We start from the raw sequence: 57671 nt of genomic DNA, 5'->3' as shown, positions 1-57671 counted from the left end.
AGATGACGGATTTATGCACATTGCAAAATCTGAAAATCAATACGACGTCATCATGGTAGATTCGACTGAACCAGTCGGACCGGCTGTAAACCTGTTTACAAAAGGATTCTACGCAGGAATCGCAAAAGCGCTGAAAGAAGACGGTATTTTCGTTGCGCAGACGGACAACCCATGGTTTACACCGGAATTAATCACAAATGTACAGCGCGACGTGAAGGAAATCTTCCCGATTACGAAGCTGTATACGGCGAACATTCCGACATATCCAAGCGGTTTGTGGACATTTACAATTGGCTCGAAAAAATATGATCCTCTTGCAGTGGAAGACAGCCGTTTCTTCGATATTGAGACGAAATATTACACAAAAGATATTCATAAAGCGGCGTTTGTTCTGCCGAAATTTGTGAGTGACCTGATTAAATAATGAAGGTATGGCGCAGGAGCGAATCTTGCGCTTTTTTACAGGAAAGCGAGGGTATTATAGATGAGATTTGATGAAGCTTATTCAGGAAAAGTGTTTATCGCGAGCCGTCCCGAGTGGGAAGAGGCGGACGCCATTCTTTACGGCATGCCGATGGACTGGACAGTCAGCTATCGCCCGGGCTCACGCTTTGGTCCAAGCAGAATCCGTGAGGTGTCAATCGGCCTTGAGGAATACAGCCCATATTTAGACCGCGATCTGGCTGACTTGAACTTCTTTGACGCCGGCGACATTCCGCTGCCGTTCGGAAATCCGCAGCGAAGCCTGGATATGATTGAGGAGTACGTGGATAGCATTTTAGAAAAAGGGAAGTTCCCAATGGGTATGGGGGGAGAGCACCTCGTGTCTTGGCCTGTCATTAAAGCGATGTACAAGAAATACCCAGACCTTGCGATTATCCATTTTGACGCACATACAGATCTTCGAGTTGATTATGAGGGAGAACCGCTTTCTCACTCCACGCCGATCCGTAAGGCGGCAGAATTGATCGGACCGCACAATGTGTATTCATTCGGAATCCGTTCCGGCATGAAAGAAGAGTTTGAATGGGCGAAGGAAAACGGCATGCACATCTCAAAATTTGAAGTGCTTGAACCGCTGAAAGAGGTGCTTCCGAAGCTGGCGGGCCGTCCGGTTTATGTCACAATTGACATTGACGTATTAGACCCTGCACACGCACCGGGTACAGGAACGGTTGACGCCGGCGGCATCACGTCTAAAGAACTGCTTGCATCCGTCCATGAAATTGCGCGTTCAGAGGTAAACGTAAAGGGCGCTGATTTAGTGGAAGTCGCACCGGTGTATGACCACTCAGAGCAAACGGCAAACACAGCCAGCAAAATCATCCGTGAAATGCTGCTTGGGTTTGTGAAATAAGAAGGTAGGCCCGTGTTGACTGGTATAAGCCATTCAGTACGGGCTTGTTTTATTTTTTTTAATCTTAATAGGTGCTTGAAGTGGAATGAATTAAGGAGATAAGAGGTTTTGAATTATTATGATTTTCAATGAAAATTATTGAAGCGGTGTTGGCAATCATCATATCAATATAGATGAAAATTAAATTGAAAGATATTGAATTCTATAATTTAACTTTTCAGGAGAGAAGGAAGAGAATATAAAAATACAATTCAGGAAATATGAATTGATTTCCTGAATTGTAATACCAGATTAATTAAGTGGGAATTTATATGTTATCCTTTTATTTGATTTGTTTATCAAGGAATAATAAACAAATAATTTAGAGGTTGTGGGATCAAAATTTTTATAGTTAAAGTTTACGTCTTTGCCTTTTGTCATTTTCAAACCGACATAGCCTCGTATAGTTTTCCCAGCAGGAATAGAAGTATTGAATTGATACTTTTCTGGAAGATCTAAATTATACGCCATTAAATTGTAATAGTGATCAAAGCCACCAAAAAAAAGATATTTCATTCCATCAGGTGAGAGCTGTTCCAGCGTTATTTCGTGCTTGGATGTATTTGTTATATCCAGCGGCAAAATGTATAATAATCTTTTCATATTAAGATCCTCATCCATAAATTCAATTGGTTTTAATGGTTTGAGAACATGATAAGTAATCCCGGCGCCCGTATCGATCATACGATTTTTCGGAAGGTTTGTGATATGAGGAGAGTAATTATCATTATGATTATTCAGTTTATAATAACGAAAACTACTACCAGCAACAATAATTAAAAAAATGGTTATTAACAATATTGCTCGTTTATTCATTATCCTCACCCAGTCTACCATTGCTAATATGTATAACTCTGTCTACAATATTATTTTCAGTCAGGGTTTCATCATGACTTGCAACGACTATTGTAGTTCCCTTTTCTTTTTCTTTTTTCAATAAATCAGTGATTAGCTGAATTCCTTTTTTGTCGAGTGCGTTAGTCGGTTCATCTAAAAGCAGCAGTGATGGAGACTCCATTAGTGCTTGTGCTAGGCCTAAACGTTGCTTCATTCCTAAGGAATAACGTTTTACCTTACGTTTGTCTTCAGGATCTAATCCTACTTGCTCTATCATTTTTCGGATCTCTTGGTCTGAAACTTTCTTATTAATTGAAGCTAAGAATTTCAAATTTTGATAACCGGTATAGACAGGTATAAAACTGGGATATTCAATTAATATCCCAGTATTTATGGAAAAATCTGTATCTTTTCCTATAACGAGATTATTGACAATAATTTGCCCTTTGGTTAATTTTAAAAGCCCTGCGATTGCTCTTAAAATCATTGTTTTTCCAGAGCCATTATGTCCTTTTAATACTACAAACTCATTTTTTTTGATAGTTAAATTAATATCATTAAGTACAAGATTTCCTTTTAACTTCTTATATACATTTGTACATTCTATAAATGCAGTCATAATTAATCTCCTAAAATGTCTATTTTTTTTATGCGAATCATTCCTACAAAGGAGCATAAGATGCAAAATAAAGCAATTACACCAATAAATATTGGCAAATGAATAGCAGAGCCATTAGAATAACTCATATTTATTGATGAATGATCGGCGAAATACCATCTGCCTGGTATGGCTAACGAGGTAAAAAAGAATTTTGAATGAACAAATATGGATATGATGAGATACACAATTGAAATAACTAATGAAATAATAAACGAAAAGAAATACGTTAATGTTTCAAAAACTAGAGTATAAACAGCTGTCACTGAATATTGAATTAACATTAAAGAAAGAACAGGTTTGATCTCTCCAATTGTTATTGTGCCTTTGAATATTAGAAAGAAAATGAAATAGAATGAAAACCAGACAATCCAGATTATCAAGCAAAAAAACCATAAGGAAAACACTTTGCTTAACCAAAAAGCTAATTTATTGTTTAATTTAGGTATTAATAAAGTTCCTGATTTTTGAAAGTCATTATATGAAAAATGCCCAATAATAAGTAAAGGGAATAGCTGAAGGCAAATCCACGTAAAGGGGATTGAAAATTTATGTTGTGAATAAAGCTCATGTAATTCAAAAAAGTTTAGTGAATGAAAGACATTCATATAATTATTTAAAAGATTGTGCTGGTCTAGTTGGCCAGATTTATAACTATTCCAAAAAGAAACAAAATAGACTAGCAAAGCTGCTAAACTTATAAAAAGAAAAGTTGCTTTACAATCATGCAGCCTCATCATAATATCCCTTTTTAACAAATGAAAAATAGAATGCATCAGTACGTTCCTTTCTGGTCGTTAGGCCTCAAATAGTCTTGTTTTTTAACTATTTGAATACACACTCCGAACAAAATAAACATCAGCCCTACTCTGAATACCAATAGATCCTTTAAAACATCAAAATTTAATAAAAATCCGTTTAAGAAGAGAATGCCGTTACATTCTAGATAATCAAACAAAAATAAAATTATTTCTATTATTACAACTAATATTTGATTTGTTAAAAGGATTAAAAACGATGTCAAGTAAGCAATGAATATATAGGCGAATACATGAGTTAAAAAATTACTAACAGTTAACAGATTATTATCAATATTATATGTAAAGCACAATATATAGATTTCTCCCATAACGATAATGCCTAGTATAGCTGAAAAAGAAATGCTTTTAAGGAAATAGTACCCTACTATCTTAAATGAACTATTCAGCCGAATCACGGCATGATCCATGAAATAATCGGAAGACACTAATAGAGTAAATACTACAATTAATGGAGCTATCAATAATACAAGATGCTGATATGTAAAGATTTGATCGATAATATGGTCATTTTGCGTCTGTATTGATCTCTTAAAAAATATAAATATAATTATAGCATTGATAGAAAAGAGTATAGAAAAACCAAAATATTTGCTTATGAATTTTTGTTTTAAAAGATTATAATAAAACACGGCGCTTTTTACCCCATAAAAATATTAAAAGACCTAATATAATTAATACTAAGTTTAATAAAGAAAAAATTTGCAAATTAAAAAAACCATTTTTATTAATAATATATCTTTGAGGATTATAATCTGGATTCAAGATAGTAATGCCAAGTAAATTCACAACAAAAGGTATAATATATACAAAATAAGTTTTTTTAATGAAAAAAGAAAAAGATAGCCCGACTGTTGATAAGATAGCACCGTATAGTCCATTTATAAGTATTAGGATTAACGTATAGAGCAGTGGATGTTCATAATAAATGTTAGCAAGGTCACTACCATTAGAAACCACATTTTGCATGTAATTTATGATTCCATCAGGTTTAATGGATGGATAAGTCATCAAAAATAAATATAAATTAATACTTAAAGGAATTATAATAATCAAAAAAGAGCACAAGAAATTAAACACGATAAGTGTATTAAAGTATTTGCTTTTAGTTGTTTTTATTATAGTGTTCATAAAATATCCAGAATTCACATCAAATCTATATAGACTTGTAATTGGCAAGGTAGCCAAAATAGGAAGTATCATCAACCATACTGTTGAAGGAATAACAGAATTACCCTGTAATATGTTCGATAAAAAAGGTGATTTGTGAACTTCGTAAGGCAGATTTGTATGATTATTAAACACTACAATATCCAAGTACTGGTATAGTACTATGAGAGTACTAAATATAAGTGAAAAATATAGTGTCTTGCTTTTTAGAAGCCTGTAAATGAAAAAATAGGTCATATTTATACCTCCTGTTATTAAAATGAATTAAGGTAATCATTTTCATATATTACCACATTTATAAATCATCATGATTAATTTAAGGGAAAAATAAACTTTAAAAAGCGGTTTTACATATCGTAAAACCGCTCAAACCCTATTTAGAAGCAAAATTCCATTAATATTCTATGTATTTGCCTTTAGGTTTAACACTGTCAGGACTCCAATTTGTTTTGTACGCATTATTTTCCCAGCTGTAACCACCAAATCGTACGGGAACATTTTTACCATAACTTTCAACTGCTGTGTTCACAAATAAATAAGTGTTTCCTGGCTTTACCTCTCCTTCATGTTTTTTCCAGATACGTTTTTCCAGTCTCGTCCTTTAGAGTGAACGTTAGCATCTGCTTCAGTCCAAACATTAAAACTGCTGTTCTTGTCAGAGCTTATCACTTTCATATACATAGAGCTTTTGTTCTGTTTTCTGCGTGCAGTTGTATAATCATAAGGAGACCATACTCTAAAAGTAAAATGGACAGTTGAATCAGAAGTATTGGCAGCGGCATGCACAGCACTTGTGACTCCAAAAGATGAAACAGCAAGCCCAAATATTATAAACATTTTACTTATATGTTTTTTAACTGTAAATTTCATTTGTTATTATTCCTCCGAGTATTCTTCAATTGAAGATTATAGATAACTTAAGTCCTATATATAATAATGTATAATACAGGAAAAGTAAATGAAATTTAAGGAAAAATTCATTTGTTTATTAATATTTAATTTAAAGGAAGTGAAAAGGCTGATAAATTTCTAAGTGAATAAATATAAAAAGGGAAATGTTAACGAAATAACATTTCCCTTTTTATATTTTAAGTGTTTAAATCATTCCTCGTTGTGCAACTTCAATTTGGTGTGTAGGTGCATTTGCAATAGTTGTTGCCACGAACACAGTGCTTAGAGCCAGACAAGAGAGTAATAGTTTAGACTTCAATTTCATACAAACTCACTCCTCCTTGAATAAGTTGCCTTACTTGTTCCACCTTCAAAAAATAAGCAGAAGCTTTTTGAAAATTTTTACGTTCATGATAATATTTTGCCACATCAATAGCGAAATCTTCAAGATCAGCATACAACATTTTACTTTCGAGAAAATCAAAAAATCCTTGAATTGCTTCTTCATCCGGGCCTGATAAGTATAAAGATTTCAAAAATTCAAACTCTGATAAATATATTACATCTCCGGCCTTTTGTGAATAAGCCATTCCCTTACTATGGTATTCATGAGCTTTATCCATTTTTCCTAATTTATAATGGATCTGTGTAATTAAAAAATACGCTTGAGGTAAGGAAGGAAGAATATTTGATTCTTCAAAAACAGCTATTGCTCTTTTGAAATAAGTTATGGCATCCTCATATTGGCTTTGGCTGTTTTTACAAAGCCCGATATTGTACAAAGTTCTTCCCATTAATTGGGGCTGCTTTTCAGCTTCTGCCATAGAATAAGCTTTTTGAAAATGTGAGACGGCATCCTCATACTGTTTTAAATCTAAAAAATTGGTGGCAAATAAAGAATGACACTGCAGCAATCTTATATTATAAGCTTCATTTTCTTTGTATATTTCATATGCTTGCCGTGCATAGTCCATTGAAAAATACGTTTGTTTCATATAGTAATAAGATTCAGACATCTTAAAGAAAAACTCAGCTTTCTCTATCCGATCCTTAACGAATATCAGCTTGCTTTCGGCCTTTTTGAAAAATTTAATAGCCGACAGATATTCCCGCTGATCCAGCTCATACATGCCTCTGAAGAAATTAAAATAGTACTCAAGCAGACCAGTTAAACGAGCCTGTTTTTTATCAATCTCAAGCAGCAGATCAGACAGTCTCGGCTGTTCCTCAATCCTCATTTTTTCTAACGGTTCAAGGTACTCAAGCATTAGGTTGTGCCGAAACTCCATCAGTGAATAGTACAAATGAAGGTCTTGATCTTCTTCCATTTGATCCAGCTCTTGCTTGATTTCTCGTCGCAAATATTCTGCATCGGGTATGCTGAATCGGCGTATGTACATATACCATTCGTTAATCTTTTCTCCGATGGAAGAAGAAGATATGACACCTGTCACGTTTGCAAATCCCTCCCTTCATAATTCTATATATGTCATATTTTATCATCAACATTCTTGTGAGAAGCGCAAAAAAACCGCAATTTTTTCTTTCGTTACACCGCATGTTTGGAGATATATTTTCAAAAAGAAGCTTTTACCCTCAGTAATTTGTACAAGCAAACACGTTACTCTTCCATATTCTGTTATATCTGCGTGAGCAGTGTATGTCTGAAAAGGAAGTGAAGGAATGAGAAAAAATAAGCTTTCCTTTAAAGAAAAAGCAGGAGCAGAACAAGAAGAGTGCTTATGTTTTTGTGAGGGAGAAGCAAGCCGAGAAGCCATGTTTCAAGCGCCGATTGAGTTACCTGAAGGATTTGTCGTTGATCCGGCTGAAGCTGTTGCAAACGTGACGTGGAATGCAGACAGCCTTTCTTGTGTCAGTGACCGTTGCTTAATTCAAACGGGGCCAGAGCCTGATGAGGTCGGTGTTCAATTTGCAGTGCGCCTGCAGGGAACCGTTACGCTACTCGTCAGTGTCTCACCTGTGCGAAATCAATATGGACAAGGGGACGGGGCTGTTTCCGTCATTCACAATGCAGAAATCGATCAAGTCGTCTATTATTCCGATGAACCGGATGATTGCCCGGATATCAGTGACATCACGATTGAGAACCTTGTTGTTGTTCCGCCGTTTTACGGCAGTCCTTTATCGGTGACGGGGACGATTGTGCTTGTACCGGAGCCGGAACCCGTCTACGCGTTTACAGCGAATCCAAATGATCAATCAGTTTCTGTGATTGATACAAACACCCATACTGTTGTGACAACGATTGCTCTTCCGTACAATCCGGCAGGTATTGAAATTACGCCAGATAAAAGCGCTGTGTTTGTCTTACATCCCAACAATAATGTGATTTCTGTCATCGATTATGACACATTAACTGTGACAGCAACTATATTGCTGGATCAGCCGCCTCGATTGATAAGATTTATCCCTAATCATGAGTTTGCTTATGTTTTCACCGGTACTGCGGTTTATGTGATTGGAATTGATACGTTAACTGTGGATAGGTCGATTCCTGTAGAAGGGTATGATGTTGCAATCGATCCCAATGGGTTATTCGCCTATGTTCTAAATTTTGGTATAGTGCAAAAAGTGGACCTAACTACCGGTGAAGTCACAGGAACAATTGAACGAGAGCTTATCGTATCAACCATAGAAACAAATTGGCCGGAGCGGTATGCCTATGTATTAGAACAAGAATTCTTTTTTAATTATTTGACGGTTATTGATTTAAATACGTTTACCATCAGCAGCACCCAAGATCTGGAGTATGAAGGGGAATATCGAATGTTTACGAGTGGAGCAGAGGTGTATTTATATGACGGCTTCACTGGCAATTTATATTCTGTCAGTCCAAATGGAGCAGGCGTTATAGGAAATGTTCCGCAGTCGGCAAGAGACTTTGCGTTTACCCCGAATGGCGAATTTCTGTATGCAACCCATTTTTCAGAGCAGAACATCACTGTTTACAACACGGATGATTATTCTGTGGAAACTGTCATATCTCTTGGGGTTTCACCGGGAGCTATTGCGATCTAATCAACTGAATGCTGTGCATTTTTAAAAGGACGTGAAATCATGAAAAAGAATGATCTTTCTGCTTTACAGGAAAATTGTTTCTGTTTTTGTGATGAGGAAATTAGCCGAGAAGCGCCGTTTCAAGTGCCGATAGATACCCCTGAGGGCTTCAAGGTTGATTCGGCCGAAGCGTCAGCGGCTGTTACATGGAGTACAGACAATTTGTCCTGTATCAGTGAGCCTTGCTTAATCCAGACTGGGCCGGAACCAGAAGATATCGGTGTTCGATATGCTGTGAGAGTACAAGGGACCATTACGCTTCTTGTCAGTGTGTCGCCTGTGCGAAATCAATATGGACAAGGGGACGGGGCTGTTTCTGTGATTCATACTGAAGAGATTGATCAAGTTGTTTATTATGCAGCACAGTCTGGCCGCTGTCCTGATTTTAGTCAAATGACAGTGGAAGATCTTCTCATCGTGCCGCCTTTCTACGGCAGTCCGCTCACGGTGGCCGGGACACTTGTTTTGCCGCCATCGCCAGACCCTCAATCGTATGTGTTTACTGCCAATACTGGAGACAGCACGGTTTCGGTCATTGATGCAGATTTAAACACTGTTGTAAAAACAATCCCTTTTTCTGACGTGCCAACTAATCTAGGCGTTACTTTCGATAAAGCATTCACGTATGTCCTCCATGGAAATACCAACCTTGTCTCAGTGATTGATAATAAAACATTAACCATCATAAATACCATTACTGTTGGAGGAGGGCCGAGAAAGATCGAATTTGATCCAACAGATGAGTTCGCATACGTGATGGCTGCCGGATCTATATATGTGATTAACACGGCCTCTCAATCGGTCATTGATGTCATTCCGATACCCGGCGCTTTAGACTTTGCTCTTGATCCGAATGGACAGTATGTCTATACCGCTAATGGAAGCAGTTGGTCGGTTGATAAATATGATGCAAATACTGGGCAGTTGGTAGAAAGTATCATAGATTCATTTGAATTTCCCAGTTTAATTGCAACTCCTTACGCTGGAAATTTTGCGTACGTGTTGAATGGTGAGCTGTGGCCGAAAGGTGTAACGGAGATTAGTTTGTCTCCATTAAGCAGGGGAGGGGACTTCAGCCGTTTATTTGAAACGCTGAGGACGATTGTATTTTCTCTCGATAGCACTAGAGCTTATTTTCTAGAGCCATATAGTGAACCGTTTCTTATTAATAACTTATATGTAGTTAATACGGCCAGACAGAGGATCATTGCAAACGTGTCTCTCCCCGGCGCTTTTGACCTCGCCGTAACGCCGGACAAACAGTATATTTATGCGGCACAGCCCAACGACAATGCTGTGACCGTGTACCGCACAAGTGATTATACAGCCGTGACGGTGATTCCGGTTGGCGCGGGTCCGTCTGCGATTGCGATGTAGCTATTTTATAGATCAAGAGAAGCGGTGCTGCGATAAGAGAATCGTTTATAAATAAATGATCCGATTTGCTGAATGGTAGCCAGGATAATCAGAAACAGCAGTTCACTTATAGAGAAACTGAGCATCCACCAAATCCCGGCTGCTGCCAGCGCTCCCGCAAACACTTTTCTGAACAGGCTGCCGTGCCGGAAAAGCTGCCGCAAATATGTTCGCATGCAAAACAATAAATACAGAATCAGTAGCATCGCAAGTCCCATTGAAAGGGCAGGGGGCGTGTGAAGGCGGAAAGGGACGGCTTTAACGATTTCGAACATGCAGCCGAATATGATGACTTGGCACAACACGGCAGCCATCACGTATGTTTGGCGGACGTTTTTATAGCTGTCACGCAGCGATTTGACGTCTTCTGCATATCGGCTGCACAAGTTGTGTTGCTGAAAGTCACAGCAGCTTTGATGAGACTGTGTGAGTTTCTGAAAAGCTGCTGTCATGTTTTTCACGGATTGGGTGACATAATGAAGATAGAGAAAAGCAGGCAGCATCAGGAGGGCAGCGGTACAAGCCAGCAGCCCGAGCCGCACAGCATCATTGTTGATCATCTGTACATATTGGGCGGCGGCTTCGGCAACGGCCTGAACCCAGCCGAAGGAATAAGCCGCCATACCTATAAGCAGCAATAAAAGGGTAAAGACAGTGTTTTTTTTCATTGTCTGATCGCCTCTTTCTGAGAAATGTGAATGATCGCTTTGTTAGAAGATGCCATTGCATCAATGAGAGACAAGAAAACCTGCGCATCCATATCTTGAATGATGTGGTACATGTCAAGAAACGAGCAATCGCACCTGTCACACTCGGCTGCCCACTCGAAGCATTTACGCACATAATCGCTGTCATAAATGATCGCGTCTGTCAAAGAGTCCTTGCCGTATTGAAGCCAGGCGGCAACCTGTTCTTTCTTCTGTGTGACATAGTATGAAGCCACATCGATATAAGCTGAAGAATGGGTCCCTTGACTGTGAAGGATCAAGAAACCGCCATCCTCATAGATATAAGTCTCGGCTGACAAACGATCGATTTCTAGGCGGTACGTTTGCTGAATCTCTTGAAAAAACGGTGAATCTAATTGAAATAGAATACGAGCCGCGATATCCCAATAAAGCTTTATCGCCAACAGATCGTTTTGCCCGGGAAGTGCGCCGATCTGTAATCCGGTCCATGTATCTTCCATCCGCTCCTCATCACCCAGCACCATTTTTTGTGAGAGGGCTGGAGGGCATGCCGGGATGATTTTTCTTTCAGCATGATAATCCGGACGCTTTTCCAGCTGGAGGTGAGGAGGCAAAAGCGTTTCTGTATTTTCTGAGCCCCCAATCAAAAACAGCGTCATCCGATGGGCTTGGTAGGCAGCCTTATAGGCTTTTTGTAAATCACTGATGTCCAGCGCCTCAATATCTTCGATTCTGCCTGCGGGGAAAACGGCAGCTGGTGAGGAGGGAGAAAGCATGCTGATCAGCTGATAATGATATGAGAGCTGATGGTTAAGGTGTGCTGTTTGAATTTCGCTTGTAATCACAGCTTTTTCCTGAGCGACAATCTTCTTGTCAAATGAGTGGTTCCATAAAGCATCAAGCAGGATGGGGATCGTTTGTCTGAGCCGATCCGGTAATGAGGTAAACATGAAATTGGTATCGGTGTAGGTAGTGAATGCGTTTAAAAGCGCGCCATGCGCAAAAAAATCACTGTACAGATTGCGGCCGTTATGCCAGAAGAGAAGATGCTCTAAAAAATGCGCTGTGCCATACGGAAGCAGTGTATCACCGGATTCTGCCCGTATACATACATCCCGGCTTCCAAAATCGATTTTTACATTGCACAGCCGCAGGTGGGCGCGGGGGAATTTCAATCTGAATATTTTTAGTCCGCTGTCTGTGTATCTGATATCGGTTCGTTCATCCAGCTGTTGAAAAAAGGATTTCTTTTCCATCTCTTCATCCCCTTACTACATGAGCTCCGATATAATTGATGGTCGCTATGAATTGCAATACATCACGGCATGTAACCGCTGAGATGCCATCCAGCAAGGCTTCTTTCGTGCAGGAGAAGCGGCGCAGGATCCCCATATAGGCCAATAGACCTTCGGGAGAATCGAATTGCAGCAGCAATTCATTGCGTAAAAACTGCTTTGCCTGTTCTAGTTCCCGCTCATCTGTATGAAAAGCTGAGACAGCTTCCAAAACGCGCGGGGGAATGTCTATCTCATGAAGCTGATCTGTACATATTGAAACAAGCAGCAAATTGTTCATGACATCGTAACGGGTGATAACGTGATAGACTGCCAGATCCTTCTCTCTGAAGTGCTTGAATAAAGCGGAATGGCCGTACTTTCCCAGTAATCCGTCTATTAGCTGTATTTTGATATAATCGCTGGCATCTTTCATCTCTCCGCAGTCAAATCCGAGTGTCAAGACGGAAGGACCTGCAGCGCTGCGTGTCTCTGTTTCAAAAACATGCCGGTTTACGGGTATTCTTCCGGACGTTACAGCGGACGTTTGCGGGGCATGTCCCCGAACATCACATGCTTGTACTTGTCCCAATATGTTCAGCTGTTTTTGCTGGGACACTAAATCAACGATAAAGTCCGTTGCGTCGAGAAACCGTTTAGGATGAATCGCCTTTATCCTGTCTTTCCGGCCAAACATGCCTGTGCCGTACATCGGGTTTCCGAAGACCTCCTCAGCCAAGCGCGCCGCCGAGTAGGAGAAAGGATCAGTGAATTTCTTTTCGATTCTCAGCAGCAGCTCATTCCTGGCCTTTTCAACTGCTTCGAATGAAAGAGAAGAAGGGAAAGACAAGTCTGCAAAAGTTTTCAGCAGGGCGTCAACATGAAGATTCCCGTTATATAATGGGTGAATCAAACGGGTCCCGCAGGTTTTCAGCTGCTGATCAAAAAAGAGATTCGCTGAGTACATGAAACGGCTGCCGGCAGCACAACCGAAAGCGTCAATAATTTGCTCCTTCAGGTATGCGGCGGCGCCGTAAAAATAAATCGTTTCTTCCTCAGGTTCCGCCGCGCTTTCGATCGGTTTCAGAAAGCTCGCGGCGATTGAAATAGTTGAAAATTGATGAGTCTTCAGCAGGTTAACTTCCAAGCCGTTCTCTTTTGCTTGTATCAAAGAAACCACCATCCTGTTTTTGCAGGTAATAGACTATGACCAGACCGGCTATCGGAATGACCGCCAAGGATACAGCGGTGCCGGCTAATGTGGCTAAGAATAGGGGAAGACAAAACAGATAAGACCGATATTTTGAGAAACCGCTCCATAGCTGCTGCTCCGTCTGCCAGCTGAAGGAGGGCCTTTTTTCATCCGCAGTTAACCTGATAAAAGCTCCCGCCAGCAGCAACTCAATGCACTGCAAAAAAGTGAGAACTGAAATCGGACGGCCGCTGATGAAACCCACAATCATCACGACAAGGAGAAATCCGCCTGCCAATAGGCCTGAATAAAAGCGATATTTCGCCCAAAACATCGTTTTCCGCTTGATCGGAAGCGTGATGAGCAACATCCGGTCATTTTTTTCAATCGAGTACAAAAGGGCGATCGGCGAGCAGATGAGCAAAAGCGCGGAAATCACGATATAAATCACTTGCTGATTGAAGATGCCGGTGTTCATCATCTGGAACGAAAAGAAGCCGCTGAATACCGCCATTACCGCGTAATTTAACAGCATCGCTTTAGAAGAGATAAATCGGCTCCATTCTCTTTTGTAAAACGAAAATTCAGATCGCCGCATAAATGAATGCATCTTGCCCTGCTGCGGAGGCGCCTGCAGAAAGACAGGAAAGTCAATGATCACCGCCCACAGCATATGAACCGCGCAAAGCGGAAGCGTGGCGGCCGGCATCAAAGCGGCGCTGAGACATACACAGGCGAATATCGCCGCATGCAGCAGAAACATCAAGTTCTTCTTTTTGACGAAGTGGTTGCTTAGCACAACTCCGAAAATAATGGAGTAAACGGTAAAAAACGAAAACCTGCCGAGCCAAAACAATGTTTGCGCCCCTGACAGCGTTCCGTTTCCAAATAAGAACAGCGGTAAAATAAAAAAGAATAAAGTTCTTCTCAAACAGGTATCGACAAACAAAACGACACTCTGGGCGAGCCAAAAGCTCCGTGAAGAAATCGGCAGCAGGCAGCTCAGTTTCATATAAGATTCCTTCCATGAAGATGTCACAGAAAGAAACACCATATATGCGTTCATTAAGATAAGCGCGAGTATGATATACGTTTTGCGCAACACCGATTCATCAATGCCGGCCTGGCGGATCAGCCCAATTTCAAACACGGCCAGAATGACAAGGCCTGCGGCAATGCGGATGGCATCCTTTTTCCCTTGCCGGCTGTAAAGCTGTTTGAACAGCAAAGACATGATAGGGATTATGTTATTCATGGCCGATCACCTCGAAAAATTCCCGCCGCAGATCGGTCTCCTCTCCAATCGGAATGACCTTTTGGATCTGTTTGTTGTGAAGAATAGCCGCATAATCACAAAATCTTTGCACGACATCGAGCAGATGAGAAGAAAACAAAATGGTTCCGCCTGCTTCACAGTACTCACGCATTTTCTGATAAAAGACCTCTATCGATTCCACATCCAAACCGACGAGCGGCTCATCCAAAATAAACAGGGGAGCGCGCAGCAATAAGCCTGTCATCAATACAACCTTTTGCCTGTTCCCCAAGGACAGCTCCGAAATTCTCCTATTGATGTATTTCGAAAAATGAAAGGCCTCGGCCAAACTGGCAAACTGCTGCTCTGAAAAATCCTTTTGATAAAGCGAATGGACGAAAGACACATAGTCCTTCGCCGTAATTTCTGTAAATAGCAGCGGATAATCGGCGGCGAAGTAACGGTGAGTCTTCAGCTGATCTGATGTTTTCTGCGGCATGCCGGCCTCCGCTTCAATTCCGCACAGTGTAAAGCGCCCGCTGAAATTGCGGTTCACGCCTGTCAGCGTATTAATCAGTGTCGTTTTTCCGGCGCCGTTTACCCCAAGTAACCCGTAAACGGCGCCTTTTTCTAAATGTAAATCCACTTGTTCTAAGATGACGTTGTCCCGTTCATACCAAACGGATACATCGTGTATATCCAAAATGCTCATCGCGAGTCAGCCTTCCGCGCGCGCATCCCGAACAGAATGGCAATGGCAATGAAAATCAGCGTAAACAGATAATCGCTTTTGACAAAATAGACGACTGCGCCGATGACAAAGATAAATGAAAGGATATACAGTAAAATTCTTCTTTGTGCTGGTGACAAATCGTTTCCCTCCTAAATAAGCTGGACCACGTCTTCTAATTGTTCATTTTTCGCCCAAGAGCAAATGTTTTTCCGGTGATATTTGTTAGAGTTCAGCCCTTTTAAGTAACAGCCTCCGCAATAGCCGCTGAACGGGCATTTGTCTTTCATGCAATGTTCGCTGAACCGCGGCGCTTGCGCTTGCCACAGTTTATGGACGAGAGGGGAGTTAAAGATGCTTTCATAGGAATCATGAAAAATATTTCCCAATGAAAATTCCTTTGGAAAGAGGGCGCAAGGACGTACTTCGCCGAACGGGCTGATCACAATGGACTTCCAGCCAGCGCCGCAATTTGCCGCGCGTTTTCTCTCATAAGGAATAATCGGAATCAGATCTTTAAACTCATCAATCACATTTTGCTCGTATTCCATAAACTTGCGGTGCTGCTCGGCGTCTTTCGTTGGATGGACAATATCCCTGCCTCTTCCGAAATCGTCAACCCAATTGTAAGAGAACGCCTTCGCCCCGAGATCCCGAACCTTTTGGGCCATATCGTGGATTTCCCACATGTTTTTTTCGAAGACAGACATGGCGACTCTGACAAATATACCGTGGTCACTCAACAATTTTATCGTTTTACAAGTTTGGGCAAAAGAGCCTTTTCTCCCTCTAAAGGAGTCATGGACCTCGGAATTGACACTATCAAGAGAAATGCCGACGATGATTTTTTGCTTGTAAGCCTTCAAAAGCTCCAAACTCTCTTTTCGCATGAGTGTTCCGTTTGTTAAGACAGCGACTTTTTTGAACTTTTTACACACATAGTCAAGAATCTCATTGGCGTTTGGATGGACAAAAATTTCTCCGCCTGTGATTTCGCATGTCAATACACCGTTATCAAACAGCATATCAGCCGTTTTTTTGAATTGCTCAATCGACACGGTGCCGAGCGCTTCAGGTGAGCTTTCCAAATAACAGTGGGCGCATTTCAAATTACAGCGGTGCGTCAGTTCAAAGGTGGCGTGCAGGGGCATCGGAAATTCATTGCTTCCGCTCGTGGTGATTGTATGGCGGCTGGCCCGGTTTCCAAGCTGGATCACCTGCTTGTTCTGGAGCATGTTGAGCATGTCGTAATACCAATCTTTATGGTCTTCCGGTGATTCATCATACACTGCACATTGCTCAGCTAAAATCTGCTCAGCTGTTTTTTGGCCATCCATGCGCATGCAGAGCTCGTAAGCCGTTTTGTTGAGATCCAAATACTCAAAGTCAGAAATGGAGACATTATCGCGCAAGTAGTCGATTTCTAACACGCCGCCCTCAGGAAGCTGGTGAACTCTTACACTTTCATTAATAAATGGAAACATCTGCTCTATAAACAAAATACCATCCCCTATACATATGATTCAAATGAAAAACGGTTGTGTATGTATATCCAAGAGGTAGATTTTAGTTAAAAATTGTAATTTACTTAAAAAGGGCATAGTAGAATGACTATGCCCTTTTGGGAGATCCTTACCCCCATAGACCGAATAGACCTGTTGCACCGGCAATTTCAAAATCAGGGATAGGACCGTCCACTAGACAAGCGGCTCCGATCGAGCATGTTGCACAACCTTTGTTTTCTACAATGACAGCTTTTTTCATAATTGAATCCTCCCTTTTTTTGTTTTTCTAGCAGATCTATGTTGTACTTTTATCTTAAAACTATCAAATTACTAATTCAATACATATATTTTGAAAAAAATGTGAAAAGGAAATGATAGATTTCGGAAAAATGTAACATTTCCTAAAGGTAATTAGTGATATGATTTTCTCTTCTATATAAGGAAATGCTTTTTATGAGGTTTATCTTCAAATCTGATGAGCAATGATGGTAAGATAGAAGCAGTTGAAGTTTACAAACCGAATGATTATACTATTCAAGTCAAAGTGGAATGATGAAAAGGACGTGTCAGAATGAAGCAAGAGACACCGATAACACTCCATGTGAAGTCTGTGATCGAGGATGACGGAAACCAAGAAGTCATCGAATTCCGCACCACCGGATTTTACTATGTAAAACAAAATAAAGTGTATCTATCTTATTATGAAGAACACGACTTAGGCAAAGTCAAAACGATTGTGAAAGTAAGCGAAGGCGAAGTCCTGGTCATGAGGTCAGGCGCTGTCAAAATGAATCAGCGTTTCGTAACGGGAGCTTCCACAATTGCTAAATATAAAATGTCATTTGGTGAGCTTGAGCTGAAAACAAGCACAAAATCGATTCAATCTGATCTCGATGAAGAAAAAGGCCGTATCAGCATCGCATATGACATGCATGTCGGAGACGAGCAGGAGCATTTACATAATATGACGATCACGTATGAGGGAGGAACTCACGCATGAACATTGCGGAACAAATGAAGGACGTGCTGAAAGAAGAAATCAAAGCGGCCGTTCTGAAAGCGGGACTGGCTGAAGAAAGCCAGATTCCCAATGTTGTTTTAGAAACACCGAAAGATAAAACACACGGCGACTACTCAACGAATATGGCGATGCAGCTGGCAAGAGTGGCAAAAAAAGCGCCGCGTCAAATCGCTGAAGAGATTGTCGCTCATTTTGATAAAGGAAAGGCTTCGATTGAAAAACTGGATATCGCCGGCCCGGGTTTTATCAATTTCTATATGAACAATCAATATTTAACAAAGCTGATTCCGTCTGTACTGGAAGCAGGGGAAGCATACGGGGAAACGAACATCGGAAACGGTGAACGAGTTCAGGTAGAATTCGTATCAGCGAATCCGACGGGAGACCTTCACCTCGGGCATGCGCGCGGGGCGGCTGTCGGCGATTCCTTGTGCAACGTGCTTTCAAAAGCGGGTTACGATGTAAGCCGCGAATACTACATTAACGATGCGGGAAACCAAATCAACAATCTGGCGCTTTCTGTTGAAGTCCGTTACTTTGAAGCGCTCGGATTGGAAAAACCGATGCCGGAGGATGGCTACCGCGGCGAGGATATCATTGCGATCGGAAAGCGTCTCGCTGAGGAATACGGTGACCGTTTCGTTAACGAAGAGGAAAGTGAACGCCTCGCGTTTTTCCGTGAATACGGCCTGAAATACGAGCTGGACAAGCTTCGCAAGGACTTGGAAAACTTCCGTGTGCCGTTTGATGTGTGGTATTCCGAAACTTCACTGTACCAAAATGGAAAAATCGACACGGCGCTTGAAGCGCTCCGCGAAAAAGGCCATGTCTATGAAGAAGACGGCGCGACTTGGTTCCGTTCCACGACGTTCGGCGATGATAAAGACCGCGTATTGATCAAGAAGGACGGCACGTACACGTACCTGCTTCCTGATATCGCGTATCATAAGGACAAGCTTGACCGCGGCTTTGATAAGCTGATCAACGTTTGGGGCGCCGATCACCACGGCTACATCCCGCGTATGAAAGCGGCAATCGAAGCGCTGGGGTATGAAAAAGGAACGCTTGAAGTAGAAATCATTCAGCTCGTTCACCTTTACAAAAACGGCGAGAAAATGAAAATGAGCAAACGGACCGGTAAAGCCGTAACGATGCGTGACCTGATTGAAGAAGTCGGCTTGGATGCCGTGCGTTACTTCTTTGCAATGCGAAGTGCAGACACCCATATGGATTTTGACTTAGATCTTGCTGTATCAACATCTAACGAAAACCCTGTGTATTATGCACAATACGCGCATGCACGTATTTGCAGCATGCTTCGCCAAGGGGAAGAGCAGGGGCTTAAACCGGCGGCAGATCTTGATTTCAGCCATATTCAATCAGAAAAAGAATACGATCTGCTGAAAACGATCGGCGGCTTCCCAGAGGCAGTGGCGGAAGCAGCGGAAAAACGAATTCCGCACCGTGTCACTAACTATATTTATGATCTGGCTTCTGCTCTGCACAGCTTCTACAACGCAGAGAAAGTCATCGACCCTGAAAATGAAGAGAAAAGCCGCGCGCGCCTGGCTTTAATGAAGGCAACGCAAATTACGCTGAACAATGCGCTTCAGCTGATCGGCGTATCGGCTCCGGAAAAAATGTAATCACGAACAAAAGGACAAAGTCTTCGGGCTTTGTCCTTTTTTTATGAGAAAAACGTGTGATGTAATTCACAATCCTGTTTGCCGAGTTTTTGTATGATAAGACTGATTATTGAATCATTGAAAGGGGCAAGCCAAATGATCAACCGTCAACACATTCAATTATCGTTACAGTCATTAAGCTTGGTGGCAGGGTTTATGGTTTGGGTGCTGATTTCATCACTCATTTCCCAAATCACATTAGATATTCATTTAAGCAAGGGTGAGATTTCTTTAGTGACCGCGATTCCTGTGATCCTCGGGTCGCTTCTCCGCATTCCTTTAGGGTATTTAACGAACAGGTTTGGCGCGCGGCTCATGTTTATGGTCAGCTTCATCCTGCTTTTATTTCCTGTATTTTGGATCAGTATCGCGGATTCTCTGTTTGATTTAATCGCAGGCGGCTTTTTCTTAGGGATCGGGGGAGCGGTGTTTTCCATTGGGGTGACCTCCCTCCCGAAATATTATCCGAAAGAAAAGCACGGTGTCGTCAATGGGATTTACGGTGCAGGAAATATCGGGACAGCCGTTACGACATTTGCAGCGCCGGTTATCGCTCAAGCCGTCGGGTGGAAATCAACCGTGCAGATGTATTTGGTTTTGCTGGCTGTCTTTGCCTTACTGCACGTTTTGTTTGGCGACAGGCATGAGAAGAAGGTCAAAGTTTCTGTTAAGACTCAAATCAAAGCCGTTTACCGAAATCATGTGCTATGGTTTCTGAGCCTGTTTTATTTTATTACGTTCGGTGCCTTTGTCGCCTTCACTATCTATCTGCCGAACTTTCTGGTGGAGCATTTTGGGCTGAATCCTGCAGATGCCGGCTTGCGGACGGCTGGCTTTATTGCGGTTTCTACGCTGCTCAGGCCTGCGGGCGGATTCCTGGCTGATAAAATGAGCCCGCTCCGCATCTTGATGTTTGTTTTTGCCGGGCTTACATTATCAGGCATTATCCTATCGTTCTCGCCGACAATCGGCCTTTATACGTTTGGATCATTAACTGTGGCCGTCTGCTCAGGCGTAGGAAATGGGACTGTTTTTAAACTGGTGCCTTTCTATTTTTCGAAGCAAGCGGGGATTGCCAATGGGATTGTGTCTGCCATGGGCGGATTAGGCGGCTTTTTTCCTCCGCTCATATTGGCGAGTGTGTTTCAGGCAACAGGCCAGTACGCGATCGGGTTTATGGCGCTTTCAGAGGTGGCGTTAGCCAGTTTTGTCCTTGTCATATGGATGTATTGGCAGGAAAGAATGAAAACACACACGGAGAGAAACAGCCAGAGCATCAACTAACACTGGGCATTCACAAGATTGTTAGTTTTTTCTCGATGGGTACAAATCAATTCACGTTACAATAAACACACAACGTGACTTTCTTCGAGGTGAGCTCATGAATTTTCTCTCTGTTCGACCATCTGATAGTGATCTTATATCCAGCGATCTGCATGAACTGCTGGAATCGATCAGCACGAAAAGAAAAATGGAAAAACACACGTATTTGTTTCGAGAAGGAATGGATGCAGAAGAGCTTTATCTGATTCAATCAGGACTCATTGAAATCGGCAAGCTGACATCTGACGGAAAAGACCTGACGCTTAGAATCTGCCAAAAGCATGATATCGTCGGAGAATTAACACTTTTCACTGAAGAACCGAGGTATATGCTCAGTGCAAAAGTGCTAGAGGATGGCGAGGTGCTCGTCATTAATAAAAATAAGCTGGAAAAAGAATTAATCCAAAACGGCGCTTTGACATTTGAGTTCATGAAATGGATGAGCACGCACCTCCGGAAGATTCAGTCCAAAATCAGGGATCTGCTTCTTCATGGCAAAAAGGGGGCGCTCTATTCCACCCTTATCCGTTTATCAAACAGCTACGGAGTGGAGCGAAGCGACGGCATTCTGATTAACATTGTCCTGACAAATCAGGATTTGGCAAAGTTTTGCGCGGCTGCACGGGAAAGCGTCAATCGTATGCTCGGAGATCTCCGCAAAAAAGGGGTTATTTCGATAGACGAATCCGGAAAAATTATTTTGCACAAGCGGGACTATTTACGATGTGAGATTGAGTGTGAAAATTGCCCGCTGGAGATTTGCAATATTGACTGAAAAAAACAAGGACAGCGGTGTCCTTGTTTTTTTACCTTGTGATAAACAGGCACATGACGGCAAGAAAGAAACAGGCATTCACGATTTCCAGAATGCCAATCGTTTTTACGGGCCAATCCCTTCCATGAAAAAACCATGCCCGCAAGCTGCTCGGGATAAAAGCGAGAAACGCCCATCCTGCTCCGAAAAGAGCGGATAAAAAGGGGAGCAGCAGGTGATATCCCCATGACCAGTATGCAAATGTCCTGTTTTTTCTTTCACGAATCACCGATTTCACATAAAAGGAACTCCCGATAAAAAATAAAGCAGACTGCAAGAAAATAAACCAAGCCCAGCCGTCGAGGGTTCCCATCCCCAGCCAGCAGCTCGCAAACCCGCCCGAACAAAAGAACAAGACACCTGCAACATCATTCAATAGGGCTCGTTCTTTTTTTCTGCGGGCAAAATACATATGTATGAGAAACAGCGGCAGTAAAGAAACGCCCACCCAGATGAGAGGCGGCTTATGAAAGACCGAGATCATCAAAAAGCAGCAGGCGGGAAAACCGTAATAACACATCCACTTTTGATATGGTTTGCTTTGTTTCTTTTTTAAGGCAAGCGTAACGGGATAAACCGCTAAGTATAGGAAAAGCCAGCCTAGGAAGAGCGGAATATGCCAAATAACGGGGCCTCCCTTGGCCATGCCGAGTAAAAATGGGATCAGCAGCATCGCCCACGCGCCGTGCTGCTTCGGAATCAGCGCCTTCATCGAAATCCTCCTTTTTTCTTTCATTATAAATGCAGTCACCCTCCTGATAAGTGACATTCATCATACAGGCTGTGAAATACATCACTGCTGTACAGGCTCAGTCGAGCTACACTAAAGCTATCCTTAGCACAGGAGGTTTTCCTATGAATCAGTGTGACTATTTATTATTTCTGAAACAACTTCCTATGTTTAATGAAGTGCCTCTATCCATTGTCGAAACCTTGCTGAAAAACGGCACGTTTATCCGCGGCTCATGTGATCAGTCTCCATCTTTTCTTCATTCTCAATCTGTTTATATTGTATTAAAAGGCAGTGTCCATTTCATGGACACGAGGCTCCCTGAAGGGTCGAAAACCGTTGCGCTGTGGGAAAAAGGCGATGTGTTTCCGATTGATGAAAAAGGCGGGCTTTATTTATCGCCCTTTATCTCAGTCAATGCCACTTCAGACATTCTGATTCTCAACATCCCATATTACATATTTAAGAAAATGATGTCTTATTATCCGCAGCTGCAAATGAACTTTTTGGCTATGCTTCAGCAAAATGTTTTTTGTTCCTATCAATTATTTTTGCGGTATCTGCATACATCACAGGATGAAAACGCTGAGCCCGGTTCTTAAATAGAGCCGGTTTTTTTGATCTTTGAATGAAAGGCAGCTAATAACCCAAGCGTCCTGCCTGAACGCAGCCTTCCTTCTCCTTTGTGTGAACATTTTGTGAAAAAAGCAGAGTGTGTGACATAGTTCACAAGGAAACACGCTGTCTCTGTTTATAGTGAACTTAGCATCACCTGACTCGGAAGGAGTGAACTCTCATGAAGAAAAAGAAAAGGAGTCCGTTGTTTAGGAGATTGAATTATTTCTCTCCTATCGAACACCATTCAAATAAACATAGCCAAACCACCCGCGAAGATCGCGATTGGGAGAATGTATACAGAAACAGATGGCAGTACGACAAAGTCGTTCGCTCCACCCACGGCGTTAACTGTACAGGGTCTTGCAGCTGGAATATTTATGTGAAAAACGGAATTGTCACGTGGGAAGGGCAAAATTTGAATTATCCTTCAACAGGCCCGGATATGCCTGATTTTGAACCGAGAGGCTGCCCGCGGGGGGCCAGTTTTTCATGGTATATCTACAGCCCGCTGCGTGTGAAATATCCATACGTGCGCGGTGTACTGATTAATTTATGGCGGGAGGCACTGCAAGAACATCAAAATCCATTGGAAGCCTGGAAATCGATCGTCGAAAACCCTGAAAAAGCGAAGTCCTATAAACAGGCGAGAGGGAAAGGCGGTTTTGTGCGTGCTGAATGGCCGGAGGTGCTGAAGCTGATTTCAGCCTCTCTGCTGTATACAGTGATGAAATACGGGCCTGACAGAAACGTCGGTTTTTCTCCGATTCCGGCCATGTCCATGATCAGCCATGCATCAGGCTCCCGGTTTATGTCGTTAATCGGAGGCCCTATGCTCAGTTTTTATGACTGGTATGCGGATCTTCCACCAGCATCCCCGCAAATTTGGGGTGACCAGACGGACGTTCCGGAAAGCAGTGATTGGTACAATTCCGGCTATATTATCACATGGGGCTCCAACGTTCCGTTAACGAGAACGCCTGACGCGCATTTTTTGGCGGAGGCCCGCTATAAAGGCGCTAAGGTCATTTCGATCAGTCCGGATTTTGCGGAATCCTCAAAGTTCGCGGATGACTGGCTGAGTATTCGCCAAGGGACTGACGGGGCGCTTGCGATGGCGATGGGTCACGTCATTCTGCAGGAATTTTACGTGAACCAAGAAACTGAACGTTTTATTGAGTACGCGAAGCAATACACTGATTTTCCATTTCTCGTCACCCTGTCAAAAGAAAATGGCGTATACACAGCGGGACGGTTTCTGCATGCGAAGGACATCGGGCGGAAGACAAAGCATGATCAGTGGAAGCCTGCGGTTTGGGATGAACAGACTAGTTCATTTGCCATACCCCAAGGGACAATGGGCTCGCGCTGGGACGGGCAGCAGAAATGGAACCTGCACATGATTGATGAAGAAACCGGGGAACCGATTGAACCCCGTCTCTCTGTGCTGGGAATAGAGGACGAAATCGGCACGGTGCGCATCCCGTATTTTTCAAATGACGGAAACAAAGTGCTCGAGCGGGATCTTCCTATTAAAAAAATGAACCTGAACGGTGAAGAAACGTACATCACGACCGTGTTTGACTTGATACTGGCTAACTACGGCGTGAACCGGGGTATCGGCGAACGATCGGCTGTCTCCTATGATGATCCTGAGCCGTTTACGCCTGCCTGGCAGGAACAAATGACAGGAATCAAAAAAGAAGCTGTCGTTAAGATTGCCAGAGAGTTTGCCCAAAATGCGATCGATACAGACGGCCGGTCCATGATTATCGTAGGGGCCGGCATTAACCACTGGTTCAACTCCGACACGATCTACCGAGCGGTGTTAAATCTTGTTTTACTTGTAGGTGCCCAAGGCGTAAACGGCGGAGGCTGGGCCCATTACGTGGGGCAGGAAAAGCTCCGACCTGCTGAAGGGTGGCAGACGATTGCAACTGCAAAGGACTGGGAAGGCGTGCCCAAGCTGCAAAATGGCACCTCATTTTTCTACTTTGCGACAGATCAGTGGCGTTATGAGGACCAGCCGATCAGTGATTTGGCATCACCGATTGCTGCTTCATCCCGCTACAAGCACCACGCTGATTACAATGTGCTGGCCGCGCGGCTGGGGTGGCTTCCGTCTTACCCGACTTTCAATCAAAATGGCATCGATCTGTATAAAGAAGCTGAAAAAGCAGGGGCAGCAACACCTGAAGACGTAGGTGCGTACGTGGCCTCACAGCTCCAAGAGAAAAAACTGAAATTCGCGATTGAAGATCCTGACAATGAAGTGAATTTCCCAAGGAATCTCTTTGTATGGCGGGCAAATCTGATCTCAAGCTCAGGAAAAGGGCATGAATATTTTCTCAAGCATTTGCTGGGGACGACGAACGGTTTGATGAATGACGACAGCGACAGCATCCGCCCTGAAGAAATCAAATGGCGGGAGCAGGCGCCGGAAGGAAAGCTCGACTTGTTAATCAATCTTGACTTCCGAATGGCCGGTACGGCGCTGTATTCCGATATCGTGCTGCCGGCGGCGACATGGTATGAAAAACACGATCTCAGCAGCACAGATATGCATCCGTTCATTCATCCATTTGCTCCGGCGATCTCAGCTCCGTGGGAATCGAAGTCAGACTGGGATATTTTCAAGGCGCTGTCAAAAGCCGTTTCCGATCTGGCAGAAGAAGTCAATATGGAGCCGGTGAAAGAAGTGGTTGCGACGCCGCTCCTCCACGACACCATGCAGGAATTGGCCCAGCCATTCGGCAAAATCAATGACTGGAGCAAGGGCGAATGTGAAGCCATTCCGGGAAAAACGATGCCGAACATCCAAGTCGTTGAACGGGATTACAAACACATTTTTCATAAAATGACCGCACTCGGTCCTAACGCTGCTTTAAAGCCGAGCGGAACAAAAGGGATGAGCTGGTCAATAGCCGATGAATATGAATCACTCAAAAAGAGACTGGGAGAAATCACCTCAGACAGCGTGGCAAAGGGATGTCCAAATATAAGTGAAGCAAAGCAGGCGGCAGAAGCGGTTTTAACCCTATCATCCACTTCGAATGGAAAGGTCGCCGTAAAAGCATGGGAATCACTTGAAAACATCACAAACCTGAAGCTGAAAGACCTGGCGGAAGAGCGCGAGGAAGAATGCTTTACGTTCGAACAAATTACAGCCCAGCCGAAAACGGTTATCACGTCTCCGGCATTTACCGGCTCTGAAAAAGGAGGCCGCAGGTATTCGCCGTTTACGACGAATGTTGAAAAATTAATCCCGTGGCGGACACTGACAGGCAGACAATCCTATTATGTCGATCATGAACTGATGATGGAATTCGGTGAAACGATGGCGACATTTAAACCGATCCTCCAGCACCGCCCGTTTCTAAGCAAGCGGCCTGATCAAGAGGGAAAAGAAATCGTCCTTAATTATTTGACGCCGCATAACAAATGGTCCGTCCACAGCATGTATTTTGATTCCCTGCCGATGCTGACGCTGTTCCGCGGCGGGCCGACCGTATGGATGAATAAAGATGATGCAGAGGATACGGATATCAAAGACAACGATTGGATTGAATGCTTCAACCGAAATGGCGTAGTCGTCGCGAGAGCCGTTTTGTCTCATCGGATTCCTAAAGGAATGGCGTTTATGCACCATGCCCAGGACCGCCACATCAACGTGCCCGGCACGAAACTGACAAATAACCGCGGAGGCACCCATAACAGCCCGACAAGGATTCACGTCAAGCCGACACAGATGATCGGGGGCTACGCCCAGCTCAGCTACGGCTTTAACTATTACGGCCCAACGGGGAATCAGCGCGACCTGAATGTCGTCATCCGCAAGCTGAAGGAGGTCGATTGGCTTGAAGATTAAAGCGCAAATCGGTATGGTCATGAACTTGGATAAATGCATCGGCTGCCACACGTGCAGCGTCACTTGCAAAAACACGTGGACAAACCGTTCCGGTGCGGAATATATGTACTTCAATAATGTAGAAACAAAGCCGGGCATCGGCTACCCGAAGCAATGGGAGGACCAGGACAAATATAAAGGCGGCTGGACATTGAAAAAAGGAAAGCTCGAGCTGAAATCGGGCTCGAAAACCAATCGGCTTGCAGGCCTTTTCTATAATCCGAATCAGCCGTCAATTGATGATTACTATGAACCTTGGAACTATGATTATGAAACATTAACGAACAGCCCGCAGAAAAAACACCAGCCGGTAGCACGCCCGAAATCGTCCTTGACGGGGGATTTCATGAATATCGAATGGGGACCGAACTGGGAGGACGATCTCGCAGGCGGCCACATTACGGGACTTGAAGATCCCAACGTACAAAAGATGGAGGAATCGATCAAAACAGAATTCGATGACGTCTTTATGATGTATTTGCCCCGTATTTGCGAGCACTGCATCAACCCGGCATGCGTCTCATCCTGTCCATCCGGCGCCATGTACAAACGCGAGGAGGACGGCATTGTGCTTGTGGATCAAAACGCATGCCGTTCATGGAGATATTGCGTCTCATCCTGTCCTTATAAAAAAGTCTATTTTAACTGGCAAACGAACAAAGCGGAAAAATGCACACTCTGCTTTCCGCGTTTGGAGGCGGGACTGCCAACCATCTGCTCTGAGACGTGTGTTGGCAGAATCCGCTACCTCGGCGTCATGCTGTATGACGCGGACAAAGTGGAGGAAGCGGCATCTGTTGAAAATGAAAAGGATCTCTACCATTCACAATTGGACGTTTTTCTTGACCCAAATGATCCTGAGGTTGCCAAGCTGGCAAAAGAACAAGGCATTCCGTCTGATTGGATAGAGGCTGCGCAGCAATCGCCGATTTATAAAATGATCATTGACTGGAAGATTGCGCTGCCGCTTCATCCAGAGTACCGCACCCTGCCAATGGTGTGGTACATTCCGCCGCTCAGCCCGATTATGAATCTCTTTGAAGGAAAAGGCAGCCGGCAATCCGCGGAAGATATTTTTCCGGCTATCGACCAAATGAGAATCCCGATAGATTATTTGGCGCAGCTGTTAACAGCCGGTGATACGGATCATATTCGGTCAACGTTGAAGAAAATGTCTGTCATGCGCCAGTATATGAGAGCGATCCAGACGAATAAATCAATCGACCCGGAACTGATCTCCAGTGTCGGCTTAACAGAACAGCAAATTGAAGATATGTATCGGCTGCTTGCGATTGCCAAATATGATGACCGCTTTGTGATACCGAGCAGTCATCGAGAAGAAGTTTCAGATTTATATGCTGAACAAGGGAGCTGCGGCTTATCATTTTCAGGCGGCCCCGGCTCCTGTTTCTAACTTTTGATAAATGAGGTGTAACAAGATGAACACCACAGACCGGCAAATGACGTTCTCCGCTCTTTCCACTCTTCTCTCTTATCCGGATGAAGAGTGGAGAGCCGAGATTCCCGATTGGAAGGCTCTTATCCATGAAATCAGCAACCGGCAAATCCGGGAGAAGCTGCTGCACTTTTTCGAAGCGTCAGCCAGCTTTTCACCGGAAGCGCTGATTGAACACTATGTCTATACATTCGACTTTGGGAAAAAAACAAATATGTATGTCACCTACTTTAACTCGGGCGAGCAAAGGGAACGCGGCGTTGAATTGCTGCATTTAAAAAACACATACGAGCAATCCGGTTTCCTGCCGACAGAGAAAGAGCTGCCTGATTATCTGCCGCTGATGCTGGAATTTGCTGCGGCTGCAGAAATTGAAGCAGCGAGAAGCGTGTTTGAGAAATATCTGTCCAATGTGAGGGAGCTGGCATCCCGTCTCGAAAAAAATGACAGTATATACGCTGAACTGCTGCACGTGCTGCTGGCCGCGCTTGAAAACATTGGCGTACGTGAAAGCGTTGAAGGGGCTGTTCAGGCATGAGCGGGCAGATCCTCTGGGGTATTATGCCATACATTGTATTGACAATCTTTATCGGCGGCCATATTTACCGCTACCAGCATGACCAATTTGGCTGGACGGCGAAATCAAGCGGGATGTTAGAAAAGAAAAAACTCGCCGCGGGCAGCACACTTTTTCACTGGGGACTGCTGTGCGTTGTCGGCGGGCATGTCATGGGGATTCTGATCCCGGAAGGCGTGTATGCTTCCCTTGGCATTTCAGAGCATATGTATCACAAAATGGCGATTGGCGCTGGCTTGCCGGCGGGCATTGCGGCATGTACCGGACTTGTCATCCTGACGTACAGAAGGCTGTTTGACAAAAGGATCCGCAAAACGAGCTCGCCATCCGATATCCTTACGCTCCTCCTGCTGCTGTTTATGATGCTGTCAGGCGTTGCGGCCACGTTTCTCAACATTGATTCGAAAGGATTTGATTACCGGACCACAGTCGGGCCGTGGTTCAGGGAAATCGTTTTGTTCAGGCCTGACGCCTCTTTGATGGAGAGTGTCCCGCTATGGTTTAAGTTTCATATTGTGATAGGCTACGTCGTTTTTATCCTGTGGCCGTTTACAAGATTGGTTCATGTGTTCAGTCTGCCGCTCAAGTATCTGACCCGCAGCTACGTTGTATATCGGAAACGCTCGTGAAAATCCCCCTTGCAAGAGGGGGTTTTTTCTACCAAGGTAATGGCTGGGCTGCCGGGAATCCTGTTATGTTTGTATATGGAAATAACATCAAGGATTTTACTCATTTTAAACCGGCGGAACAGCCAGATTATGATTCAGCCTGACTAACTCCTTATATCTTTCTGATCAATTTCCCGTTTTATATATTTTCTCTCATCAGAATGGGTATCAAATTCACTCTATCCACCGTATTTGCAGTCACAGCGCCACCTCTTTTTCGGCGCTTGCCGGAGTGCTGAGCGGGTTCGGACTGCCGTTCATGTTGTAGCATCAGGCTTCACTCGGCGTTGCCAATAGTCTTGCTTTATTTCTGCAGAAACGATGCGGATGAACCCCTTGACAGTTAGTTTTCTCTAAACCTCTCCTCCTTTGGTGGAGAGGTTTTTTACTTACAAGGTTTATCGATTAGAAAAAAGAGGTAATACAGAGGTAATTGAATCAGATTGGAGAGAATCAGGATGCTGAAAAGGAGACTGGAATTTTTCTTTTTATATATGATGCTCATCGGGGCATATGTCATTTGGTTTTTTCCGGTTTCCAGGCTTGAGTTTTACGGAGGATTGCTTTGCTATATAAGCATTATTTTGTTCAGCATCTATTCATTAATTCTTGAAAACCGCACCTCGCAGCACACGCTGCTATGGATCCATATTCTTGTCTTTTTTCCAATCGCCGGCTACGTGTTTTATCTGTTTTCTGGACAGCTTTATGTAAAGGGAAAGCTGTTTAAGACAAAACGAATGTACAACAGGGAAAAGCTCAGGAAGCTGTTTGACAAGGAGGAAACGCCCGAAGTAACAGGGCTGAAGGACAATCAAGAGAGGTTCTTTACATATTCCATCAAGGCTGCCCATATGAATATCAATACGAAAAGCAACATCAAAGTGCTGAAAAACGGCGAAGAAACCTTCCCGGACATTTTCAAAGCAATGAGAAAAGCGGAATCTTACATACATATTGAATACTACATGTTTAAATCAGACATGCTCGGACGCGGCATGATGGACATTATGATGGAGAAAGCGCGCCAGGGTGTCGAGGTGAGGTTTTTATACGATGCGGCAGGAAGCATGAAGCTGGCAAGAAGAGATATTATGAGAATGAAACAAGCGGGGGTGGACATCGTCCCGTTTTCTCCGCTGAAATACGGGTTTTTCAACCAGAAGCTGAATTTCAGAAATCACCGGAAAATCGTGATCATCGATGGGAAAACCGGTTTTGTGGGCGGATTAAATGTTGGGAAGGAATATATCAGCAGAGATCCGCACATCGGATTTTGGAGAGATACACACCTGCGGCTTGAGGGGGAAATTGTGCAAACGCTTCACGCTATCTTTATGCTGGATTGGGAATACGTCTCCAATGAAGTGCTAATTGATCAAGAGGAGTACAATACCCCGGTTCCCGTGGAAGGAGGAGGCATTTATCAAATTGTCGCGACAGGCCCTGACATGAAGGAAAGCATGAGCGACCTTTATTATGAAATGATTTCTTCAGCGCAGAAATCAATATGGATCGCCACGCCCTATTTTGTCCCCAATGAATCCATTCGCACGGCGCTAAAAGCAGCGGCGACAAAGGGGGTAGAGGTAAGGGTTATGGTGCCGGAGAAGAACGACAGCTTTTTGACCCAATACGCGTCGAGGTCCTATTTCCCCGAGCTGCTCCTTGAGGGCATTGAAGTGTACTCCTACCAAAAAGGCTTCATGCATCAAAAAGTCATGATCATTGATGGCGATCTCGCCTCCGTCGGTACCGCGAATATGGACATGCGCAGCTTTCAGCTCAACTTTGAAGTGAATGTGTTCTTCACGGATGCCGAAGCGATCCGAACCCTTGAGGCCCATTTTGAAGAGGATATGCAGGAAAGTGAAAAGCTCAGCCCTGTCGGCTTTTATAAAAGAGGCGTGGCTGACCGGACAAAAGAGTCATTTGCCCGCCTGTTTTCAGGTGTTCTGTAAGAAAAAAGAAATCTGATCTTTCAAAACAGCCCGTGTATAGTATAATTGAGAAATATTATCAGTTATTTATACATTGGGGGAAGATAGGGTGCTGCGGCAATTTTTTTCATATTATAAACCATATAAAACGTTGTTCTTTCTCGACTTTTTCTCAGCGATCGCGGGAGGTTTAATGGAGCTGAGTTTTCCTTTGATCGTCAATTATTTTATTGATACCTTGCTGCCGGGCAGGGACTGGGGACTGATCATCGCGACCTCAATCGGGTTATTTGCGGTGTACGCGCTCAGCTCGGCTCTTCAGTATATCGTGACCTACTGGGGACACATGCTTGGTATCAATATTGAGACTGATATGAGAAAGTCGCTTTTTGACCATTTGCAAAAGCTCTCGTTCAAATTTTACGACAACAACAAGACGGGAACGCTGATGTCGAAGCTCACGAACGATTTAATGTATATCGGTGAAGTCGCCCATCACGGTCCGGAAGACTTATTCATTGCGGTCATGACCATTCTCGGGGCGTTCGGAGTGATGCTGTTTATTAACTGGCAGCTTGCTTTATTAACGTTTATCATTATGCCGATCGTCATTTGGCTAGCGCTTTATTTCAACAAAAAAATGACCAAAGCATTTACCACGCTGAACAAGGATATCGGAGACTTCAGCGCGCGTGTAGAAAATAACATCGGCGGCATCCGGCTTGTGCAGGCGTTCGGAAATGAAGCGTTTGAAAAAGAACGCTTCGCCGTCAACAACCAGCGTTTTCGTGTCACAAAGCTTTCTTCCTACAAAATCATGGCGAAAAACGGGTCAATCAGCTATATGCTGACCCGGTTTGTCACGCTGTTTGTCCTTTTGTGCGGGACGTGGTTTGTCATTCGCGGCTCCTTATCGTACGGGGAATTTGTGGCGTTTGTGCTCCTGACAAATGTGCTGTTCAGGCCTATTGACAAAATTAATGCCATTATCGAAATGTATCCGAGGGGGATCGCGGGTTTCAAAAGCTATATGGAGCTCATGGAGACAGAGCCGGACATTCAGGATTCACCTGATGCGAGAGATGTTTCCGGCCTGAAGGGCAATATCCGCTATAAACATGTTTCGTTTGGCTATGATGACCATCACAATGTCCTCAATGACATCAACCTATCCATTCAAGCGGGGGAAACGGTGGCATTCGTCGGTCCGTCAGGTGCTGGGAAATCAACGCTTTGCAGTCTGCTTCCGCGTTTTTATGAAGCATCGGAGGGCGACATTACGATTGACGGCATCAGTATAAAAGACATGACGCTTTCTTCGTTGCGCGGGCAGATTGGCGTCGTGCAGCAGGACGTTTTCTTATTCTCGGGCACGCTTAGAGAAAATATCGCCTACGGCCGACTAGGCGCATCAGAAGAAGACATTTGGCAAGCTGTGAAGCAGGCGCATCTGGAAGAGCTCGTCCATAACATGCCCGATGGGTTGGATACTATGATTGGCGAACGCGGCGTGAAGCTTTCCGGCGGGCAAAAACAGCGTCTGTCAATTGCAAGGATGTTCTTGAAAAATCCGTCGATCTTGATTCTCGACGAAGCCACCTCAGCCCTTGATACAGAGACGGAAGCGGCGATCCAAAAGGCGCTTCAAGAGTTGTCTGAGGGGCGCACGACGCTTGTCATCGCCCACAGGCTGGCAACAATCAAAGACGCGGACAGAATTGTAGTCGTCACAAACAACGGTATTGAAGAACAAGGCCGTCATCAAGACCTGATCGAAGCCGGAGGCCTATACAGCAGGCTGCATCAAGCGCAATTCGGGCAAATGGTGCATCGATAGGAGGAGAACATGGAAAGAAAAACTGTGCTGTACATTGCTGTTTCATTGGACGGGATGATCGCAAAAGAAGATGGAAGCATCGATTGGCTGGATGAATTTGAAGGTGAAGGTGACAACGGCTACAGTGATTTTTATCAGACTGTTGATACAGTCATTTTAGGGCGGAGCACATATGAGCACGTTAAAGTGCTAACACCGGTTTTCCCGTATCAGGATAAAACCTGCTATGTTTTTACAGGATCGCCCGACAGTTATCAAGATGAACATGTGACGTTTATCAATGAGGGAGCCAGAGCCTTCACTGCCCGTTTGAAACAGGAAAAAGGCTCAAACATCTGGATAGCTGGCGGGGCAGAGCTTGTGAATGACTTTATGAAAGAAGATGCCATCGACGAATTCATCATCACTGTTATTCCCGTCGTTTTAGGAAGCGGCATCCCGCTGTTTCACGAACTAACAAATGAAACAAAACTGCGGTTAAAAGGGACAAAACAATTTGGACAAGCGGTTCAGCTCCATTATGTAAGAGCATAAGAAAAAGGATAGACAGATGTCTATCCTTTTTTGTATGTAAGTTAGAGCGCTTCTCTCTCAGCAGGCTCGATGAGATTTTGGAATTTTTCAATGAGCTGTAATGCTTTTGTTCCTTCAACTACGATCAGATATTCCTTTTCATTATGAGCCATGCGGAACGTTTCAAGCTCAATTAAGCTTTTGATTTTGCACATCGTTTTCTTTGAATAAATATAAACCTCGTGGCTTCCGGAATGGCACATTTTATAAAGATGAATCAAATTTCTTAAAGTAAAGGCCTGTGCGGCTACTTTCAGAGACTTGATATTTTTCATGATCTTTCTCCTCCATCGATTGTTGTCTTATATAGCCTAAGTTCCCAAAGCTGACAAGTCGTAAACCTATTTTTGCACATTTATGACTTCCATTGCAGCGCACCGCCCCCGATGCGTTTGACACCGCGGATGGAGCTTAATTCATCCATCAAGCGGAGAAGCGCCTTGTCTTTCTGCTTTGCTTCAATCATGAAATCAATATTAGTTCCCCATTGCCTAAAGCGTTCCAACAGTGGCAGCAAAAAGTTGGCGTCAACATAATCGGCGTGGCTGCGTATCGCTTGCTCCGATTTTGGGGAAGACAAGTGAACCTTTGGCTGAAGGCCGATCCGCTCCCACGTTTTGATCATGCGGGGCAGTGCTACATTCAGGTCGGCGTGATCGTCTGGATTGGCGTAAAAATGATGAAAGTCAAAGACAAACGGAACATCCTCCTGCTCACAGACCTGAAGCGTTTCTTCCGTTGTATATGTTTTATCATCATTTTCAAGTGTCATCCGCTCTTTGATCTCCTGCGGCAGCCGTTTTATATTTTGATGAAATTGTGCAGTGGCGGTGTCTTTATTTCCGTAAGCGCCGCCAATATGAATGTTGATAACGGAGCGATCAGCAATGCCCATGGCTTCAAGCATGCGGTAGTGATACGCCATATCGGTTACCGCATTTTTTGTGAGGGATTCCTTCGGGCTCGTAAACAGAGTGAATTGATTTGGATGAAAGCTTGTTCGCAGTTGATGGGTTTTAACAAGCTCTCCAATCTCCCGAAACTCTTTTTGAAACGGTGTTACAAAATCCCACATCACGTCGGGATGCGTAGCCAGCGGCACAATCGAACTGGAAAAACGGTATAAAGGAATGCCGTGGCCGATGATATAGTGAAGGGTTCTCATCGTATTGCGCAAATTGGCTTTTGTCACAGTCAGAAGCGCTTCTTTTCTTTCAGTCTTTGAAAGCTTTGAATACCGCGCGAATGTCAATGTTTTAGCGGGAGACGCATCCCAAAGGCTCATCGCATTTGAAACGAACCCGAATCTGAAAATCATAGGAACTCTCCTTTATAAGAAATAAGATAATGCCCTGCCGAGCCATTCCGCCGGGCGCTGCCTGAATGTGCGCTTGCTGAAATCCTCCATCGTCAGCAGCTCCGACTTTTTCATATCCTCCTCAATCGTGGCATAGACTTCACTAGTAAACGCTTCGTCATCAATTTCAACATTCACCTCTTCATTTAAGAACAGGCTTCGTTTATCGAAGTTGGCTGTTCCGATAATGCTGAGATGGTCGTCTATGATGAGGGCTTTTACATGATAAAACCCTTGATAATAACGATAAATAAGGCAGCCGGCATCCAAGAGCTCCGAATAATACGTAAAAGCTGCTTCTCGTACCAGCGGATGGTCTGATTTCATCGGTACAATGATTCTCACGGATACGCCGTTTTTTCTTGCGTTAATAAGGGCCTCTTGAAGCGGTTTTGATGGAATGTAATAAGGCGTGCAAACCGTAAGGCGATTCTTCGCTTGGGCAATGTTGGCCAAGTATATGTTTTCAAGGGAATAACCGTCAGTCGCATATATCTTGTGAGAAATAGTCCCTTGCTGAAGCTTTGGCCAAACATCCGAACCCAGAACGATTCCGGTATTACGTTTTAGATCAGAAGCAAAAAGCGTTTGAAGATCATGTACGCCTTCTCCCATCATGCGCAGATGATAATCCTCCCAATTGCCGAACTTCGCTTTCTTTCCAAGATATTCTTCGGCGATATTAAACCCGCCGATATAACAGATTTTTCCGTCTATCACCGTAATCTTCCGGTGATTCCGTTTTTGCATGTGAAAAAAGAAAAAAGGAAAACGGGGACGATTCATCACATGGACATGGACGCCGGCATTTTTCATCGTCTGCAGCGCCGTTTTTTTAATTGCCCGGCAGCCCGCCCAATCCAGAAGCAAATAAACGGAGACGCCAGCTTGGGCTTTTGTTTTCAGCAAGGTATACATATTGTGGCTGACCTCATCATTTTTCATAATAAAAAACATCATGTGAACAGAAGAGGCGGCCTGGCGAATATCATTCATCATCCGCTCAACGAGATCAGCGCCGCAGTGGATCAATTCGATGTCACTCTTCTTTTTTGAAAAAACAGGCTCGTACGCCTTTTTTCTGTATCCGGCACGGCCCATGAAGATATCAAGCAGAATCAAGGCAAAGAAAATAACGACAATGATCATAATCACGATAAATACCTTCATACCGGCACTCCTTTCCGTAGTAAAGGTAGTGTGCCCGAACAGCAGGAATTTAATTATTGACTGAACACTCATTCATTATTTATCATAAAGATAATCTTATACAGATTCGGGGGTAGGGGATCTCGGTCTTTATCAGTAAAAAGGGGGAATTGGAATGAGCGGCTTTCTCATCGCAAATGCATTATTATTTCTGATTGTAACCGCTTACGCTGTCTATTTGTTTGTGTACTTGGTCAAAACGAGACTGGCCTACATCAAGCTCGGCCAGAAAGAACAATTTGATCAACGGTTCAAGGAACGGCTTCACGCCATATGGGTGAATGTATTCGGACAGAAAAAACTGCTCAAGGACAAGAAAAGCGGAATCATTCACGTCATGTTTTTCTACGGATTTATATTGGTTCAGTTCGGAGCAATTGACTTTATCATCAAAGGACTGGCTCCCGGCCGGAATCTGCCGCTTGGCCCGGTCTATCCCGCCTTCACCTTTTTTCAGGAAATTGTTACGTTTCTCATTTTAATTGCTGTTGGATGGGCATTCTACAGACGTTATATCGAAAAGCTCGTGAGGCTGAAACGCGGTTTCAAAGCCGGACTCGTTCTCATTTTTATCGGAGGATTAATGCTGACCGTTCTGCTTGGGAACGGGATGAATCTGATTTGGCATGAGCATGGGCTTTCTTGGAGCGAGCCAATTGCCTCAGGTATTGCGTTTATGCTTAGCGGTGTCGGGAAAACAGGCGCGGCGGTGATTTTGTATATCGCATGGTGGATCCATCTCCTATTTTTGCTTAGCTTTTTAGTGTACGTGCCTCAGTCGAAGCATGCCCATTTAATCGCCGGCCCGGCAAACGTCTTTTTCAATCGAATGGAATCTGCCGGAAAACTTGAAAAAATTGATTTTACCGACGAAACGAAAGAAAGCTACGGAGCGGGAAAAATTGAGGATTTCAGACAGTCTCAGCTGCTTGATCTATACGCGTGTGTCGAGTGCGGCCGCTGTACCAATATGTGTCCTGCAACAGGCACCGGAAAAATGCTGTCTCCGATGGACTTGATTTTGCGTCTCAGAGACCATCTCACGGAAAAAGGCGCTGCCGTCACCTCTCGCTCCCCATGGGTGCCCGCAGCAGCGTTTCGGCATACGAGAGGCAATCAGCTGGCTGCGGCGTCAGCGGGCAGCGGATCGCAGGAAGCCGCAGCGGCGCTTGATTACAATCCAAGCTTGATCGGCGACGTCATCACAGAGGAAGAAATTTGGGCATGCACCACTTGCCGGAACTGTGAGGATCAATGCCCGGTCATGAATGAGCACGTGGATAAAATCATCGATCTCCGCCGCTACCTCGTACTGACAGAAGGAAAAATGGACAGTGACGCCCAGCGCGCAATGACAAGTATTGAGCGGCAGGGGAATCCGTGGGGACTCAACCGCAAGGAACGTGAAAATTGGCGTAACGAGGCGCCGGATGCTGAGATTCCGACTGTAAAAGAAATGAAAAAAGAAGGAAAAGAATTTGAGTACCTTTTCTGGGTAGGCTCCATGGGGTCTTACGACAACAGAAGCCAGAAAATCGCAATTTCCTTTGCCAAGCTGCTCAATCACGCGGGCGTGTCCTTCGCGATCCTCGGCAATAAAGAAAAAAATTCAGGAGACACGCCGCGCCGCCTCGGAAATGAATTTTTGTTCCAAGAGCTGGCTGAGAAGAATATTTCTGAATTTGAAAAAAATGATGTCAAAAAAATCGTTACGATCGATCCCCATGCATACAATTTATTTAAAAATGAATATCCGGATTTCGGATTTGAAGGCGAGGTTTATCATCATACAGAAGTGCTGGCCGAGCTTGTGAAAAACGGAAAATTAAAGCCGCAGCACCCGCTTCATGAGACGATTACCTTCCATGATTCGTGCTATTTGGGCCGGTACAATGAAGTCTATGATCCGCCGAGAGAGATTTTGAAAGCCATTCCGGGCGTGCAGCTTGTTGAAATGGAGAGAAACCGGGAAACCGGCATGTGCTGCGGAGCCGGCGGGGGATTAATGTGGATGGAGGAAGAAACAGGCAACAGGATTAACGTCGCCAGGACAGAGCAAGCGCTCGCAGTCAACCCATCGGTGATCAGTTCTGGCTGTCCGTATTGTCTCACCATGCTTGGGGACGGCACAAAGGCGAAGGAAGCCGAAGACCAAGTCAAAACGTACGACGTCGTCGAGCTTCTGGCTCAATCCGTTTTAGGCGCTGATCTGAAAATGGGGGAGAAGCAATGAATTTTTCATTATCAGAAGAACATGAGATGATACGAAAATTGGTGCGCGATTTTGCGAAGCATGAGGTGGCCCCGACAGCGGCTGAACGGGACGAACAAGAACGCTTCGATCGCGAGCTGTTTCGGGAAATGGCAAATCTGGGCCTGACGGGAATTCCATGGCCTGAAGATTACGGCGGAATTGGAAGTGACTATTTAGCCTACGTCATCGCGGTGGAAGAGCTGTCAAAAGTGTGCGCCTCCACCGGAGTGACGCTTTCCGCCCATATCTCTCTTTGCAGCTGGCCGCTGTTTGCCTTTGGGACGGAGGAACAGAAGACAGAGTACTTAACACAGCTGGCCCTCGGAGAGAAAATCGGCGCATTCGCTTTGACCGAAGCACGGTCTGGCTCTGACGCCGGCAGCATGAAAACAACAGCTGAACGAATCGGCGATGACTATGTGTTGAATGGTTCCAAAGTGTTTATCACAAACGGCGGCGTTGCTGATATTTACATTGTTTTTGCTGTCACCGATCCCGAGAAAAAGAAAAGAGGCATTACCGCTTTTATAGTAGAAAAGGATTTTGAAGGATTTTTTACAGGCAAGAAAGAAAAGAAGCTGGGCATCCGTTCTTCACCGACAACGGAAATCATGTTCGAAGATTGTGTAGTGCCCGCATCAAAGCGTCTCGGAGAAGAAGGAGAAGGCTTCAAAATCGCGATGAAGACGCTTGACGGAGGCAGAAACGGCATAGCTGCACAAGCCGTAGGCATCGCCCAAGGAGCGCTTGATGCGGCGCTTCAATATGCAAAAGAGCGAAAGCAATTCGGAAAATCGATCGGCGAGCAGCAGGGCATCGCTTTTAAACTCGCGGATATGGCGACAATGATAGAAGCTTCAAGGCTATTGACCTATCAGGCTGCGTGGTTAGAATCATCGGGCCTTCCATATGGAAAAGCTTCCGCCATGTCCAAACTGATGGCTGGGGATACGGCGATGAAGGTAACGACCGAAGCCGTGCAGATTTTCGGCGGCTACGGCTATACAAAAGATTATCCGGTAGAACGCTATATGCGTGATGCAAAAATCACGCAAATCTATGAAGGCACTCAAGAAATTCAAAGACTGGTCATCTCCAGAATGCTCGCGGATTAACGGAAAACATCTCTCAGTCGGATCACTCTTGTAAAATTATTTAAATTAACGCTGTTAAGGGTAGCATATTCTGTTTTATTTTGTTTATAATGAGAGGTATGGTTTGTATAAGAACGATACAAAATCGCTTTCATTATTGATAAAACAGATACATATAAGTAATAGAAAGGGAGTGTCCGACCTTGGGTATCAAACAATATTCACAGGAAGAGCTAAAGGAAATGGCTTTAGTTGAAATCGCTCACGAATTATTTGAAGAACATAAAAAACCAGTTCCTTTTCAGGAGCTTTTAAATGAAATCGCATCTTTGCTCGGCGTGAAAAAAGAAGAGCTTGGAGACCGCATCGCTCAATTTTATACAGATTTAAACATTGACGGCCGCTTCCTGGCGCTATCTGACCAGACGTGGGGGCTTCGCAGCTGGTATCCGTATGATCAGCTTGATGAAGAAACTCAGCCGACAGTCAAGGCGAAAAAGAAAAAAGCGAAGAAAGCAGTCGAAGAAGATCTTGATCTTGACGAGTTTGAAGAGATCGACGAAGACGACCTTGATTTGGATGAAGTTGAGGAAGAACTCGATCTTGAAGCCGACGATTTTGACGATGAAGATCTTGACGAAGACGACGACGATCTTGAGATCGAAGAAGATATTGTTGATGAAGATGATGAAGACTATGATGATGAAGAAGAGGAAATTAAATAGTATCAGATTTCATCTTCAAAACGATCTTGACTTTCATAGTCGAACTATGTAGTATGTATTTTGGGCTCTTCAAAAACGAAGAGAGAACATAGTACGTTATGCTCCCTTTCAAGAAATTGAAAGGGAGCTTTCTTATTTTCACCCCTCATTTTTCTTATAAATCATTTAAAAGGCTAAATGATTTTTTATAAAATAGTACATTTTAAAAATGTAGCTAAGAGCGAAGAGAGGAGCAAACGAAATGACGAAATATATTTTTGTAACCGGGGGAGTTGTATCCTCACTTGGAAAGGGTATTGTAGCAGCTTCATTAGGGCGTTTGCTGAAAAACCGCGGACTGAACGTGACGATTCAAAAATTCGATCCATACATCAACGTTGACCCGGGAACAATGAGCCCGTACCAGCACGGTGAAGTATTCGTAACGGATGACGGCGCTGAAACAGACTTGGACCTTGGTCACTATGAGCGTTTTATCGACATTAACCTGAATAAATTCAGCAACGTGACAACAGGTAAAATCTATTCAACAGTTCTTAAAAAAGAACGCCGCGGAGATTACCTTGGAGGAACCGTACAGGTCATTCCGCACATCACAAACGAATTGAAAGACCGTGTTTACCGCGCAGGGAAAGAGACAAACGCAGATGTTGTCATTACAGAAATCGGCGGTACTGTCGGAGACATCGAATCACTGCCATTCCTTGAAGCGATCCGCCAAATGAAGAGCGACATCGGCCGTGAAAACGTAATGTACATCCACTGTACGCTCGTACCTTACATTAAAGCTGCTGGCGAATTAAAAACAAAACCGACACAGCACAGCGTAAAAGAATTGCGCAGCTTGGGCATTCAGCCAAACATCATCGTCGTTCGTACAGAAATGCCGATTTCTCAAGATATGAAAGATAAAATCGCGCTTTTCTGCGACATCGATACAAAAGCGGTTATTGAATGTGAAGATGCGGACAACCTTTACTCCATTCCGCTGGAGCTTCAAAAACAAGGGCTTGATAAGCTTGTTTGCGAGCACATGAAATTGGCATGCAAAGAAGCGGAAATGTCCGAGTGGAAAGAGCTTGTTAACAAAGTCAGCAACCTGTCTCAAACGATTACAATCGGCCTTGTCGGCAAATACGTTGAGCTTCCTGACGCATACATTTCTGTTGTCGAGTCTCTCCGCCATGCGGGCTATGCGTTTGACACAGATGTAAAAGTGAAGTGGATCAACGCGGAAGAAGTGACAGAAAACAATATCGCAGAACTCACAAGCGGAACAGACGGTATCATTGTGCCGGGCGGATTCGGAGACCGCGGTGTTGAAGGCAAAATCGTCGCGACAAAATACGCGCGCGAAAATAACATTCCGTTCTTGGGCATTTGCTTGGGCATGCAGGTGGCGTCTATTGAATACGCACGAAACGTATTGGGCTTAAAAGGCGCCCACTCAGCGGAAATTGATCCGTCAACTCAATACCCGATCATTGATCTTCTTCCTGAACAAAAGGATGTTGAGGATCTCGGAGGAACGCTTCGTCTCGGCCTTTACCCTTGTAAGCTTGAAGAAGGCACGAAAGCCTTTGAAGTGTATCAGGATGAAGTGGTGTACGAGCGCCACCGCCACCGCTATGAGTTTAACAATGAATTCAGACAGCAAATGGAAGAGCAAGGCTTCGTATTCTCAGGCACAAGCCCTGATGGACGCCTTGTTGAAATCATCGAGCTGAAAGACCACCCTTGGTTCGTGGCTTCTCAGTTCCACCCAGAGTTCAAGTCAAGACCGACAAGACCTCAGCCTCTATTCAAAGGCTTTATCGGAGCGTCTGTCGAAGCTGCAAATCAGAAGTAATAAAAAAGACTTGCCGTTTGTCAAAAGCGGGCAAGTCTTTTTTATTTGTTTCCGGCAAGTTCCAGCATGTACAATAAGATATTATGCATACTCTTGCAGAATTTCTTTTAGTGTAAACGATAAAGCGTGATAGACATACAGTGCAGTCATTAAAGAGGGAAACCCGTAACGGGTGCCGTCTTCATCAGGAACAAGCGGCATTTTTAATTTAGAATCAATATGCACATCACAATACTGTTCTATTCCAGCACTGTCTTTGGCTGCGGGCGATACGCATACGACTCCCGCACCTTTTTCATAAAGCTCTTTTGCGAGCGCCTGTTCTTCGGCTGTGTCCGTCCCTGAGCAAAACATCAGCACCCTGTCGCTTTCTGTCACTTCCTCAGCGCTTTCTGGAAAGGCTTTGACAGATGGGAAGGGTTCTTTGCTTTCGGTGGCCTCATAAAAGACGCCCTGAAGCTCATTCGCTCCGTATAAATAAATGGAATGCCCGCTGATCACCGCTTGAGCAAGCAGCCGCGCCCCATCTTCAATCGCGTCAGATTCCTTATCCTGAATGCGGGAAAAAATACCTGTTAACTGCGTCGTGAATATTTTCAACATAAGTGAATCCTCCTTTATAACGTACAATATCAGTATACAACAAAAGAGAAAATGCTCAGAAAATGTCGTAAAGTAGACTATTATAATTAAAGGAAATAGGAAAATCAAACAGAATACATACAATACTGCTTACTTTTGACGAAAATCATAATATTGGGGTGTAAAATGATGAATGAAAAAATTTTAATCGTTGATGATCAATACGGCATTCGTATTTTGCTAAATGAAGTGTTCAATAAAGAAGGCTACCAGACGTTTCAGGCTGCGAACGGCCTGCAGGCGCTTGACATTGTGACAAAAGAACGGCCCGACCTTGTGCTTTTGGACATGAAAATTCCCGGCATGGACGGAATCGAAATCTTAAAACGGATGAAGGTCATTGACGAAAACATCCGGGTCATTATCATGACGGCATACGGAGAGCTCGACATGATCCAAGAATCGAAGGAATTGGGCGCTCTGACGCACTTTGCCAAGCCGTTTGACATCGACGAAATCAGAGACGCCGTCAAAAAATATCTGCCCCTGAAGTCTAACTGACAAAAAGAAGAAACAAATGAATCATGTCATTATGTTGCCGATTTGTCGAAAAGTTGGTATCCTAGTTATGGAGAAAAAGCGATCTGAGTATTTACATATGACAGCAATATATGGGTCATGCTAGGGTGGAAAGCTTTTTTCGCTAGAAGACAATCAGGCTACATAAGGAGGACATTCGACATGCCTTTAGTTTCTATGACGGAAATGTTGAATACAGCTAAAGAAAAAGGGTACGCTGTAGGACAATTTAACTTAAACAACCTTGAGTTTACTCAAGCGATTTTACAAGCAGCTGAAGAAGAAAAATCTCCAGTGATCCTTGGTGTTTCCGAAGGTGCGGGACGCTACATGGGCGGCTTCAAAACAGTCGTTGCTATGGTAAAAGCACTTATGGAAGAGTACAAAGTGACAGTTCCTGTTGCGATTCACTTAGACCACGGTTCAAGCTTTGAATCTTGTGCGAAAGCGATTCATGCAGGTTTCACATCTGTAATGATCGACGCTTCTCACCATCCATTTGAAGAAAACGTAGCAACAACTGCTAAAGTTGTTGAGCTTGCTCATTTCCACGGAGTATCTGTAGAAGCTGAGCTTGGAACAGTAGGCGGACAAGAAGATGACGTTATCGCTGAAGGCGTAATCTACGCTGATCCTAAAGAGTGCCAAGAGCTTGTTGAGCGCACTGGCATCGACTGCCTTGCACCTGCATTAGGTTCTGTTCACGGCCCTTACAAAGGTGAGCCAAACCTTGGCTTCAAAGAAATGGAAGAGATCGGAAAATCAACTGGTCTTCCGCTAGTTCTTCACGGCGGTACTGGAATTCCGACTGCTGACATCAAAAAATCAATTTCACTTGGTACAGCTAAAATCAACGTGAATACTGAAAACCAAATTTCTTCTGCAAAAGCTGTTCGCGAAACATTGGCAGCTAAGCCTGACGAGTACGATCCACGTAAATACCTTGGACCAGCTCGTGAAGCGATCAAAGAAACAGTTATCGGTAAAATGCGTGAATTTGGTTCTTCAAACCAAGCTTAATTCAATTGGAACTTTTTATAGCCGCCTGACAGCTTGACAGGCGGTTTTCCGTCTATCTTTAGAAAGCGCAATCATATTCGCAGTTCAGAAAATTTCTTAATCAGGGAGGCTTTTTGAAAATGTTATTCTTTGTTGATACAGCCAATATCGATGAAATTAGAGAAGCGAATGAATTAGGAATTCTCGCCGGTGTAACGACGAATCCTAGTTTAGTAGCAAAGGAAGCTAACGTATCATTCCACGACCGTCTTCGCGAGATCACAGACGTCGTGAAAGGGTCTGTAAGCGCAGAGGTTATTTCTTTGAAAGCTGAGGAAATGATCGAGGAAGGAAAAGAACTGGCGAAGATCGCTCCGAACATTACGGTTAAAATCCCAATGACGTCTGACGGTTTAAAAGCGGTAAGAGCACTTACTGACTTAGGCATCAAAACAAACGTTACATTGATCTTCAATGCCAACCAGGCGCTTCTTGCTGCCAGAGCGGGGGCAACATATGTATCTCCATTCCTGGGACGTTTAGATGACATCGGCCACAACGGGCTTGACCTGATTTCAGAAGTTAAACAGATTTTTGACATTCACGGCCTTGACACGCAAATCATTGCAGCGTCAATCCGCCATCCGCAGCACGTGACAGAAGCTGCTCTTAGAGGGGCTCATATCGGCACAATGCCGCTGAAAGTCATTCATGCGCTCACTAAACACCCGTTAACAGACAAAGGAATCGAACAATTCCTGGCAGACTGGAACAAATAATGAAAGGGGCGGCAAACAGCTTTATGCCTGTTTGCCGCGGCCTTTGTATTTCACCGACCTGATACAGCGGATCTTCAGATGCTGACGCCGCTTTACAGAGAAGGAATCATTGGGCTGCAGAAGCTGATATCGGAATGAAGGGTATGCGTACTGCTTTTGCCGGATGACGACGATGTCTCTCGAGCCGGCGGGTCTCTGTGCATCTTTTGAAACCTGTACCCCCCAAAGCTTCGCTATTTTCTTCCTGATATTTTACAATGTGTTGTATTCTTTCTCTTCGAATTGGCTAGATTTTGGACATGAGCTTTATTTGCAGAGACAGAATAAAATGACATTTTATTTAGCTCCGCAGCTATCTTCTTATGGAAGGAGACTATCATGGAAAAGTTGAATATTGCCGGCGGTGACTCGTTAAACGGTACAGTACATATCAGCGGCGCTAAAAACAGCGCTGTTGCGTTAATACCTGCAACCATTTTGGCAAATTCCGAGGTGACAATTGAAGGGCTTCCAGAGATTTCAGATATTGAAACGCTGCGTGACCTGTTAAAGGAAATTGGCGGCAACGTGCATTTTGAGAATGGGGAAATGGTTGTTGACCCTACGTCGATGATCAGCATGCCGCTTCCTAACGGGAAAGTAAAAAAGCTTCGCGCGTCATATTATTTAATGGGGGCGATGCTCGGCCGCTTCAAGCAGGCGGTCATTGGATTGCCTGGCGGCTGTCACTTAGGGCCCCGTCCGATTGATCAGCATATCAAAGGCTTTGAAGCACTCGGAGCTGAAGTAACCAATGAACAAGGCGCCATTTATTTGCGAGCTGAAAGGCTGAGAGGCGCACGGATTTATTTAGATGTCGTAAGCGTTGGGGCAACGATTAACATTATGCTCGCCGCTGTTTTGGCAGAAGGGAAAACGATCATCGAAAACGCTGCCAAGGAGCCTGAGATCATTGACGTCGCGACATTGCTTACCAGCATGGGCGCCAAAATCAAAGGTGCGGGCACCAATGTGATTCGAATCGACGGCGTGAAGGAACTGCACGGCTGCAAGCATACGATCATTCCGGACAGAATTGAAGCCGGGACATTTATGATTGCAGGGGCTGCAATGGGCAAGGAAGTCATTATCGATAACGTCATCCCCACTCATCTTGAGTCGTTAACGGCAAAGCTGAGAGAAATGGGCTATCATATCGAAACAAGCGACGATCAGCTCCTCATTGTCGGCGGGCAGAAGAACTTAAAGCCGGTTGACGTCAAAACCCTCGTATACCCGGGGTTTCCGACTGATTTACAGCAGCCGATGACGGCGCTCCTGACAAGGGCGAAAGGGACGAGTGTCGTCACAGACACCATCTACTCGGCAAGATTCAAACACATTGATGAGCTGAGACGAATGGGTGCCAATATGAAAGTAGAAGGCAGATCTGCCATCATCACAGGTCCTGTCGAGCTTCAAGGCGCAAAAGTGAAGGCGAGTGATCTGCGTGCCGGAGCCTGCTTGGTGGTAGCCGGACTGATGGCTGATGGCGTCACGGAAATTACGGGACTGGAGCATATTGACCGCGGATACAGCAGCCTTGAGAAGAAGCTTGAGGGGCTTGGAGCGACAATTTGGCGGGAAAGAATGACTGACGAAGAAATAGAACAGCTTCAAAATTCATAATGGTTTCTTGTGAGAGGAGATCGTGTTGAAATGGAAAGAAGTTTATCAATGGAATTGGTACGTGTGACCGAAGCTGCGGCATTGGCATCAGCAAGATGGATGGGCCGGGGGAAAAAAGATGAGGCTGATGAAGCGGCAACAAGTGCAATGAGAGACGTTTTTGATACAGTGCCGATGAAAGGGACCGTTGTAATCGGTGAAGGGGAAATGGACGAAGCGCCGATGCTGTATATCGGGGAAAAACTCGGAAACGGGTACGGCCCTCGCGTTGATGTCGCAGTTGACCCTCTTGAAGGCACAAACATCTTAGCAAGCGGCGGCTGGAACGCGCTGACGGTGATCGCGGTCGCAGACCATGGCACGCTTCTGAATGCTCCTGACATGTATATGCAAAAAATCGCAGTCGGTCCGGAAGCGGTGGGCTGCATTGACATCGAAGCACCTGTCATTGACAACCTTAAAGCGGTGGCAAAAGCGAAAAACAAGGACGTTGAGGACGTCGTTGCCACAATTTTAAACCGTGAAAGACACGCAAAAATCATTTCCGAGCTTCGTGAGGCCGGCGCCAGAATCAAATTGATCAATGACGGCGATGTCGCAGGCGCCATCAACACGGCTTTCGACCACACGGGCGTTGATATCCTGTTCGGATCAGGCGGCGCTCCTGAGGGTGTGCTTTCCGCTGTTGCCCTGAAAGCACTCGGCGGAGAAATCATTGGTAAACTTCTTCCGCAAAGCGAAGAAGAAATCACTCGCTGTCACAAAATGGGCCTTGATTTAAGCAAAGTCCTTCGCATGGAAGACCTTGTGAAGGGGGATGACGCGATTTTTGCAGCTACAGGGGTTACTGACGGCGAGCTGTTAAAAGGAGTTCAATTCAAAGGCTCTGTCGGTACAACTGAAAGCTTAGTTATCCGTGCAAAATCGGGCACTGTTCGTTTCGTTGACGGCAGACACAGCTTGAAAAAGAAACCAAATCTTGTAATCCGTCCATAACAAACAGAAAAAGCGGGTGTGAGCCCGCTTTAACTTTTGCAGAAAAGCGTCAACTCTATCAATTCCGTGTCAAAACCTTATTTCAGTTGAATAATTTTTTGAAATAAGGTAAAAATAAAGAGTGCTGCGAATTTTACTGCGTAATACCTTCTTTTAAGCACTAGGAAAGTTTCAATTTCTACCGCATACAGACGATATAAGTATTGATCTTCTCATGTTTTTGTCCTCGCTTCCTTCAAAACTCATTAAGACAATCCTTTTAACAAAAGCGCCGATCATGGGTGGAAGTGTTACCGATAGAAGTTCCTTTATGTTAAAAAAAGAATGTGCTTTGGCGGATGTTGTGCAAAAGCAGCAGATGACATGTTCAGAGTAAGATATTGACTATGAAAAGCGTGGTGTTTTTATGAAAGACGTATCTATTTCCTCTTTGGAAAATATGAAATTGAAAGAGCTTTATGAACTTGCAAGACATTATAAAATCTCCTATTACAGCAAACTGACAAAAAAAGAACTCATTTTCGCCATTCTGAAAGCGAATGCAGAACAGGAAGATCTGCTGTTTATGGAAGGCGTTCTCGAGATCATCCAGTCTGAAGGTTTCGGATTCCTGAGACCGATCAACTACTCTCCAAGCTCAGAAGACATTTACATCTCAGCTTCACAAATCCGCCGTTTCGATTTGCGGAACGGAGACAAAGTATCTGGCAAGGTTCGCCCGCCAAAAGAAAATGAGCGTTACTATGGACTTTTGCACGTTGAAGCAGTAAATGGGGATGATCCCGAATCTGCAAAAGAGCGTGTGCATTTCCCGGCTCTTACGCCACTTTACCCGGATCGTCAAATGGTGCTTGAAACAAAGCCGAACTTCTTGTCTACAAGAATTATGGACATGATGGCGCCGGTTGGATTTGGGCAGCGCGGATTGATTGTTGCGCCGCCGAAAGCCGGAAAAACGATGCTGCTGAAGGAAATTGCCAACAGCATTACAGCGAACCAGCCTGAAGCAGAGCTGATCGTGCTTTTAATTGACGAAAGACCTGAGGAAGTAACCGATATCGAGCGCTCTGTAGCTGGGGATGTCGTCAGCTCAACGTTTGATGAAGTGCCGGAAAACCATATCAAAGTGGCCGAGCTTGTGCTTGAACGTGCGATGCGTCTCGTGGAACACAAAAAAGACGTCATTATCCTGATGGACAGCATCACACGGCTTGCCCGCGCCTACAACTTAGTGATTCCGCCAAGCGGAAGAACGCTTTCCGGGGGGATTGATCCAGCGGCGTTCCACCGTCCGAAACGCTTCTTCGGGGCTGCGAGAAATATCGAAGAGGGCGGCAGCTTAACCATCCTTGCTACGGCTCTGGTCGATACAGGTTCACGTATGGATGATGTCATTTATGAAGAATTCAAGGGAACAGGCAACATGGAGCTCCATCTTGACCGCTCTCTTGCCGAGCGCCGCATCTTCCCTGCCATCGATATCCGCCGTTCAGGAACGCGCAAAGAAGAGCTGCTTGTGCCTAAAGAGCATCTTGATCGTTTATGGTCTATCCGCAAAACGATGTCTGATTCACCTGATTTCGCAGAAAAGTTCATGAGAAAAATGAAAAAAACCAAAACAAACCAGGAATTTTTCGATATTCTCAATCAAGAATGGAAACAGGCAAATCTATCATCTGCTAGAAGGTAAATTGTATTTGCAAAAGAAGTAAATCACTGATATAATTTTCTCATATGCGTTTCGGACAAATGCTCCGAAATAATAACTCTGTTTCCACACGGGATTCAGGGCGGAAGGAGATGGATACAATGAAAGCAGGAATTCATCCTAATTTCAAAAAAGCAACAGTTAAATGCGCTTGCGGAAATGAATTTGAAACAGGCTCAGTAAAAGAAGAGGTACGCGTTGAGATTTGCTCTGAATGCCACCCATTCTACACTGGCCGTCAAAAATTCGCTTCTGCTGATGGTCGTGTTGATCGCTTTAACAAAAAATACGGTCTTAAGTAATAATAGATTTCTCAACAGGCAAGCAGCAGTCTTGCCTGTTTTTTATATTGTCTAAAACACAGCTGGCAGAGAGAGGGGAGCGAAGCCTATGTACATAATGAAACAAAGCGGGTGGCTTGAGCTGATTTGCGGCAGCATGTTCTCGGGGAAATCTGAAGAGCTGATCAGAAGAGTGAAGAGAGCGACTTACGCCAAGCAGGAAGTCAGGGTATTTAAGCCTGTAATTGATAACCGATACAGCGAAGCTGCTGTTGTCTCCCATAATGGAACATCGATGACGAGCTATGCCATTTCGTCTGCTGCGGACATTTGGGATCACATCAGTGAAAGTACAGATGTGGTTGCGGTTGATGAAGTGCAGTTTTTTGATCAGGAAATTGTTGAGGTTTTATCATCTCTTGCCGATAAAGGCTACCGTGTGATAGCAGCAGGCCTTGATATGGATTTTAGGGGAGAGCCGTTCGGTGTCGTCCCGAATATCATGGCGATTGCGGAAAGTGTGACAAAGCTGCAAGCCGTCTGTTCTGTTTGCGGATCACCGGCGAGCAGAACACAGCGCCTCATTGACGGCAAACCTGCTTCTTACGATGATCCGGTCATTTTGGTTGGTGCATCTGAATCATATGAAGCAAGATGCAGACATCATCACGAAGTCCCAGGAAAATCTAAAAAATAGTCCAAAACATGGGTATAAAGATAGAATGCACCGGCTAAAAACACCGGTGTTTTTTTTATATTCTGATAATATTCAATTAAAAAATTTAAATAAGTATATTAAAAAATTAAGTAATTTTCTTCCCTTGAATTTTGATTTTGACAGGCATACAATAGCTTACGTAATGTAAATAGTTTTGAGACATTGTTCGAATAATTGTCACAAAGTCGCATAAAGATCATGATCGGTCATATTTTAGATGGGTTATTACTTAACTTGGTTAACTATTTCAAGAAAGAAGGAGATTTGCTTGAATAACATAAAAAAAACGAAAGAAGGCCACTTAGAAACAACTCTTAGAGGAAAAGAAGTTTTATCTATTCCTACTTTAAATAAAGGCGTTGCTTTTTCACTAGAAGAAAGACAAGAACTCGGCTTAGAAGGGCTTCTGCCGCCAACTGTACTTTCTCTTGATCAACAAGCACAACGCGCGTACGAGCAATTCCAAGCGCAGCCTGACCGCCTTCGTCAAAATGTTTACTTAAGTGATCTTGCAAACCGTAACGAAGTTCTTTTCTATAAATTGCTGAAAAACCATCTTCGCGAAATGCTTCCTGTTGTGTACACGCCAACAGTTGGTGAAGCGATTCAGGAATACAGCCATGAATATAGAAGACCTCAAGGAATCTACTTGTCAATCGACAACATTGACGGTATTGAAAAAGCGTTTGAAAACCTTCATGCGACAGCAGGCGATATTGATCTTATCGTTGCTACTGATTCCGAAAGCATTCTCGGTATCGGTGACTGGGGTGTAGGCGGTATTAATATCGCAATCGGTAAATTGGCTGTTTACACTGCTGCAGCTGGTATTGATCCTAGCCGTGTTATCCCGGTTGTGCTTGATGTCGGTACGAACAACGAAAAACTTCTAAACGATCCTTTATATATTGGTAACAAGCATGAACGTGTTCAAGGTGAACGCTACGAAGCTTTCATTGACGCTTATGTAAAAGCTGCATTGAAATTCTTCCCTAAAGCGCTTCTTCACTGGGAAGACCTTGGCAACAAAAATGCACGCAACATCATGAAAAAATACAATCATGAAATCCTGACATTTAATGATGATATTCAAGGTACTGGCGCGATTACACTTGCAGGTGTGCTTGCCGCTATGAAGAAAACCGGCGCTTCTATTAAAGATCAGCGTGTTGTTATCTTCGGTGCTGGTTCTGCTGGTATCGGTATTGCTGACCAAATCCGTGACACAATGGTGCTTGCCGGATTATCTGAAGAAGAAGCTAACAAACGTTTCTACACACTTGATTACAGAGGCTTGCTGACTGAAGACATCGAAGGCATCCTTGATTTCCAAAAACCTTACCTTCGCAATGCGGATGAAGTGAAAGACTGGAAGCGCGATGAAAAAGGTCAAATTCCATTCGATGAAGTGGTTCGTCAAGCGAAACCAACGATCTTGATTGGTACTTCTGGGGTTTCAGGTGCATTCACAGAGGAAATTGTAAAAGAAATGGCATCTCACGTAGACCGTCCGGTTATCATGCCGATGTCTAACCCGACTCACCTTGCTGAAGCTGTTCCTGAAGATCTGTTCAAATGGACTGACGGAAAAGTGCTTATTGCAACAGGAAGCCCATTTGACAATGTAGAATACAACGGTGTTTCTTATGAAATCGGACAATCTAACAACGCATTCGCGTTCCCTGGTCTTGGACTTGGTTCAATTGTAGCTGAAGCGCGTATCATTACACCTGCTATGTTTGCTGCAACTGCTGATGCGATTGCTGAAATGGTTGATCTTGAAACACCTGGAGCAGGATTGCTTCCAAGCATTGATAAGCTTCAAGAGGTTTCTATCCAAGTTGCGATTGCCGTTGCTGAAGCAGCAATTAAAGATGGCGTGGCAAATCGTCAGCCTGAAGATGTGAAACAAGCGGTACTTGATGCAATGTGGACACCTGAATACAAAAAAGTCATCGCGAAATAATTAGCGAGTAAATTTTTCTGTCCGAGGGAAAGCTTTTTGTAAAGCTAAAGTATACGGACATAGGATTTGGAGGAGAATATTTTGAGCATCTTAGATATCTTAATCCTCCTGGCGCCGATCTTCTTTGTTATCGTGCTGGGTTGGTTTGCAGGACATTTTGGAAGTTATGATGCCAAGTCGGCAAAAGGGGTAAGTACGTTAGTAACGAAATACGCACTTCCAGCTCACTTTATCGCTGGTATTTTGACAACTTCCAGAAGTGAATTTTTATCACAAGTACCTTTAATGATTTCTTTAATTATTGGGATTGTTGGTTTCTATATCATCATTCTTTTGGTTTGCAGATTTATTTTCAAGTATGATTTAACGAACTCATCTGTATTTTCTTTGAACTCTGCACAGCCGACATTCGCATTTATGGGTATCCCGGTATTGGGAAGCTTATTCGGAGCGAATGAAGTTGCGATTCCGATCGCGGTCACAGGTATCGTGGTTAACGCGATTCTTGATCCGCTCGCGATCATTATCGCTACTGTTGGTGAGTCTTCTAAGAAAAACGAAGAGAGTGGCGACAGCTTCTGGAAGATGACAGGAAAATCAATCCTGCATGGTCTTTGTGAGCCGCTTGCAGCTGCTCCGTTAATCAGTATGATCTTAGTGCTGGTTTTCAATTTCACTCTTCCTGAGCTGGGTGTTAAAATGCTTGATCAGCTTGGAAGCACAACATCTGGTGTTGCTCTCTTTGCTGTCGGTGTTACCGTTGGTATTCGTAAAATTAAACTCAGTATGCCGGCTATCGGTATTGCGTTACTAAAAGTTGCGGTTCAGCCTGCGTTAATGTTCTTGATTGCTCTTGCTATCGGACTTCCGGCTGACCAAACAACAAAAGCAATTCTTCTTGTTGCATTCCCTGGTTCTGCCGTTGCAGCCATGATTGCGACTCGTTTCGAGAAACAAGAAGAAGAAACTGCAACTGCGTTTGTGGTCAGTGCGATTCTGTCATTGATTTCACTTCCAATCATTATCGCGCTTACTGCGTAACAAAAAAAGCTCCCTTTACGGGAGCTTTTTGCTTTAGGTTTGAAATTTGAACAGTGACAGCAGCGGTTTTTTTCTTGTTTTGGTTTTTTCAGAAGCAGCAGCAGTCTCGGGGATCGGCTGAGCGGTGAATTCTTTCATTTGTGAGGTCAGTGATTGCAGATCTGCAAGAATATCATCGATTTCTCTGCGGTGCTGAAGCAGCTGGTAAGATACACCTTCATCGGCTTTTTGTTTCAGCTGGCGTTCCAGTTCCGACATCCTTGCCATCAATTCGCTTTCGTCCTGCCTTTGCTGTAAAAGGGTGTCCAGCTTTTGTTCAAGCTGCTCGATTCTTCGTTCTGTGTCGCTACTTGTTTTTTGGACAAGGAAGCCTGTGCGCTTTTTAGCGCTTTTCGGCAGATGAATATCCTGAATCGCCGTGCCTTCAGAGATTTGTTTTTGAACGGATTTTAGAACCTTCACGTCTTCTGCCGTGAACGAATAGTGTCCGAGCTCATTGCGTTCGGCCGGAAGATTCAGCTGCTTCACCCACCGCTGCACCGTTTTTGCGGAGACGCCGAGTTCACTTGCTACCATATTTGTATTCATGATCCCATACCTCCTTTTAAGCTAGGTATTCGACCATAGAATGCGGTTCCCTTCCCGTTAGACAAAACAAGAAAAGATTCGGCAAAGAAAGTGGGTATCTCCTTTTTTTCTTCAAAAACTGTTATTGTTCATACAGTTCTAATGGAAGCTGGTCAGGATCAAAAAAGAAGGTGAAACGCTTGCCGGTCAGCGGATCTGTTCTGATTGGCTCTGTTTCGATTCCTTTTTCATGAAGCTCCTGAACCGCCTTATCCAAGCTGACGACTGTAAAGGCGAGGTGACGCAGGCCTGCGGCTTCAGGCCGGGTTTGTCGTTCGGGCGGATCGGGAAACGAGAACAGCTCAATGACATACGAGCCGTTAAGCGACAAATCAAGCTTATAGGAGCCGCGCTCTTCGCGGTACGTTTCTTGAATCACCTGAAAACCAAGCTTATGTACGTAGAAAGCTTTCGACTTTTCGTAATCTGAACATATGATTGCAATATGATGTATGGATTTCAGCAACATCATCCCTCCTCGAATTCCAGTATAGCAGAGGGAGCTTTTCCAGATGGGATTGAAATGCTTTTGACTGGGGTTAATCACTATACTATAATGAGAATGTTACGCACAGGAAAACAGAGGTGAAGACCGTGTTAGACCGTTTAAAATCAATTGAAGAACGATACGAGAAATTAAATGAGCTTTTGAGCGATCCAGAAGTAGTCAACGATCCGAAAAAGCTAAGAGAATATTCAAAAGAGCAATCTGATATACAAGAAACAGTTGACGTATATAGACAATACAGAGATGCGTCAGAACAGCTGGCTGATGCAAAAGCGATGCTTGAAGAGAAGCTGGATGCTGAGATGCGCGACATGGTGAAGGAAGAGATTTCTGAACTTCAGAAGGAAACGGAAACACTGTCCGAACGCCTGAAGGTGCTCCTGATCCCGAAAGATCCTAATGACGACAAAAACGTTATTATGGAGATCCGCGGGGCTGCGGGAGGCGAGGAAGCCGCTTTATTCGCGGGCAACCTGTACAGAATGTATTCCCGTTATGCTGAGCTTCAAGGCTGGAAAACAGAGGTCATGGAAGCGAATGTAACCGGAACGGGCGGCTACAAAGAGATCATCTTTATGATTACGGGAAGCGGCGCGTATTCTAAACTCAAATATGAAAACGGCGCCCACCGCGTGCAGCGTGTTCCGGAAACAGAATCAGGCGGCCGTATCCATACATCCACTGCAACAGTAGCATGTCTTCCTGAGGCAGAAGAGGTAGAGGTTGACATTCATGAGAAGGATATCCGTGTCGATACGTTTGCTTCAAGCGGACCGGGCGGACAAAGCGTTAACACAACAATGTCTGCGGTTCGTCTGACTCACTTGCCGACAGGTGTTGTTGTATCATGCCAGGACGAAAAATCTCAAATTAAGAACAAAGAAAAAGCAATGAAGGTTCTCCGTGCCAGAATCTATGATAAATTTCAGCAGGAAGCCCAGGCTGAATATGATCAAACACGGAAATCAGCAGTCGGATCTGGTGACCGCTCTGAACGTATCCGCACATACAACTTCCCGCAAAACCGTGTGACGGATCACAGAATCGGTTTGACGATTCAAAAGCTTGATCAGATTCTTGAAGGAAAACTTGACGAAGTGGTTGAAGCGCTGATTGTTGAAGATCAGGCAAGCAAGCTTCAGCAGTCGGAAGGTTAAGATGAAGACGATATTCGAAGCCCTGAAATGGGCTTCTTCTTATTTAACCGAAGCGGGAAGAGAAGAAAATGCGGCCGAGCTCCTATTGCTTTATGATACCGGAATGGAGAGAAGCAAGCTGCTCGCAAGCTTACAGGAACCGATTGGTGAAGACGAACTGTATCGCTTTAAGCGTCACGTTGAGATGCATAAAGAGGGCGTGCCGGTTCAATACATTATAGGAAAAGAGTTTTTTTATGGACGGGAATTTATGGTGAATGATGATGTGCTGATCCCGCGGCCGGAAACTGAAGAAGTTGTCTTTCATTTGCTTGAAAAATATCGGAGTGTTTTTTCTGAAGACGGCAAGCTCGAAGTTGTTGACGTTGGTACAGGGAGCGGTGCAATAGCCGTCACGCTTGCGCTTGAAAACCAAAGCTTTTCTGTGTCGGCGGTCGATATTTCGAAAGAGGCGCTGCAAGTCGCCTCTGCCAATGCAGAAAAACTCGGAGCGAATGTGCGCTTTTATCAGGGCGATCTGCTTGAGCCTTTTATTAAGGCGGGAAAAAAAGCGGATATCATTGTCTCAAACCCGCCATATATTTCAGAGGAAGAAATGGCTGATTTATCGGAAATTGTCCGTTTTCATGAGCCGCTGCACGCACTCACCGATGGCGGAGACGGGCTGAAATTTTATAAGCGGTTTATGGAAGACATTCCGCTTGTTATGAAGGATAAAGTATTTGTCGTTTTTGAAATCGGCTGGAAACAGGGAGCGGCGGTCAAAGACCTGATCCTCAAGGCGTTTAAGGGGGCGGAAGTGGAAGTGCTGAAAGATATTAATGGAAAAGACAGAACCATATGCGCTCTGATTCATAAAAATAAATAAGCAGCTTGCTGGCGAGTGAATGGATCAAGCTGTTTAACACCAGCAAAGGGGATGTAAACATGAAAAAGGCCCTGACAGCAGGAATCCTGCTCATTGCGATTGAGAGCATGATTGGCACCATTTTTCCGCAGGCTCTTTCATATGAAGCGATTTTTGGCGTTGCGTCTCTCGTTTTAGTGGGGCTCGCGATCATTACATCGGGTTTGGCTGTAAGCGGAAGCGATCAGCGGGCAAACTACCATTCAGAAACCAAAGAAGGCCGTACATCTCGCATGAAAATGGCGGCCGCTTTCTTTGTTGCGGCGATACCTTCCATTCTATGTTATTTACTGACGATTTTGTTTTAATAAAAAAGGAAGCCTCTTAGGCTTCCTTTTTTTGCAGTAAAACAGAATCCCATATCCAATAGATAAGAGCTGTTAATACAGCGAAAAGATAAAAGGCTGTATTTTGAAACAGAGATTGTCCCGAAGGCTGAAGCACGCCGAAAATGATCGCGTTGGCAATAAAAGCAGCGGCAAGGTAATACAGCAGATACAAAGGGCTGAAACGTTTCGGCTTTTTATTCATCATGATTTGAAGCGGCAGTGCGAAGATCAAATAAGGAAACAGAAAATAAAATGCCATTGTGATGAGAGCGGCAATGATAAA

At 44.3% G+C, this 57671-nt stretch carries 56 protein-coding genes and 3 pseudogenes (2 of these 59 only partly in view); 36 read left to right on the top strand and 23 right to left on the bottom strand.

Annotated elements, in window-relative coordinates; genetic code table 11:
• Positions 1-424: the 3' portion of a spermidine synthase gene (gene speE / locus MKX71_RS19370; RefSeq protein WP_003227543.1), read on the top strand. Its footprint begins 407 nt before the window's first position; only the last 424 of its 831 coding nucleotides appear in the window; the start codon falls outside the window, past its left edge; its stop codon occupies positions 422-424.
• 60 nt (positions 425-484) lie between these two features.
• On the top strand, positions 485-1357 hold the full coding sequence (speB, locus tag MKX71_RS19365) for an agmatinase (protein ID WP_003227545.1): 873 nt from the start codon (positions 485-487) through the stop codon (positions 1355-1357).
• Between the two features lie 291 nt (positions 1358-1648).
• On the opposite strand, the gene MKX71_RS19360 is transcribed toward speB, so the two are convergent.
• The 6 genes and pseudogenes from MKX71_RS19360 to rapF form a co-directional block, all read right to left on the bottom strand.
• Positions 1649-2212 carry a hypothetical protein gene (locus tag MKX71_RS19360; RefSeq protein WP_015483840.1) on the bottom strand — a complete coding sequence of 188 codons (564 nt, stop codon included), beginning with the start codon at positions 2210-2212 and terminating at the stop codon, positions 1649-1651.
• A complete protein-coding gene (locus MKX71_RS19355) occupies positions 2205-2852 on the bottom strand; it encodes an ABC transporter ATP-binding protein (RefSeq protein WP_029318689.1) in 648 nt (215 codons plus the stop codon). Before MKX71_RS19355 ends, MKX71_RS19360 begins: the two co-directional genes overlap by 8 nt.
• Before the next feature lie 1475 nt (positions 2853-4327).
• On the bottom strand, positions 4328-5014 hold the full coding sequence (locus tag MKX71_RS19350; protein ID WP_241495663.1) for a hypothetical protein: 687 nt from the start codon (positions 5012-5014) through the stop codon (positions 4328-4330).
• A 259-nt stretch (positions 5015-5273) separates the two neighbouring features.
• Positions 5274-5749 (bottom strand): annotated as a pseudogene (locus tag MKX71_RS19345) (hypothetical protein).
• A 226-nt stretch (positions 5750-5975) separates the two neighbouring features.
• On the bottom strand, positions 5976-6095 hold the full coding sequence (gene phrF, locus MKX71_RS19340; protein ID WP_009968329.1) for a phosphatase RapF inhibitor PhrF: 120 nt from the start codon (positions 6093-6095) through the stop codon (positions 5976-5978).
• A complete protein-coding gene (rapF, locus tag MKX71_RS19335; protein ID WP_029318693.1) occupies positions 6079-7224 on the bottom strand; it encodes a response regulator aspartate phosphatase RapF in 1146 nt (381 codons plus the stop codon). The genes phrF and rapF overlap by 17 nt, the downstream gene beginning before the upstream one ends.
• Positions 7225-7226: 2 nt before the next feature.
• Between rapF and MKX71_RS19330 the strand changes: the two are divergent.
• The 3 genes and pseudogenes from MKX71_RS19330 to MKX71_RS19320 all read left to right on the top strand — a co-directional run bounded on the left by MKX71_RS19330 (position 7227) and on the right by MKX71_RS19320 (position 10225).
• Positions 7227-7457 (top strand): annotated as a pseudogene (locus tag MKX71_RS19330) (hypothetical protein).
• Positions 7454-8809, top strand: coding sequence for a YncE family protein (locus tag MKX71_RS19325; protein WP_339231503.1), 1356 nt, complete (start codon positions 7454-7456; stop codon positions 8807-8809). The pseudogene MKX71_RS19330 and the gene MKX71_RS19325 overlap by 4 nt, the downstream one beginning before the upstream one ends.
• A gap of 39 nt (positions 8810-8848) precedes the next feature.
• Positions 8849-10225 carry a YncE family protein gene (locus tag MKX71_RS19320; RefSeq protein WP_339231502.1) on the top strand — a complete coding sequence of 459 codons (1377 nt, stop codon included), beginning with the start codon at positions 8849-8851 and terminating at the stop codon, positions 10223-10225.
• A gap of 5 nt (positions 10226-10230) precedes the next feature.
• Here MKX71_RS19320 and albG read toward each other — a convergent pair whose 3' ends face one another.
• The 9 genes from albG to sboA are packed head-to-tail and all read right to left on the bottom strand — an operon-like array spanning position 10231 to position 17168.
• Positions 10231-10932, bottom strand: coding sequence for an antilisterial bacteriocin subtilosin biosynthesis protein AlbG (albG, locus tag MKX71_RS19315; RefSeq protein WP_015250988.1), 702 nt, complete (start codon positions 10930-10932; stop codon positions 10231-10233).
• Positions 10929-12209, bottom strand: a complete 1281-nt coding sequence (locus MKX71_RS19310; protein ID WP_339231501.1) for a pitrilysin family protein — start codon at positions 12207-12209, stop codon at positions 10929-10931. The genes albG and MKX71_RS19310 overlap by 4 nt, the downstream gene beginning before the upstream one ends.
• 4 nt (positions 12210-12213) lie before the next feature.
• A complete protein-coding gene (gene albE, locus MKX71_RS19305) occupies positions 12214-13374 on the bottom strand; it encodes an antilisterial bacteriocin subtilosin biosynthesis protein AlbE (protein WP_072175642.1) in 1161 nt (386 codons plus the stop codon).
• Complete coding sequence (gene albD, locus MKX71_RS19300; protein ID WP_339231500.1) at positions 13364-14674, bottom strand: antilisterial bacteriocin subtilosin biosynthesis protein AlbD; 1311 nt, start codon at positions 14672-14674, stop codon at positions 13364-13366. The genes albE and albD overlap by 11 nt, the downstream gene beginning before the upstream one ends.
• The gene (locus MKX71_RS19295; RefSeq protein ID WP_003227564.1) at positions 14667-15386 is read right to left on the bottom strand and encodes an ABC transporter ATP-binding protein; all 720 of its coding nucleotides are present in this window, start codon (positions 15384-15386) and stop codon (positions 14667-14669) included. Before MKX71_RS19295 ends, albD begins: the two co-directional genes overlap by 8 nt.
• On the bottom strand, positions 15383-15544 hold the full coding sequence (albB, locus tag MKX71_RS19290; protein WP_003222006.1) for an antilisterial bacteriocin subtilosin biosynthesis protein AlbB: 162 nt from the start codon (positions 15542-15544) through the stop codon (positions 15383-15385). The genes MKX71_RS19295 and albB overlap by 4 nt, the downstream gene beginning before the upstream one ends.
• A 12-nt stretch (positions 15545-15556) precedes the next feature.
• Positions 15557-16903 carry a subtilosin maturase AlbA gene (gene albA, locus MKX71_RS19285; RefSeq protein WP_015714887.1) on the bottom strand — a complete coding sequence of 449 codons (1347 nt, stop codon included), beginning with the start codon at positions 16901-16903 and terminating at the stop codon, positions 15557-15559.
• A 24-nt stretch (positions 16904-16927) separates the two neighbouring features.
• A complete protein-coding gene (gene sboX / locus MKX71_RS19280; RefSeq protein ID WP_010886632.1) occupies positions 16928-17080 on the bottom strand; it encodes a bacteriocin-like protein SboX in 153 nt (50 codons plus the stop codon).
• A complete protein-coding gene (gene sboA, locus MKX71_RS19275) occupies positions 17037-17168 on the bottom strand; it encodes a subtilosin A (protein WP_003222002.1) in 132 nt (43 codons plus the stop codon). Before sboA ends, sboX begins: the two co-directional genes overlap by 44 nt.
• A gap of 312 nt (positions 17169-17480) precedes the next feature.
• On the opposite strand from sboA, the gene MKX71_RS19270 reads away from it, so the two are divergent.
• The 4 genes from MKX71_RS19270 (at position 17481) to fnr (ending at position 21713) form a co-directional block, all read left to right on the top strand.
• Positions 17481-17909 carry a DUF1934 domain-containing protein gene (locus MKX71_RS19270; RefSeq protein WP_003243604.1) on the top strand — a complete coding sequence of 143 codons (429 nt, stop codon included), beginning with the start codon at positions 17481-17483 and terminating at the stop codon, positions 17907-17909.
• On the top strand, positions 17906-19576 hold the full coding sequence (gene argS / locus MKX71_RS19265) for an arginine--tRNA ligase (protein WP_015250994.1): 1671 nt from the start codon (positions 17906-17908) through the stop codon (positions 19574-19576). The genes MKX71_RS19270 and argS overlap by 4 nt, the downstream gene beginning before the upstream one ends.
• A 135-nt stretch (positions 19577-19711) precedes the next feature.
• Positions 19712-20899, top strand: a complete 1188-nt coding sequence (gene narK, locus MKX71_RS19260) for a nitrate transporter NarK (RefSeq protein ID WP_015250995.1) — start codon at positions 19712-19714, stop codon at positions 20897-20899.
• Between the two features lie 97 nt (positions 20900-20996).
• Complete coding sequence (gene fnr, locus MKX71_RS19255) at positions 20997-21713, top strand: fumarate/nitrate reduction transcriptional regulator Fnr (RefSeq protein ID WP_003227573.1); 717 nt, start codon at positions 20997-20999, stop codon at positions 21711-21713.
• Positions 21714-21744: 31 nt separating this feature from the next.
• Here fnr and MKX71_RS19250 read toward each other — a convergent pair whose 3' ends face one another.
• Entirely contained in the window at positions 21745-22464 is a 720-nt protein-coding gene (locus MKX71_RS19250; protein ID WP_339231499.1) for a YwiC-like family protein, read from the bottom strand.
• A 143-nt stretch (positions 22465-22607) separates the two neighbouring features.
• Between MKX71_RS19250 and arfM the strand changes: the two genes are divergently transcribed.
• The 9 genes and pseudogenes from arfM (at position 22608) to MKX71_RS19205 (ending at position 34016) form a co-directional block, all read left to right on the top strand.
• On the top strand, positions 22608-23084 hold the full coding sequence (arfM, locus tag MKX71_RS19245) for a Crp/Fnr family transcriptional regulator ArfM (protein ID WP_339231498.1): 477 nt from the start codon (positions 22608-22610) through the stop codon (positions 23082-23084).
• A gap of 194 nt (positions 23085-23278) precedes the next feature.
• Entirely contained in the window at positions 23279-26965 is a 3687-nt protein-coding gene (locus tag MKX71_RS19240; RefSeq protein ID WP_339231496.1) for a nitrate reductase subunit alpha, read from the top strand.
• Positions 26955-28418, top strand: a complete 1464-nt coding sequence (gene narH, locus MKX71_RS19235) for a nitrate reductase subunit beta (RefSeq protein ID WP_041850416.1) — start codon at positions 26955-26957, stop codon at positions 28416-28418. Before MKX71_RS19240 ends, narH begins: the two co-directional genes overlap by 11 nt.
• A 25-nt stretch (positions 28419-28443) precedes the next feature.
• The gene (gene narJ / locus MKX71_RS19230; protein ID WP_017696266.1) at positions 28444-28998 is read left to right on the top strand and encodes a nitrate reductase molybdenum cofactor assembly chaperone; all 555 of its coding nucleotides are present in this window, start codon (positions 28444-28446) and stop codon (positions 28996-28998) included.
• Positions 28995-29666 (top strand): respiratory nitrate reductase subunit gamma, encoded by a 672-nt coding sequence (gene narI / locus MKX71_RS19225; RefSeq protein ID WP_339231495.1) that lies wholly within the window; start codon positions 28995-28997, stop codon positions 29664-29666. Before narJ ends, narI begins: the two co-directional genes overlap by 4 nt.
• A gap of 158 nt (positions 29667-29824) precedes the next feature.
• Positions 29825-30033 (top strand): annotated as a pseudogene (locus MKX71_RS19220) (YitT family protein); the annotation flags it as partial.
• 130 nt (positions 30034-30163) lie between these two features.
• A complete protein-coding gene (cls, locus tag MKX71_RS19215) occupies positions 30164-31666 on the top strand; it encodes a cardiolipin synthase (protein ID WP_041850417.1) in 1503 nt (500 codons plus the stop codon).
• 88 nt (positions 31667-31754) lie between these two features.
• Positions 31755-33482 carry an ABC transporter ATP-binding protein gene (locus MKX71_RS19210; protein ID WP_003227593.1) on the top strand — a complete coding sequence of 576 codons (1728 nt, stop codon included), beginning with the start codon at positions 31755-31757 and terminating at the stop codon, positions 33480-33482.
• A 9-nt stretch (positions 33483-33491) separates the two neighbouring features.
• On the top strand, positions 33492-34016 hold the full coding sequence (locus tag MKX71_RS19205) for a dihydrofolate reductase family protein (RefSeq protein ID WP_003227595.1): 525 nt from the start codon (positions 33492-33494) through the stop codon (positions 34014-34016).
• 41 nt (positions 34017-34057) lie between these two features.
• Here the strand turns inward: MKX71_RS19205 and MKX71_RS19200 are convergent, their stop codons facing one another.
• From MKX71_RS19200 to cls (MKX71_RS19190), 3 genes are all read right to left on the bottom strand, one after another.
• On the bottom strand, positions 34058-34330 hold the full coding sequence (locus tag MKX71_RS19200; RefSeq protein ID WP_339231494.1) for a hypothetical protein: 273 nt from the start codon (positions 34328-34330) through the stop codon (positions 34058-34060).
• 80 nt (positions 34331-34410) lie between these two features.
• On the bottom strand, positions 34411-35373 hold the full coding sequence (gene uvsE / locus MKX71_RS19195; RefSeq protein WP_038429783.1) for a UV DNA damage repair endonuclease UvsE: 963 nt from the start codon (positions 35371-35373) through the stop codon (positions 34411-34413).
• Positions 35374-35385: 12 nt separating this feature from the next.
• Positions 35386-36582, bottom strand: a complete 1197-nt coding sequence (cls, locus tag MKX71_RS19190) for a cardiolipin synthase (protein ID WP_339231493.1) — start codon at positions 36580-36582, stop codon at positions 35386-35388.
• A 154-nt stretch (positions 36583-36736) separates the two neighbouring features.
• Here cls (MKX71_RS19190) and MKX71_RS19185 point away from each other — a divergent pair, with 154 nt between their 5' ends.
• The 4 genes from MKX71_RS19185 to pyrG all read left to right on the top strand — a co-directional run bounded on the left by MKX71_RS19185 (position 36737) and on the right by pyrG (position 42543).
• Positions 36737-38854, top strand: a complete 2118-nt coding sequence (locus MKX71_RS19185; protein ID WP_048654791.1) for a heterodisulfide reductase-related iron-sulfur binding cluster — start codon at positions 36737-36739, stop codon at positions 38852-38854.
• Positions 38851-39990: an acyl-CoA dehydrogenase AcdA gene (gene acdA / locus MKX71_RS19180; protein ID WP_015251002.1), complete on the top strand. Its 1140-nt coding sequence runs from the start codon at positions 38851-38853 to the stop codon at positions 39988-39990. Before MKX71_RS19185 ends, acdA begins: the two co-directional genes overlap by 4 nt.
• A gap of 182 nt (positions 39991-40172) precedes the next feature.
• Positions 40173-40694 (top strand): DNA-directed RNA polymerase subunit delta, encoded by a 522-nt coding sequence (gene rpoE / locus MKX71_RS19175; protein WP_014665742.1) that lies wholly within the window; start codon positions 40173-40175, stop codon positions 40692-40694.
• A 241-nt stretch (positions 40695-40935) separates the two neighbouring features.
• Positions 40936-42543, top strand: coding sequence for a CTP synthase (glutamine hydrolyzing) (pyrG, locus tag MKX71_RS19170; protein ID WP_003227612.1), 1608 nt, complete (start codon positions 40936-40938; stop codon positions 42541-42543).
• An 81-nt stretch (positions 42544-42624) separates the two neighbouring features.
• On the opposite strand, the gene MKX71_RS19165 is transcribed toward pyrG, so the two are convergent.
• A complete protein-coding gene (locus tag MKX71_RS19165; protein ID WP_029318708.1) occupies positions 42625-43146 on the bottom strand; it encodes a DUF2529 domain-containing protein in 522 nt (173 codons plus the stop codon).
• Between the two features lie 165 nt (positions 43147-43311).
• Between MKX71_RS19165 and spo0F the strand changes: the two genes are divergently transcribed.
• The 11 genes from spo0F to MKX71_RS19110 all read left to right on the top strand — a co-directional run bounded on the left by spo0F (position 43312) and on the right by MKX71_RS19110 (position 53860).
• Positions 43312-43686, top strand: a complete 375-nt coding sequence (gene spo0F, locus MKX71_RS19160) for a sporulation initiation phosphotransferase Spo0F (RefSeq protein WP_003227621.1) — start codon at positions 43312-43314, stop codon at positions 43684-43686.
• Between the two features lie 180 nt (positions 43687-43866).
• Entirely contained in the window at positions 43867-44724 is an 858-nt protein-coding gene (locus MKX71_RS19155; protein ID WP_003243339.1) for a class II fructose-bisphosphate aldolase, read from the top strand.
• Between the two features lie 119 nt (positions 44725-44843).
• Positions 44844-45482: a fructose-6-phosphate aldolase gene (gene fsa, locus MKX71_RS19150; RefSeq protein ID WP_003227626.1), complete on the top strand. Its 639-nt coding sequence runs from the start codon at positions 44844-44846 to the stop codon at positions 45480-45482.
• A gap of 378 nt (positions 45483-45860) precedes the next feature.
• Positions 45861-47150, top strand: a complete 1290-nt coding sequence (locus MKX71_RS19145) for a UDP-N-acetylglucosamine 1-carboxyvinyltransferase (protein ID WP_003227628.1) — start codon at positions 45861-45863, stop codon at positions 47148-47150.
• 30 nt (positions 47151-47180) lie between these two features.
• Positions 47181-48146 (top strand): class II fructose-bisphosphatase, encoded by a 966-nt coding sequence (gene glpX / locus MKX71_RS19140; RefSeq protein WP_003242962.1) that lies wholly within the window; start codon positions 47181-47183, stop codon positions 48144-48146.
• 214 nt (positions 48147-48360) lie between these two features.
• Positions 48361-48522, top strand: a complete 162-nt coding sequence (locus tag MKX71_RS19135; RefSeq protein WP_003227632.1) for a hypothetical protein — start codon at positions 48361-48363, stop codon at positions 48520-48522.
• A gap of 30 nt (positions 48523-48552) precedes the next feature.
• Positions 48553-49836 (top strand): transcription termination factor Rho, encoded by a 1284-nt coding sequence (rho, locus tag MKX71_RS19130; RefSeq protein ID WP_003221939.1) that lies wholly within the window; start codon positions 48553-48555, stop codon positions 49834-49836.
• Positions 49837-49955: 119 nt separating this feature from the next.
• On the top strand, positions 49956-50156 hold the full coding sequence (gene rpmE / locus MKX71_RS19125; protein WP_003151132.1) for a 50S ribosomal protein L31: 201 nt from the start codon (positions 49956-49958) through the stop codon (positions 50154-50156).
• 88 nt (positions 50157-50244) lie between these two features.
• Positions 50245-50832, top strand: a complete 588-nt coding sequence (locus MKX71_RS19120; RefSeq protein ID WP_024572668.1) for a thymidine kinase — start codon at positions 50245-50247, stop codon at positions 50830-50832.
• Between the two features lie 289 nt (positions 50833-51121).
• Entirely contained in the window at positions 51122-52819 is a 1698-nt protein-coding gene (gene malS / locus MKX71_RS19115) for an oxaloacetate-decarboxylating malate dehydrogenase (protein WP_003244309.1), read from the top strand.
• 81 nt (positions 52820-52900) lie between these two features.
• Positions 52901-53860, top strand: coding sequence for an AEC family transporter (locus tag MKX71_RS19110; protein WP_003242497.1), 960 nt, complete (start codon positions 52901-52903; stop codon positions 53858-53860).
• A 33-nt stretch (positions 53861-53893) separates the two neighbouring features.
• On the opposite strand, the gene racA is transcribed toward MKX71_RS19110, so the two are convergent.
• Together racA and MKX71_RS19100 are read right to left on the bottom strand one after the other, a co-directional pair.
• Complete coding sequence (gene racA, locus MKX71_RS19105; protein WP_015251007.1) at positions 53894-54448, bottom strand: chromosome-anchoring protein RacA; 555 nt, start codon at positions 54446-54448, stop codon at positions 53894-53896.
• A 121-nt stretch (positions 54449-54569) separates the two neighbouring features.
• Positions 54570-54956 (bottom strand): VOC family protein, encoded by a 387-nt coding sequence (locus tag MKX71_RS19100; protein WP_015251008.1) that lies wholly within the window; start codon positions 54954-54956, stop codon positions 54570-54572.
• Positions 54957-55081: 125 nt separating this feature from the next.
• On the opposite strand from MKX71_RS19100, the gene prfA reads away from it, so the two are divergent.
• From prfA to MKX71_RS19085, 3 genes are read left to right on the top strand one after another with little or no spacing between them, the layout of a single operon-like run.
• Positions 55082-56152: a peptide chain release factor 1 gene (prfA, locus tag MKX71_RS19095; RefSeq protein WP_003227645.1), complete on the top strand. Its 1071-nt coding sequence runs from the start codon at positions 55082-55084 to the stop codon at positions 56150-56152.
• Between the two features lies 1 nt (position 56153).
• Positions 56154-57020: a peptide chain release factor N(5)-glutamine methyltransferase gene (gene prmC, locus MKX71_RS19090; RefSeq protein ID WP_003227647.1), complete on the top strand. Its 867-nt coding sequence runs from the start codon at positions 56154-56156 to the stop codon at positions 57018-57020.
• 59 nt (positions 57021-57079) lie between these two features.
• Positions 57080-57367 (top strand): DUF5316 family protein, encoded by a 288-nt coding sequence (locus MKX71_RS19085; protein WP_003244050.1) that lies wholly within the window; start codon positions 57080-57082, stop codon positions 57365-57367.
• Positions 57368-57383: 16 nt separating this feature from the next.
• On the opposite strand, the gene MKX71_RS19080 is transcribed toward MKX71_RS19085, so the two are convergent.
• Positions 57384-57671: the 3' portion of a UPF0715 family protein gene (locus MKX71_RS19080; RefSeq protein ID WP_014478265.1), read on the bottom strand. The gene runs 75 nt beyond the window's last position; the window shows 288 of its 363 coding nt (coding positions 76-363); its start codon lies beyond the right edge, outside the window — the gene reads right to left on this strand; its stop codon occupies positions 57384-57386.

Origin of the sequence: Bacillus sp. FSL M8-0071, assembly GCF_037975455.1 — a bacterium.
Classification (GTDB): Bacteria; Bacillota; Bacilli; order Bacillales; family Bacillaceae; genus Bacillus; species Bacillus subtilis.
The sequence above is the reverse complement of the archived record's forward strand: the minus strand, read 5'-3'. Positions and strand labels throughout refer to the sequence as shown.

What these genes read in the sequence shown, in the direction of transcription:
- albD (WP_339231500.1), bottom strand. Translation starts at nt 14,674, where the DNA reads ATGAATAACATAATCCCTATCATGTCTTTGCTGTTCAAACAGCTTTAC.
- narJ (WP_017696266.1), top strand. Translation starts at nt 28,444, where the DNA reads ATGAACACCACAGACCGGCAAATGACGTTCTCCGCTCTTTCCACTCTT.
- narI (WP_339231495.1), top strand. Translation starts at nt 28,995, where the DNA reads ATGAGCGGGCAGATCCTCTGGGGTATTATGCCATACATTGTATTGACA.
- fsa (WP_003227626.1), top strand. Translation starts at nt 44,844, where the DNA reads ATGTTATTCTTTGTTGATACAGCCAATATCGATGAAATTAGAGAAGCG.
- fnr (WP_003227573.1), top strand. Translation starts at nt 20,997, where the DNA reads ATGAATTTTCTCTCTGTTCGACCATCTGATAGTGATCTTATATCCAGC.
- MKX71_RS19205 (WP_003227595.1), top strand. Translation starts at nt 33,492, where the DNA reads ATGGAAAGAAAAACTGTGCTGTACATTGCTGTTTCATTGGACGGGATG.
- narK (WP_015250995.1), top strand. Translation starts at nt 19,712, where the DNA reads ATGATCAACCGTCAACACATTCAATTATCGTTACAGTCATTAAGCTTG.
- acdA (WP_015251002.1), top strand. Translation starts at nt 38,851, where the DNA reads ATGAATTTTTCATTATCAGAAGAACATGAGATGATACGAAAATTGGTG.
- cls (WP_339231493.1), bottom strand. Translation starts at nt 36,582, where the DNA reads ATGAAGGTATTTATCGTGATTATGATCATTGTCGTTATTTTCTTTGCC.
- MKX71_RS19250 (WP_339231499.1), bottom strand. Translation starts at nt 22,464, where the DNA reads ATGAAGGCGCTGATTCCGAAGCAGCACGGCGCGTGGGCGATGCTGCTG.
- MKX71_RS19360 (WP_015483840.1), bottom strand. Translation starts at nt 2,212, where the DNA reads ATGAATAAACGAGCAATATTGTTAATAACCATTTTTTTAATTATTGTT.
- albG (WP_015250988.1), bottom strand. Translation starts at nt 10,932, where the DNA reads ATGAAAAAAAACACTGTCTTTACCCTTTTATTGCTGCTTATAGGTATG.
- uvsE (WP_038429783.1), bottom strand. Translation starts at nt 35,373, where the DNA reads ATGATTTTCAGATTCGGGTTCGTTTCAAATGCGATGAGCCTTTGGGAT.
- MKX71_RS19295 (WP_003227564.1), bottom strand. Translation starts at nt 15,386, where the DNA reads ATGAGCATTTTGGATATACACGATGTATCCGTTTGGTATGAACGGGAC.
- MKX71_RS19310 (WP_339231501.1), bottom strand. Translation starts at nt 12,209, where the DNA reads ATGGAAAAGAAATCCTTTTTTCAACAGCTGGATGAACGAACCGATATC.
- MKX71_RS19355 (WP_029318689.1), bottom strand. Translation starts at nt 2,852, where the DNA reads ATGACTGCATTTATAGAATGTACAAATGTATATAAGAAGTTAAAAGGA.
- phrF (WP_009968329.1), bottom strand. Translation starts at nt 6,095, where the DNA reads ATGAAATTGAAGTCTAAACTATTACTCTCTTGTCTGGCTCTAAGCACT.
- MKX71_RS19100 (WP_015251008.1), bottom strand. Translation starts at nt 54,956, where the DNA reads ATGTTGCTGAAATCCATACATCATATTGCAATCATATGTTCAGATTAC.
- rpmE (WP_003151132.1), top strand. Translation starts at nt 49,956, where the DNA reads ATGAAAGCAGGAATTCATCCTAATTTCAAAAAAGCAACAGTTAAATGC.
- pyrG (WP_003227612.1), top strand. Translation starts at nt 40,936, where the DNA reads ATGACGAAATATATTTTTGTAACCGGGGGAGTTGTATCCTCACTTGGA.
- spo0F (WP_003227621.1), top strand. Translation starts at nt 43,312, where the DNA reads ATGATGAATGAAAAAATTTTAATCGTTGATGATCAATACGGCATTCGT.
- racA (WP_015251007.1), bottom strand. Translation starts at nt 54,448, where the DNA reads ATGAATACAAATATGGTAGCAAGTGAACTCGGCGTCTCCGCAAAAACG.
- cls (WP_041850417.1), top strand. Translation starts at nt 30,164, where the DNA reads ATGCTGAAAAGGAGACTGGAATTTTTCTTTTTATATATGATGCTCATC.
- MKX71_RS19120 (WP_024572668.1), top strand. Translation starts at nt 50,245, where the DNA reads ATGTACATAATGAAACAAAGCGGGTGGCTTGAGCTGATTTGCGGCAGC.
- MKX71_RS19165 (WP_029318708.1), bottom strand. Translation starts at nt 43,146, where the DNA reads ATGTTGAAAATATTCACGACGCAGTTAACAGGTATTTTTTCCCGCATT.
- rho (WP_003221939.1), top strand. Translation starts at nt 48,553, where the DNA reads ATGAAAGACGTATCTATTTCCTCTTTGGAAAATATGAAATTGAAAGAG.
- glpX (WP_003242962.1), top strand. Translation starts at nt 47,181, where the DNA reads ATGGAAAGAAGTTTATCAATGGAATTGGTACGTGTGACCGAAGCTGCG.
- sboA (WP_003222002.1), bottom strand. Translation starts at nt 17,168, where the DNA reads ATGAAAAAAGCTGTCATTGTAGAAAACAAAGGTTGTGCAACATGCTCG.
- prmC (WP_003227647.1), top strand. Translation starts at nt 56,154, where the DNA reads ATGAAGACGATATTCGAAGCCCTGAAATGGGCTTCTTCTTATTTAACC.
- MKX71_RS19320 (WP_339231502.1), top strand. Translation starts at nt 8,849, where the DNA reads ATGAAAAAGAATGATCTTTCTGCTTTACAGGAAAATTGTTTCTGTTTT.
- MKX71_RS19135 (WP_003227632.1), top strand. Translation starts at nt 48,361, where the DNA reads ATGTTTTTGTCCTCGCTTCCTTCAAAACTCATTAAGACAATCCTTTTA.
- MKX71_RS19325 (WP_339231503.1), top strand. Translation starts at nt 7,454, where the DNA reads ATGAGAAAAAATAAGCTTTCCTTTAAAGAAAAAGCAGGAGCAGAACAA.
- MKX71_RS19145 (WP_003227628.1), top strand. Translation starts at nt 45,861, where the DNA reads ATGGAAAAGTTGAATATTGCCGGCGGTGACTCGTTAAACGGTACAGTA.
- MKX71_RS19155 (WP_003243339.1), top strand. Translation starts at nt 43,867, where the DNA reads ATGCCTTTAGTTTCTATGACGGAAATGTTGAATACAGCTAAAGAAAAA.
- arfM (WP_339231498.1), top strand. Translation starts at nt 22,608, where the DNA reads ATGAATCAGTGTGACTATTTATTATTTCTGAAACAACTTCCTATGTTT.
- argS (WP_015250994.1), top strand. Translation starts at nt 17,906, where the DNA reads ATGAACATTGCGGAACAAATGAAGGACGTGCTGAAAGAAGAAATCAAA.
- MKX71_RS19185 (WP_048654791.1), top strand. Translation starts at nt 36,737, where the DNA reads ATGAGCGGCTTTCTCATCGCAAATGCATTATTATTTCTGATTGTAACC.
- speB (WP_003227545.1), top strand. Translation starts at nt 485, where the DNA reads ATGAGATTTGATGAAGCTTATTCAGGAAAAGTGTTTATCGCGAGCCGT.
- MKX71_RS19240 (WP_339231496.1), top strand. Translation starts at nt 23,279, where the DNA reads ATGAAGAAAAAGAAAAGGAGTCCGTTGTTTAGGAGATTGAATTATTTC.
- MKX71_RS19270 (WP_003243604.1), top strand. Translation starts at nt 17,481, where the DNA reads ATGAAGCAAGAGACACCGATAACACTCCATGTGAAGTCTGTGATCGAG.
- MKX71_RS19200 (WP_339231494.1), bottom strand. Translation starts at nt 34,330, where the DNA reads ATGAAAAATATCAAGTCTCTGAAAGTAGCCGCACAGGCCTTTACTTTA.
- MKX71_RS19085 (WP_003244050.1), top strand. Translation starts at nt 57,080, where the DNA reads ATGAAAAAGGCCCTGACAGCAGGAATCCTGCTCATTGCGATTGAGAGC.